51 protein-coding genes (1 of these 51 only partly in view) are annotated in these 56,687 nt (G+C 63.5%); 31 read left to right on the top strand and 20 right to left on the bottom strand.

Going from position 1 to position 56,687, the window contains the following annotated elements:
- Nucleotides 1-1,955 carry the 5' portion of a methylmalonyl-CoA mutase gene (gene scpA, locus FJ972_RS22120; RefSeq protein ID WP_140517950.1) on the bottom strand. It extends 166 nt beyond the left edge of the window, so 1,955 of the gene's 2,121 nt are visible here — the first part of the coding sequence; its start codon is at nt 1,953-1,955; its stop codon lies beyond the left edge, outside the window.
- Nucleotides 1,952-3,394: a methylmalonyl-CoA mutase subunit beta gene (locus FJ972_RS22115; RefSeq protein ID WP_140520739.1), complete on the bottom strand. Its 1,443-nt coding sequence runs from the start codon at nt 3,392-3,394 to the stop codon at nt 1,952-1,954. The genes scpA and FJ972_RS22115 overlap by 4 nt, the downstream gene beginning before the upstream one ends.
- A gap of 282 nt (nt 3,395-3,676) precedes the next feature.
- On the opposite strand from FJ972_RS22115, the gene FJ972_RS22110 reads away from it, so the two are divergent.
- The gene (locus tag FJ972_RS22110; RefSeq protein WP_140520738.1) at nt 3,677-5,215 is read left to right on the top strand and encodes a helicase HerA-like C-terminal domain-containing protein; all 1,539 of its coding nucleotides are present in this window, start codon (nt 3,677-3,679) and stop codon (nt 5,213-5,215) included.
- A gap of 85 nt (nt 5,216-5,300) precedes the next feature.
- Here the strand turns inward: FJ972_RS22110 and FJ972_RS22105 are convergent, their stop codons facing one another.
- Both FJ972_RS22105 and FJ972_RS22100 read right to left on the bottom strand, forming a co-directional pair.
- On the bottom strand, nt 5,301-6,125 hold the full coding sequence (locus tag FJ972_RS22105) for a L,D-transpeptidase (RefSeq protein WP_140494760.1): 825 nt from the start codon (nt 6,123-6,125) through the stop codon (nt 5,301-5,303).
- A gap of 202 nt (nt 6,126-6,327) precedes the next feature.
- Nucleotides 6,328-6,990: a haloacid dehalogenase type II gene (locus tag FJ972_RS22100; protein ID WP_140494758.1), complete on the bottom strand. Its 663-nt coding sequence runs from the start codon at nt 6,988-6,990 to the stop codon at nt 6,328-6,330.
- A 154-nt stretch (nt 6,991-7,144) separates the two neighbouring features.
- On the opposite strand from FJ972_RS22100, the gene FJ972_RS22095 reads away from it, so the two are divergent.
- From FJ972_RS22095 to FJ972_RS22080, 4 genes are all read left to right on the top strand, one after another.
- The gene (locus FJ972_RS22095; RefSeq protein WP_140494756.1) at nt 7,145-8,023 is read left to right on the top strand and encodes a branched-chain amino acid aminotransferase; all 879 of its coding nucleotides are present in this window, start codon (nt 7,145-7,147) and stop codon (nt 8,021-8,023) included.
- 173 nt (nt 8,024-8,196) lie between these two features.
- Nucleotides 8,197-8,799 carry a superoxide dismutase gene (locus FJ972_RS22090; protein WP_140494754.1) on the top strand — a complete coding sequence of 201 codons (603 nt, stop codon included), beginning with the start codon at nt 8,197-8,199 and terminating at the stop codon, nt 8,797-8,799.
- 157 nt (nt 8,800-8,956) lie between these two features.
- Nucleotides 8,957-9,394, top strand: coding sequence for a c-type cytochrome (locus tag FJ972_RS22085; RefSeq protein ID WP_140494752.1), 438 nt, complete (start codon nt 8,957-8,959; stop codon nt 9,392-9,394).
- Nucleotides 9,395-9,403: 9 nt separating this feature from the next.
- Entirely contained in the window at nt 9,404-10,354 is a 951-nt protein-coding gene (locus tag FJ972_RS22080; protein ID WP_140520737.1) for a cytochrome c, read from the top strand.
- On the opposite strand, the gene FJ972_RS22075 is transcribed toward FJ972_RS22080, so the two are convergent.
- From FJ972_RS22075 to FJ972_RS22065, 3 genes are all read right to left on the bottom strand, one after another.
- Nucleotides 10,355-10,744 carry an SET domain-containing protein gene (locus tag FJ972_RS22075; protein WP_140494748.1) on the bottom strand — a complete coding sequence of 130 codons (390 nt, stop codon included), beginning with the start codon at nt 10,742-10,744 and terminating at the stop codon, nt 10,355-10,357.
- A 160-nt stretch (nt 10,745-10,904) separates the two neighbouring features.
- The gene (locus tag FJ972_RS22070; protein WP_140520736.1) at nt 10,905-11,531 is read right to left on the bottom strand and encodes a LysE family translocator; all 627 of its coding nucleotides are present in this window, start codon (nt 11,529-11,531) and stop codon (nt 10,905-10,907) included.
- A 67-nt stretch (nt 11,532-11,598) separates the two neighbouring features.
- Entirely contained in the window at nt 11,599-13,713 is a 2,115-nt protein-coding gene (locus FJ972_RS22065) for a S9 family peptidase (RefSeq protein WP_140520735.1), read from the bottom strand.
- Nucleotides 13,714-13,829: 116 nt separating this feature from the next.
- On the opposite strand from FJ972_RS22065, the gene FJ972_RS22060 reads away from it, so the two are divergent.
- The gene (locus FJ972_RS22060) at nt 13,830-14,198 is read left to right on the top strand and encodes an SH3 domain-containing protein (protein ID WP_140520957.1); all 369 of its coding nucleotides are present in this window, start codon (nt 13,830-13,832) and stop codon (nt 14,196-14,198) included.
- Nucleotides 14,199-14,627: 429 nt separating this feature from the next.
- Nucleotides 14,628-15,053 (top strand): MucR family transcriptional regulator, encoded by a 426-nt coding sequence (locus FJ972_RS22055; RefSeq protein ID WP_095089970.1) that lies wholly within the window; start codon nt 14,628-14,630, stop codon nt 15,051-15,053.
- 184 nt (nt 15,054-15,237) lie between these two features.
- Here FJ972_RS22055 and FJ972_RS22050 read toward each other — a convergent pair whose 3' ends face one another.
- From FJ972_RS22050 to FJ972_RS22040, 3 genes are all read right to left on the bottom strand, one after another.
- Nucleotides 15,238-15,666, bottom strand: a complete 429-nt coding sequence (locus tag FJ972_RS22050) for a SufE family protein (protein WP_140495047.1) — start codon at nt 15,664-15,666, stop codon at nt 15,238-15,240.
- A 98-nt stretch (nt 15,667-15,764) separates the two neighbouring features.
- The gene (locus FJ972_RS22045) at nt 15,765-16,115 is read right to left on the bottom strand and encodes a DUF5330 domain-containing protein (protein WP_140517959.1); all 351 of its coding nucleotides are present in this window, start codon (nt 16,113-16,115) and stop codon (nt 15,765-15,767) included.
- A gap of 95 nt (nt 16,116-16,210) precedes the next feature.
- Nucleotides 16,211-16,450: a hypothetical protein gene (locus tag FJ972_RS22040; protein ID WP_140520734.1), complete on the bottom strand. Its 240-nt coding sequence runs from the start codon at nt 16,448-16,450 to the stop codon at nt 16,211-16,213.
- Nucleotides 16,451-16,648: 198 nt separating this feature from the next.
- On the opposite strand from FJ972_RS22040, the gene FJ972_RS22035 reads away from it, so the two are divergent.
- From FJ972_RS22035 to FJ972_RS22025, 3 genes are all read left to right on the top strand, one after another.
- Nucleotides 16,649-18,394, top strand: a complete 1,746-nt coding sequence (locus FJ972_RS22035) for a sensor histidine kinase (protein WP_140520733.1) — start codon at nt 16,649-16,651, stop codon at nt 18,392-18,394.
- The gene (locus FJ972_RS22030; protein ID WP_140520732.1) at nt 18,369-19,133 is read left to right on the top strand and encodes a peptidoglycan-binding protein; all 765 of its coding nucleotides are present in this window, start codon (nt 18,369-18,371) and stop codon (nt 19,131-19,133) included. The genes FJ972_RS22035 and FJ972_RS22030 overlap by 26 nt, the downstream gene beginning before the upstream one ends.
- A gap of 71 nt (nt 19,134-19,204) precedes the next feature.
- Nucleotides 19,205-19,552, top strand: coding sequence for a DUF1491 family protein (locus FJ972_RS22025; RefSeq protein WP_140494737.1), 348 nt, complete (start codon nt 19,205-19,207; stop codon nt 19,550-19,552).
- Here FJ972_RS22025 and FJ972_RS22020 read toward each other — a convergent pair.
- The 6 genes from FJ972_RS22020 to FJ972_RS21995 all read right to left on the bottom strand — a co-directional run bounded on the left by FJ972_RS22020 (nt 19,530) and on the right by FJ972_RS21995 (nt 27,206).
- On the bottom strand, nt 19,530-20,561 hold the full coding sequence (locus FJ972_RS22020) for a hypothetical protein (RefSeq protein ID WP_140629390.1): 1,032 nt from the start codon (nt 20,559-20,561) through the stop codon (nt 19,530-19,532). The genes FJ972_RS22025 and FJ972_RS22020 overlap by 23 nt on opposite strands.
- Nucleotides 20,562-21,015: 454 nt before the next feature.
- Complete coding sequence (locus FJ972_RS22015) at nt 21,016-21,585, bottom strand: DUF1254 domain-containing protein (RefSeq protein WP_140520729.1); 570 nt, start codon at nt 21,583-21,585, stop codon at nt 21,016-21,018.
- A complete protein-coding gene (locus tag FJ972_RS22010) occupies nt 21,578-22,162 on the bottom strand; it encodes a DUF1214 domain-containing protein (protein ID WP_140520728.1) in 585 nt (194 codons plus the stop codon). The genes FJ972_RS22015 and FJ972_RS22010 overlap by 8 nt, the downstream gene beginning before the upstream one ends.
- Before the next feature lie 133 nt (nt 22,163-22,295).
- The gene (locus FJ972_RS22005; protein WP_140520727.1) at nt 22,296-24,449 is read right to left on the bottom strand and encodes a transglycosylase domain-containing protein; all 2,154 of its coding nucleotides are present in this window, start codon (nt 24,447-24,449) and stop codon (nt 22,296-22,298) included.
- A 206-nt stretch (nt 24,450-24,655) separates the two neighbouring features.
- Nucleotides 24,656-25,588, bottom strand: a complete 933-nt coding sequence (locus FJ972_RS22000) for a dimethylarginine dimethylaminohydrolase family protein (protein WP_140520726.1) — start codon at nt 25,586-25,588, stop codon at nt 24,656-24,658.
- Between the two features lie 28 nt (nt 25,589-25,616).
- Nucleotides 25,617-27,206 carry an amidohydrolase gene (locus FJ972_RS21995; RefSeq protein WP_181173465.1) on the bottom strand — a complete coding sequence of 530 codons (1,590 nt, stop codon included), beginning with the start codon at nt 27,204-27,206 and terminating at the stop codon, nt 25,617-25,619.
- A gap of 75 nt (nt 27,207-27,281) precedes the next feature.
- Between FJ972_RS21995 and FJ972_RS21990 the strand changes: the two genes are divergently transcribed.
- The 5 genes from FJ972_RS21990 (at nt 27,282) to FJ972_RS21970 (ending at nt 32,273) form a co-directional block, all read left to right on the top strand.
- Entirely contained in the window at nt 27,282-28,178 is an 897-nt protein-coding gene (locus tag FJ972_RS21990) for a LysR substrate-binding domain-containing protein (RefSeq protein ID WP_140494716.1), read from the top strand.
- Nucleotides 28,179-28,336: 158 nt separating this feature from the next.
- Nucleotides 28,337-29,431 (top strand): ABC transporter ATP-binding protein, encoded by a 1,095-nt coding sequence (locus tag FJ972_RS21985; protein ID WP_140494713.1) that lies wholly within the window; start codon nt 28,337-28,339, stop codon nt 29,429-29,431.
- A 69-nt stretch (nt 29,432-29,500) separates the two neighbouring features.
- The gene (locus FJ972_RS21980) at nt 29,501-30,613 is read left to right on the top strand and encodes an ABC transporter substrate-binding protein (protein ID WP_140494711.1); all 1,113 of its coding nucleotides are present in this window, start codon (nt 29,501-29,503) and stop codon (nt 30,611-30,613) included.
- Nucleotides 30,614-30,629: 16 nt separating this feature from the next.
- Nucleotides 30,630-31,463, top strand: a complete 834-nt coding sequence (locus FJ972_RS21975) for an ABC transporter permease (RefSeq protein WP_140520724.1) — start codon at nt 30,630-30,632, stop codon at nt 31,461-31,463.
- Between the two features lie 3 nt (nt 31,464-31,466).
- Complete coding sequence (locus tag FJ972_RS21970; protein WP_140520723.1) at nt 31,467-32,273, top strand: ABC transporter permease; 807 nt, start codon at nt 31,467-31,469, stop codon at nt 32,271-32,273.
- 45 nt (nt 32,274-32,318) lie between these two features.
- On the opposite strand, the gene FJ972_RS21965 is transcribed toward FJ972_RS21970, so the two are convergent.
- Nucleotides 32,319-33,107: a 2-keto-4-pentenoate hydratase gene (locus FJ972_RS21965; protein ID WP_140520722.1), complete on the bottom strand. Its 789-nt coding sequence runs from the start codon at nt 33,105-33,107 to the stop codon at nt 32,319-32,321.
- 256 nt (nt 33,108-33,363) lie between these two features.
- Here FJ972_RS21965 and FJ972_RS21960 point away from each other — a divergent pair, with 256 nt between their 5' ends.
- From FJ972_RS21960 to FJ972_RS21895, 14 genes are all read left to right on the top strand, one after another.
- On the top strand, nt 33,364-33,771 hold the full coding sequence (locus FJ972_RS21960) for a DUF3168 domain-containing protein (protein ID WP_140520721.1): 408 nt from the start codon (nt 33,364-33,366) through the stop codon (nt 33,769-33,771).
- 173 nt (nt 33,772-33,944) lie between these two features.
- Nucleotides 33,945-34,235: a hypothetical protein gene (locus tag FJ972_RS21955; RefSeq protein ID WP_140494702.1), complete on the top strand. Its 291-nt coding sequence runs from the start codon at nt 33,945-33,947 to the stop codon at nt 34,233-34,235.
- A 72-nt stretch (nt 34,236-34,307) separates the two neighbouring features.
- Nucleotides 34,308-34,973: a response regulator transcription factor gene (locus tag FJ972_RS21950; RefSeq protein ID WP_140494700.1), complete on the top strand. Its 666-nt coding sequence runs from the start codon at nt 34,308-34,310 to the stop codon at nt 34,971-34,973.
- Between the two features lie 28 nt (nt 34,974-35,001).
- Nucleotides 35,002-36,390 carry an ATP-binding protein gene (locus tag FJ972_RS21945; RefSeq protein ID WP_281405698.1) on the top strand — a complete coding sequence of 463 codons (1,389 nt, stop codon included), beginning with the start codon at nt 35,002-35,004 and terminating at the stop codon, nt 36,388-36,390.
- Nucleotides 36,391-36,577: 187 nt separating this feature from the next.
- On the top strand, nt 36,578-37,015 hold the full coding sequence (locus tag FJ972_RS21940) for a hypothetical protein (RefSeq protein ID WP_140520719.1): 438 nt from the start codon (nt 36,578-36,580) through the stop codon (nt 37,013-37,015).
- 127 nt (nt 37,016-37,142) lie between these two features.
- Nucleotides 37,143-38,297, top strand: coding sequence for a c-type cytochrome biogenesis protein CcmI (ccmI, locus tag FJ972_RS21935; protein WP_140520718.1), 1,155 nt, complete (start codon nt 37,143-37,145; stop codon nt 38,295-38,297).
- A gap of 14 nt (nt 38,298-38,311) precedes the next feature.
- Entirely contained in the window at nt 38,312-38,755 is a 444-nt protein-coding gene (ccmE, locus tag FJ972_RS21930) for a cytochrome c maturation protein CcmE (protein ID WP_140520717.1), read from the top strand.
- A gap of 29 nt (nt 38,756-38,784) precedes the next feature.
- Nucleotides 38,785-40,776, top strand: a complete 1,992-nt coding sequence (locus FJ972_RS21925; protein ID WP_140520716.1) for a heme lyase CcmF/NrfE family subunit — start codon at nt 38,785-38,787, stop codon at nt 40,774-40,776.
- Nucleotides 40,773-41,240 (top strand): cytochrome c-type biogenesis protein, encoded by a 468-nt coding sequence (locus FJ972_RS21920; RefSeq protein ID WP_140517973.1) that lies wholly within the window; start codon nt 40,773-40,775, stop codon nt 41,238-41,240. The genes FJ972_RS21925 and FJ972_RS21920 overlap by 4 nt, the downstream gene beginning before the upstream one ends.
- A gap of 136 nt (nt 41,241-41,376) precedes the next feature.
- Nucleotides 41,377-42,921, top strand: coding sequence for a Do family serine endopeptidase (locus FJ972_RS21915; protein ID WP_140517974.1), 1,545 nt, complete (start codon nt 41,377-41,379; stop codon nt 42,919-42,921).
- 342 nt (nt 42,922-43,263) lie between these two features.
- Nucleotides 43,264-43,938 (top strand): response regulator transcription factor, encoded by a 675-nt coding sequence (locus FJ972_RS21910; RefSeq protein ID WP_181165141.1) that lies wholly within the window; start codon nt 43,264-43,266, stop codon nt 43,936-43,938.
- Between the two features lie 8 nt (nt 43,939-43,946).
- On the top strand, nt 43,947-45,422 hold the full coding sequence (locus FJ972_RS21905; protein ID WP_140520715.1) for an ATP-binding protein: 1,476 nt from the start codon (nt 43,947-43,949) through the stop codon (nt 45,420-45,422).
- Nucleotides 45,422-48,382, top strand: coding sequence for a bifunctional [glutamine synthetase] adenylyltransferase/[glutamine synthetase]-adenylyl-L-tyrosine phosphorylase (locus FJ972_RS21900; protein WP_140520714.1), 2,961 nt, complete (start codon nt 45,422-45,424; stop codon nt 48,380-48,382). Before FJ972_RS21905 ends, FJ972_RS21900 begins: the two co-directional genes overlap by 1 nt.
- 51 nt (nt 48,383-48,433) lie before the next feature.
- Nucleotides 48,434-48,913, top strand: coding sequence for a DUF4179 domain-containing protein (locus FJ972_RS21895; protein WP_140520713.1), 480 nt, complete (start codon nt 48,434-48,436; stop codon nt 48,911-48,913).
- Nucleotides 48,914-48,957: 44 nt separating this feature from the next.
- On the opposite strand, the gene FJ972_RS21890 is transcribed toward FJ972_RS21895, so the two are convergent.
- Entirely contained in the window at nt 48,958-51,282 is a 2,325-nt protein-coding gene (locus FJ972_RS21890) for a PAS domain-containing sensor histidine kinase (RefSeq protein WP_140494675.1), read from the bottom strand.
- 243 nt (nt 51,283-51,525) lie between these two features.
- Between FJ972_RS21890 and FJ972_RS21885 the strand changes: the two genes are divergently transcribed.
- On the top strand, nt 51,526-51,939 hold the full coding sequence (locus tag FJ972_RS21885; protein WP_140520712.1) for a hypothetical protein: 414 nt from the start codon (nt 51,526-51,528) through the stop codon (nt 51,937-51,939).
- 101 nt (nt 51,940-52,040) lie between these two features.
- Here the strand turns inward: FJ972_RS21885 and pepN are convergent, their stop codons facing one another.
- Entirely contained in the window at nt 52,041-54,686 is a 2,646-nt protein-coding gene (gene pepN, locus FJ972_RS21880; RefSeq protein WP_140520711.1) for an aminopeptidase N, read from the bottom strand.
- A gap of 282 nt (nt 54,687-54,968) precedes the next feature.
- Between pepN and FJ972_RS21875 the strand changes: the two genes are divergently transcribed.
- Nucleotides 54,969-55,871 (top strand): DMT family transporter, encoded by a 903-nt coding sequence (locus FJ972_RS21875; protein ID WP_224617863.1) that lies wholly within the window; start codon nt 54,969-54,971, stop codon nt 55,869-55,871.
- A gap of 9 nt (nt 55,872-55,880) precedes the next feature.
- Here the strand turns inward: FJ972_RS21875 and FJ972_RS21870 are convergent, their stop codons facing one another.
- The gene (locus FJ972_RS21870) at nt 55,881-56,684 is read right to left on the bottom strand and encodes a helix-turn-helix domain-containing protein (RefSeq protein ID WP_140520709.1); all 804 of its coding nucleotides are present in this window, start codon (nt 56,682-56,684) and stop codon (nt 55,881-55,883) included.
- Nucleotides 56,685-56,687: the final 3 nt, after the last annotated feature.

Raw genomic sequence — 56,687 nt, 5'->3', positions numbered from 1 at the left:
GCATCCCTGAGTTCCGGGATCAGCGTCAGATGTCCCGCCGCCAGCGACGACGCGCCGACAATGTGCACATCCTGCTCGTGGGCGAGCTTCGCGATCTCCTCCGGCGTCTGGAACATGGCGCCGACGGTGACGTCGAAGCCGAGGTCGGCAAAGGCTGTGGCGATCACCTTCTGGCCGCGGTCATGTCCGTCCTGTCCCATTTTGGCGACCAGGATGCGCGGCTTGCCGCCGGTCTTCTTTTCGAACGCGCCGATCTTCTCCTGCAGCCGGTCGACGGCCGGATTGTCGCCGAGCGCCTGGCGGTAGACGCCGGAAATCGTCTGCACCGACGCGATGTGGCGGCCAAAGACCTTTTCCAGCGCCAGCGAAATCTCCCCGACCGTCGCATTGGCGCGCGCGGCGTGGATGGCGAATTCGAGCAGGTTCTCGCCGCTCTCGGCCGCGCGGGAGAGCGCTGCGAGCGCATTCTCGAGCACCGCGACGTCGCGCGTGCCCTTCAGCCGCTGCAGCTTCGATAGCTGCCGGGCTCTTACCTCGGCATTGTCGATCTTCAAGACGTCGACTTCGATATCCGCACCGGGCCGGTGCGCGTTGACGCCGACCAGCACCTGCTCGCCTGAATCGATGCGCGCCTGGGTGCGGGCGGCCGCCTCTTCGATGCGCAGCTTGGGAATGCCCTTCTCGGTGGCCGCGGCCATGCCGCCGAGCGCCTCGACCTCCTCGATATGGGCAAGCGCACGCGCTGCCAGATCATGCGTCAGCCTCTCGAGATAAGCCGAACCGCCCCACGGATCGATGATGCGCGTGGTGCCGGATTCCTTTTGCAGGATCAGCTGCGTGTTGCGGGCGATACGGGCCGAATGATCCGTCGGCAGCGCCATGGCCTCGTCGAAGGAATTGGTGTGCAGCGATTGTGTATGGCCCTGTGTGGCGGCCATCGCCTCGATCATCGTGCGGATGATGTTGTTGTAGGGATCCTGCGCCGTCAGCGACCAGCCAGAAGTCTGGCAGTGGGTGCGCAAGGACAGCGAACGCTCGTCCTTCGGCGAAAAATTCTTCATCATCAGGCTTGACCACAGCAGCCGCGCCGCCCTGAGCTTGGCGACTTCCATGAAAAAGTTCATGCCAACAGCCCAGAAGAAGGACAGGCGCGGGGCGAAGCGGTCGATGTCGAGCCCGGCCGCGACGCCGGCGCGGGCATATTCGATTCCGTCGGCAATCGTATAGGCGAGCTCCAGGTCCGCCGTCGCGCCGGCCTCCTGCATATGGTAGCCGGAGATCGAGATCGAGTTGAATTTCGGCATGTGCCTGGATGTGTAGGAGAAGATGTCCGACACGATCCGCATCGAGGGCTTCGGCGGATAGATATAGGTGTTGCGGACCATGAACTCCTTCAGAATGTCGTTCTGAATGGTCCCTGCGAGATCCTTCTGCGCAACCCCTTGTTCCTCGGCCGCCACGATGTAGAGCGCCATGATCGGCAGCACCGCGCCGTTCATGGTCATCGACACCGTCATCTCGCCGAGCGGAATGCCGTCGAAGAGCTGGCGCATGTCGAGGATGGAATCGATGGCCACGCCCGCCATTCCGACATCGCCGGCCACCCGCGGATGATCGCTGTCATAGCCGCGGTGCGTGGCGAGATCGAAGGCGACCGACAGACCTTTCTGGCCGGCGGCAAGATTGCGCCTGTAGAAGGCGTTTGACTCTTCCGCCGTCGAGAAACCGGCATATTGCCGGATCGTCCACGGCTGCTGGACATACATGGTCGGATAGGGTCCGCGCACGAAGGGCGGCATGCCCGGATAGGTGTCGAGATGCGGCAGCCCCTTGAGATCGCCCTGATTGTACAGATGTTTGACGGCAAGGCCTTCCGGCGTCATCCGCTGGCCCTTGATCTCGACCGGCGCCCGCCGAGGCGGCGCCCAGCCGACCTGGCTGAAATCCGGAATCAAGAAGCGGCTCCGATCGCTTGATCGATGCGGACCGGAAACAGCGGCTCGCACATGACGATGCCTTCCGTGAAGGCAGATCGCCGCTCCGCGGCCAGCGTCTCGACCGCGCGCTCGGTTTTCTGCGGATAGAGCGTGGCGCCGACGATGGCGCGCTCGCGGGATCGGAAGGCGGCAGCACGCTGGGCGGCGGCGGTGCGAACACGTTCCTGTATGCGTCCGTCCTGAAGGCTGGACAGCACGCCGCCCTCGGCCTCGATCGCCTGCAACTCGGACCAGGCCGCTTCGCAGAGGCCAGCGGTGAGCGCTTCGACGCCACCGGAGCCGCAGGCGGGATCGGCGACCTGATCGATGTGGCTTTCATTGCCCATGATCAACTGCGCGTTACGGGCCACGCGGCGTGCGAAAGGCGCCGGCAGGCCATGCGCGACGGTGTGCGGCAGGATAGCGATCGAATCGGCTCCGCCCGCCGCCGCGGCGAAGCAGGCGATCGTCGTGCGCAGGATGTTGGTCTCCGGGTCCAATGCCGTCATCATCCGAAACGACGTCTCGGCGTGAATATTGGCCGTCGAAGTCGGGATCGAGCAGGCTTCTTGGACGCGAGCCCACAGCCTGCGCAAGGCCCTGACCTTGGCCATCGACAGGAACTGATCCTGGTCGGCGCTCAGCGCAAACCCGATATGGGGCGCTGCGTAGACGAGCGGTTGCCGCGCTTTCTCGAACATCCTGAGATAGGAGACGGCCGAAGCGAGCATGATGCCAAGCTCCTGCGCCTCCGTGGCGCCGGCATTGTGGAACACCCGCCCATCCGCCTCGAGCAGCACGCCGGGCACGCCCATTGAAAAGAAATGTGCCAGCGATTGCGGCATGGATTCCTGCAGCGCCTCGATCGACATGCGCAACCGGCCGGTTCCGGCCAGGATCGCCGCCGGATCGATGCCGAAGGAGAGGTTGAGCTTTGCCGGATCGGAGCGGCGCTTGCCAAGGAACGCCACCAGCCAGTCGGCCATGGGGCGGCTCCATGGGTGGGCGTCGATCCGGATCTGGATGCGGTTTAACGGGATGCCGTCCAGAACCGTCTCCAGCGCCTGCGCCGTTCTCGGCAGGCCGTAGCCGAAGGCGTTCGGGGCACCTTCGAAGACGAGCGACAATCCCGTCGCGCCCTGCGCGACGTCCTCCAGCGCCTGGGCTTTGGCGCGACCAATGTCGGGATCGTCGATGCGCTGGCTGACGATCCACGGCGATCCGGGGTTGGCGCGCACGATCGGCTCGGCCGCCGCCGCGCGCTCATAAAGCGGTTCCACGCGGATGCCGTCATCGGTGTGCGAGATCAGTTTTTCCTCGAAAGATGCGCCGGCGAGCGCCTTTTCAGCCAGGGCCAGCCATCGCTGCCGGTCGGCATTCGGAACTTCGTTATCCCTGGTCAAGGCTCCGGCGCTCATCCACTGTCCTCGTCACTATGCGGCCGCATCAGCCTGGAGCACTTCAGTCTACGGGTCCCGGTGCGATACCGCAATGCAATGCGCTTCCAAGACTCGAATTCGATCCCTCGAGCGTACACCAGCCTTCGAGCACGAAGCATGAACGATTGCCAAACATGGGCAAAATCCGCAAGCTCCAAAAAAGGCCATTTTCGCCGATCGCCATTGTCGCTGTGCAAGGCCCCCACTATACCTTCGGGCGAAGGGCTGGTTTTATACACAGCAGTTGCGGAGACCGGACACATGGCTGACGACACCATTTTCATCGGCGCCAGCCGCAAGCCCGACGACAGCTATCAGCGTCCCGAAAACCTGCTTTTGCAATATGGCAACCGTCACGGCTTGGTGACCGGTGCCACCGGCACCGGCAAGACGGTCACCTTGCAAATATTGGCCGAGGGATTCTCCAATGCCGGCGTGCCGGTGTTCTGCGCCGACATCAAGGGCGATCTCTCCGGTATCGCCATGATCGGCACGGCGCAGGATTTCCTGGTCAAGCGCGCCGAGCAGGTCAAGCTCGACCCCTATGACTTCCAGGAATTCCCCGTCATCTTCTGGGATCTGTTCGGCGAACAGGGCCACCCCATCCGCGCCACCATCTCCGAGATGGGCCCGCTGCTCTTGTCGCGGTTGATGAATTTGTCCGAAGCCCAGGAAGGCATCATGAACATCGCCTTCCGCATCGCCGATGAGGAAGGCCTGCTGCTGCTCGACCTCAAGGACCTGCAGGCGCTGCTCGCCAATATCGCCGGGCGCGCCGAAGAGATCAGCGCCCGCTACGGCAATGTGACGAAACCCTCGGTCGGCGCCATCCAGCGCACGCTGCTGGTGCTGGAACAGCAGGGGGCGGCGAATTTCTTCGGCGAGCCGGCATTGCGCATCGCCGACATCATGCGCACCACCCGCGACGGCCGCGGCGCCATCAGCGTGCTGGCCGCCGACAAGCTGATGATGAATCCGCGACTCTACGCGACGTTCCTGCTTTGGCTGATGTCGGAACTGTTCGAGGAGCTGCCCGAAGTGGGCGATCCCGACAAGCCGAAGCTGGTCTTCTTCTTCGACGAGGCACATCTGCTTTTCGACGACGCGCCGAAGGTGCTGATCGACCGCGTCGAGCAGGTGGTGCGTCTGATCCGCTCGAAGGGCGTCGGCGTCTATTTCGTCACGCAGAACCCTCTGGATATTCCTGAGAAGGTTCTGGCCCAGCTCGGCAACCGGGTCCAGCATGCGTTGCGCGCCTACACGCCGCGCGAGCAGCAGGCGGTAAGGACCGCGGCCGAGACGTTCCGGCCAAATCCGGATTTCGATTGCGCGACCGTGATCACGCAACTGGGCACCGGCGAAGCGCTGGTTTCAGTGCTGGAAGCCAAGGGCATCCCGTCCATGGTCCAGCGCACGCTGATCCGTCCGCCATCGTCACGACTTGGGCCCATAACCCCAGCCGAGCGGCGGAAGCTGATCCAGGAAAGCCCGGTGATCGGTCAGTACGATGAGGGTGTCGATCGCGAATCGGCTTTCGAGATGCTGCAGAAAAAGGCCAAGGACGCGGCGGATGCCGAGGCACAGCAGGCCGACGCCGGCCGTTCACGCTGGACCATTCCGGGCTTCGGCAATGATGCTCCGCCGCCGCAACCCGGCGGCAGACGCCCGCCTCAACCGCGCTCGTCCAACCGCCAGACGGTGGCGGAAGCCGCGATCAAGTCGGTGGTGCGCTCTGTCGGCTCGTCGGTCGGCCGCGCCATCGTGCGCGGGATACTCGGGAGTCTGTCGAGGGGCAGATAGGGAAGCGCGATCGCGCAACGGCCATGCAGGGATAGGCTGATGTGGAGGTGAAGGCGGCGAGTCGCCGCATTCACCCTCGCTCCCATCAGAAAATCGCGTCGCTCACCGCTTTCACCGGGCCAAGCAGCACCGATCCGTCCGGCACGCCGGCATCGATCGGGATGGCTTTGTGATTCGCGGTCGCCACCATGGGCTGGCTGGCGTCGCTGGTCACGATGACCGGGGTCTTCGAAGGCACGCGATCATATAGGTCTATAATGTCCTGGTTCATCAGGCGCACGCAGCCCGACGACACCGACTTGCCGATCGAACGCCATTCCGGCGAGCCGTGCAGCCGGTAGAGCGTGTCGACGTTGCCCTGGAAGAGATAGAGCGCACGTGCACCGAGCGGGTTTTTCAGCCCGCCCGGCATACCGCCATTGTCAGCGCTGTATTGCCTCAGTTCCGGCTGCCGGGCGATCATCTCGTCCGGCGGCGTCCATTTCGGCCACTTCTGTTTCCACTGGACGACGGCATCGCCCGACCATTCGAAGCCGGCGCGGCCGAGGCCGACGCCGTAGCGGATCGCCTGGCCGCCCGGACGAACCAGATAGAGGAAGTGGCCGGTCGTATCGACGACGATGGTTCCCGGCTTCTGGCCGGTCGGGTCGGGCACGATCTGGCGCAGGAATTGCGGATCGATCCTGTCGACGGGAATGGCCGGCACTTCGAAACCGCCATCGCTGACGGCGGCGTACATCGTCACGTAGTCGGCGAGCGGCGGCTCGACATAGGCCGGTGGCGGTGGCTCGACTGGCCCGGACCCGGTGGTGGCGCATGCGGAAACCGCGATCGAGGCGGCGCCCAGGGCTGCGGCATTGAGAAAGCCGCGACGGCTCAGGCGATAGGATTCGATTTCGGCTGGGAACATGGTTGCCTTCTTTAAGTCTGAAATCGCAACAAAGCATGAATATGCCGACCGTTGCGAGGGTGCCTGATCAACACTTGGGCGCGATAGGCGGTTCCGAATCTGGCCTCAAGGTGGACAAACAAAGGCGAAGCTGTGACCGCGTCGCCACTGTGGCGCTACGGTCACAGGAGCGAAAACCAGGATTACTTTTGGGCCGCATGCGTTAGCCACCTGTGACAAGGGCATCGAGCGACGGCAGGATCAGGGCCGGTGGAAAATCCCGATACTCCTCCGGCTGGTTGGAGCGGTTGATCCACACGGTGCGGAAGCCGAACTTGGTCGCGCCGGCAATGTCCCAGCGGTTGGACGACTGGAAGGAGACCGCACCCGGATAGAGGCGCCAGCCTGTCGTGACCATGTCGTAGACCGACGGATCGGTCTTGAAGCGCCGTACCGCATCGACGGAATAGATATCGTCCAGCACCTGATCGAGCGCCGCGGATTTAACGGCTGCCTCCAGCATTTCCGGTGAACCGTTGGACAGGATTGCCAGCTTGGCGCCGGACGCCTTCAGCGCCTTCAGCACGGCGGGCACTTCCGCATAGCAGTCCAGCCGCCAATAGGCATCCAGCAATGCCGCCTTGAGGCCGGGATCGGCAGAGGGCACCTTGTGCAACGCGAAATCAAGTGCCTGCTCGGTGAGTTGCCAAAAATCGGCATAGGCGCCCATCAACGTACGCACCCAGGAATATTCGAGTTGCTTGGCGCGCCAGATCTCGGACAGCAACTGGCCGTCCGGTCCGATGGCGTCGGCGTGGCGGCGCACGGCGGCATGAACATCGAACAGTGTGCCGTAGGCGTCGAAAACATAAGCGGCGTATTGCATGGCAACAGTTTTGAGGCGAGGCGGGGCAAGGTGCAAGTCTTGATTGCAGCGCGCCGTCTGTGGCCTCAACAAAACTCCCCGATGCTGGTTGACGACGCCGGCCAAAGCGTCATCCAATGCTGCAACACGAGATTGATCGGAACGGGACAAAGCAATGACACTGGCGGCTGCCGCACTTTCCGCGACATGGACTTTCGTCGACGGCGACTGGTACGAGGGCAATGTCGCCGTTTTGGGCCCGCGCAGCCACGCAATGTGGCTCGGCACCAGCGTGTTCGACGGCGCCCGCTGGTTCGAGGGTGTCGCTCCCGATCTTGACCTTCATGCCGCGCGCGTGAATGCCTCGGCGATCGCGCTCGGTCTCAAGCCTTCGATGACGGCCGAGAAGATCGTCGGACTGACCTGGGACGGATTGAAGAAATTCGATGGCAAGACGGCTGTCTATATCAGGCCGATGTATTGGGCCGAGCACGGCGGCTATATGGGCGTGCCGGCCGATCCCGCCTCGACCCGTTTCTGCCTGTGCCTCTACGAATCGCCGATGATCTCGCCGACCGGCTTTTCCGTGACGGTTTCGCCGTTCCGGCGCCCGACTATCGAAACCATGCCGACCAACGCCAAGGCCGGCTGCCTCTATCCCAACAATGGCCGTGCCATCCTCGAAGCCAAGATGCGCGGCTTCGACAACGCCCTGGTGCTCGACATGCTGGGCAACGTCGCCGAGACCGGAACCTCGAACATCTTCCTGGTCAAGGACGGCCACGTCCTGACGCCGGCGCCGAACGGCACCTTCCTGTCCGGCATCACCCGCTCGCGCACGATGACGTTGCTTGGCGAGTACGGGTTCAAGACCACCGAAAAGGCGCTGTCGGTGCGTGAATTCCTCGAGGCGGATGAGATTTTTTCGACCGGCAACCATTCCAAGGTCATTCCGATCACGCGCATCGAGGACCGCAGCCTGCAGCCCGGGCCGGTGGCCAAGAAGGCGCGGGAGCTCTATTGGGATTGGGCGCATTCGACGTCGGCGGGCTGATCCGTCCAGACTTTTCGTCGCAATGCGCCCGGTTTCCGGAAACTGTGTGACAGTTCTCCGGAACCCGCTTAGAAAGAGCACCCGGCGCTTCACTTTTCGGAGTTGTCCGAACCCAATCCAGACCTATCTTAGTCCGGTATCGACACCGGATTTTCCTTGAGGGAGTACCTTCCATGGCTTTTGAATTGCCCGCTCTGCCTTACGACTATGAGGCCTTGCAGCCCTACATGTCGAAAGAGACGCTGGAATATCACCACGACAAGCACCACAAGGCCTATGTCGACAACGGCAACAAGCTTGCCGCCGAAGCCGGCCTTGGCGATCTGTCGGTAGAAGAGGTGGTCAAGCAGTCGTTCGGCAAGAATGCCGGCCTCTTCAACAATGCCGCCCAGCACTACAATCACATCCATTTCTGGAAGTGGATGAAAAAGGGCGGCGGCGGCAACAAGCTGCCGGGCGCGTTGCAGACGGCTTTCGACAGCGATCTGGGCGGCTACGACAAATTCAAGGCCGACTTCATCGCCGCCGGCACGACCCAGTTCGGTTCCGGCTGGGCCTGGGTTTCGGTCAAGGATGGCAAGCTGGCGATCTCGAAGACGCCGAACGGCGAGAATCCCCTCGTCCATGGCGCGGCGCCGATTCTCGGCGTCGATGTCTGGGAGCACTCCTATTACATCGACTATCGCAACGCCCGGCCGAAATATCTCGAGGCCTTCGTCGACAGCCTGATCAACTGGGATCATGTTCTCGAACTCTACGAAAAAGCGAAAGCCTGATCGAGATTCAGAAAGCCCCGGCACCCCCGGGGCTTTTCTTTTTCTGTGCCGAGATCCCACAGCAAAGGTCTGCAAAATCGTCGGGGGAAGGGAATATTCCTCCCGCCACGTCCGTTAACGTCCTGTCCCGAAATGCCTTCATCATGGAGCCAATTGAATGAGAAAGCTTGTCGTCGCCATCTCTATGCTCGCGTTCGCCGGTTCGGCGGCCTTTGCCGACCCGATCCTCGACCGCCAGGCCCTGATGAAGGAGCGCGGGAAGATCGTCGGCGGCCTGTCGAAAGTGGTCAAGGGTGAGGAGCCCTTTGATGCCGCCGCCGTACTGACTGCGCTGCAGGCGCTCCAGGCGAACGCGGAAAAATTCGACGCCGACGTCCTGTTCCCGGCGGGCAGCGACACGGGCGACACCACGGCGGCGCCGAAGATCTGGCAAGACATGGCCGGCTTCAAGGCGACGGAAGACAAGTATCTTGCCGACGTCAAGGCCGCGGTCGCTGCGGCCCCAGCCGACGTGGAGTCCCTGAAGACGCAAATCGGCGTCATCGGCTCCGACTGCGGCACCTGCCACAAGGGCTACAGGGTCAAGAAAGGCTGATCGCCGGCCATGGCATGGCTGAGGAAGTTTGTCGGCGCCGCACTCGTGCTCGGCGGCGTCGGCGCGGTTGCCGCGTGGACGCTTTCGGCGCCGGTGAAGCTCGACGCGGAAACTATGGCCAAGCTCGCGCCTGGTGACGCGGCCAGAGGCAAGCGCATTTTTGATGCCGGCGGCTGCACCTCCTGCCATGCAAAACCCGGTTCGAAAGGCGATGAGCGGCTCGAACTTGTCGGCGGCCTTGAACTCAAGACCCCGTTTGGCACGTTTGTGCCGCCCAACATTTCGCAAGACCCGAAGGACGGCATCGGCGCGTGGTCGGCCGAGGATCTCGCCAATGCCATGCTGAAGGGTGTCTCGCCGTCGGGCGAGCATTTCTATCCGGCATTTCCCTATACGTCCTACGCGCGCATGAAGCCCGCCGACATTGCCGATCTCTATGCCTTCCTGAAGACGCTGCCGGCGGTTGCCGGCCGAGCGCCGGCCAATTCATTGAGTTTCCCGTTCAACATCCGTCGCGGCATCGGCTTGTGGAAACGGCTCTATCTCAGCGAGCAGCCTGTTGTGTCCCTGCCCGAAGGCGCGCCTGGTCCTGTGATTGCCGGTCGCTACCTGGTCGAGGGACCGGGTCATTGCGGCGAATGTCACACACCGCGTGACCTTGCGGGGGGGACAAAGAAGAGCGAGTGGCTGGCTGGAGCCACAGCCGCCGAAGGCAGCGGCATCGTCCCCAATATCACCTCCGGGGAGGGCGGCATCGGCGACTGGTCGCAGGCCGATATCGCCAACTATCTCGAAACCGGCTTCACGCCCGATTTCGATTCCGTTGGCGGGGCCATGGTCGACGTGCAGAGGAACATGGCCGAACTGGCGCCCGAGGACCGCGCGGCGATCGCGGCCTATCTCAAGGCGGTTCCGCCGCATCCGAACGGCTATCCGGCGCGCAAAAAACCGGCGAGCTGACTACGGGTGGCGATCGCCCAGGAAGTCGAAGCCCGCCGCGAAGAAATGATTGTAGTTGCAGGTCAGTTCCTCGCCGGCCGCGATGTCGCGCAACGCAAAGCTTTCCTCCGGCGAGGATACGTCGCAATTCGGCTCGTCGGCGTGGTTCATGTAGCGTGCATCGTCGGCCTCGAAGACGATGTAGTTCGGATCTCGCCTGTCCGGATAGGCATAGCGATCGAGATAGCTCTTCACCGGTCCTGTCTGGCTCTCATAGGTCTCGACCTCGATGAGCCGGTCGAATCTCGGATCCAGCTTCCAGATCATCGTGCCGCGGGAAATGGGATTCTTGGCAAAGACACCAATGCCCTGGATGGGGGATTTGTCGAGATAGACGTCGACGAGCAGCATGGCAGGCCCTTGTGCGATTGTGGGCTGTCATGGCCCGGGACAAAACGCGCCTTGGGTAGCGCGCGGGCATCGCAATTGCGAGCGAAAACCAGCAACACGGAATTCAAAAACCAATGATTGCCCGGCTCGCCGAGAAGGCCGCGCCGGTCACCGTTTCGCGTCAGCGCTGCTGAAGCGCCAGCCGCACGCCCAGGCCGCAATAGATGCCGCCGACAATCTTGCCCTGCCATTTTAACACCGTGGGATTTCGACGCAGGAAAGTGCCAAGCCCGCCTGCGCTCACCGCGAAAACCACTGTGCTGAAGAGGCCCAGCAGAACAAAGATGATCCCCAATACCGCCAGCTGGAGCATGACCGATCCGTTTTCGGGCCGGACGAACTGTGGCAGGAACGCGAGGAAGAAAAGCGCCGTCTTGGGGTTGAGCATCTCAGTCAGTATGGCTTGCCGAAACGCCTTGCCCGCTGAGATTGGGAACCTGCCGGCGGCGAGATCGGCCGGCGTCTTTTCCATGATCGCGCGAATGCCGAGATAAACGAGATATGCCGCACCGAGATACTTCACGGCGCTGAACAACACCGCCGATGCGGCGATGATCGCCGAGATGCCGACCATGGCCGTGAAGGTGTGAAACACGTCGCCGGCCGCGATCCCTGCGCCGGTTGCGATGCCGGCTTTGGTTCCCGAACTCGTTGCCCGCGCGACCGTCAGCAGCGTGGCGGGGCCGGGAATAAACACAAAACCGAGCACCACGGCGACATAGGTGGTCAATGTGGCCAGGTCGATCATTGCTCGCATCCTCCTCGGCGTTCGTCGCCGATCAAGTCACGCCAGGGGCCGAAGGGCAATGACCGCTTCAGCCCTGCGGCCCTGTTGCCTTGCCTGTCACTTTCAAGGCGAATGAATATGTGTAGGCGATCTCCTCCAGCCGGGAAAACCGGCCGGACGCGCCGGCATGGCCCGATTCCATGTTGATCTTGAACAGGACCGGATTGTCGCCCGTCTTGCGCTCGCGCAGCCGCGCCACCCATTTGGCCGGTTCCCAATAGGTGACGCGCGGGTCAGTGAGACCGGCTAGCGCCAGGATCGGTGGATAGCCGAGCGCGGCGACATTGTCATAGGGCGAGTAGGCGGCGATCGTCCGGTAATCGTCCGCCGACGCGATCGGATTGCCCCATTCAGGCCACTCCGGCGGGGTCAGCGGCAGGCTGGCGTCGAGCATGGTGGTGAGCACGTCGACGAAAGGCACCTCGGCAACGATGCCGCCGAAACAGTCCGGCGCCATGTTGGCGACCGCGCCCATCAGCATGCCGCCGGCGGATCCACCTTGCGCGACGATGCGGTCATGCACAGTGTAGCGTTCGGCGACCAGATGGCGTGCACAGGCGATGAAATCGGTGAAAGTGTTCATCTTGTGCGCCCGCTTGCCGTCATCGTACCAGCCATAGCCCTTGTCCTTGCCGCCGCGGACGTGGGCGATTGCAAAGACAAAGCCGCGGTCGACCAGCGAGAACCAGTTGGTGTTGAAGGCCGCCGGCACCGTGATGCCATAGGAACCGTAGCCGTAAAGCAGGCAAGGCGCGGAGCCGTCCAGCGGGGTATCGCGGCGGTACAAGAGCGAGACCGGCACCAATTCGCCATCAGCCGCGGGCGCCATCAGCCGACGCGTGACATAGCGCTCCGGGTCGTGGCCGGACGGCACCTCCTGGGTCTTGAGCAACACGCGCTCGCGGGTGCGCATGTTGTAGTCGAAGACCTGCGCCGGCGTCGTCATCGATGAATAGGTGAAGCGCATGATCTCGGTGTCGTATTCCAGGGATCCCGACAGGCCGAGCGAAAACGCCTCCTCGTCGAAGGAGATCAGGTGTTCCTCGCCGGTTGCACGGTCGCGCACGACGATGCGCGGCAGGCCCTCCTTGCGCTCCAGCCTGACCATATGGTTCTTGAAGCCGATCACCGACAGGATCAGCCGGCCGGCCTCGTGCGGAACCAGTTCCTGCCAGTTGGCGCGGATCGGATCGCTCGCCGGCGCCGTCATGATCTTGAAGTCCTTGGCCCCATCGGCGTTGGTCAGGATGAAGAAAATGTCGCCGCCTTCCTCCATCTCGTATTGAAGACCGGTCTCGCGCGCCGCCACCAGCTTCGGCTCGCCAAACGGCTCGCCCGCGCTCAGCAGCCGGTATTCCGATGTCTCGTGGTCGTTGATGGCAACCATGATCCATTCATTGGAGCGCGTGCCGCCGACATTCATGAAGAAGCCGGGATCATTTTCCTCATAGATCAGCCGGTCGCTTGCCGGATCCTGCCCAAGCGCATGGAACAGCACCTTGGAGGGACGGTGGTTGGGGTCGAGCCGGGTGTAGAAAAACCCGTCATTGGCGGCGTTCCACACCCCCGAACCGCCGGTGTCTGGAACCGTGTCCGCGAGTTCCTTGCCGTCGGAGAGGTCGCGCACCCGAAGCGTATAGAATTCGGAGCCCTTGTCGTCGAACGCCCATAAAAGCTTGCCATGGTCGGCCGAATGATCGACGCCGCCAAGCCGGAAATAGGCCTTGCCTTCGGCCTCGGCATCGCCGTCGAGCAGGATATGCTGCGCGCCGCCGTCCCGCGGCATGCGGAAATAGCGCGGCTGCTCGCCGCCGAGTTTGAAGGAGGAGCCATACGCGTAGGGTCCGTCCTTCATCGGCACGGAAGAATCGTCCTCTTTGATGCGACCCTTCATCTCCTTGAACAGCCGCTTCCGCAAATCGGCCGTGTCGGCCATCAGTTTCGACTGGTAGGCGTTCTCGGCTTCGAGATGGGCGCGGATGCCCGCATCGAGCAATGCGGGGTCCCTGAACATCTCCTGCCAATTGTCGGCCCGCAGCCAGGAATAGTCGTCCGTTCGCGTGATACCGTGATGCGTGTCGAAAACCGGCCGCTTCTCGGGCGTTGGCGGGGTGACATCCGGGAATGCAGAAGTTTTGGTCATTGCGTCTCGCTTTGGAAATGTCCTGAATGGCCAATGAACACGCCGATCAGCGCGGGTTCAAGAGCCGGGTCTTATTGCTGCGCCGGGCTCCAGAAAGCGGGCCGGGAGGAGAAATAATGTATATCTATGCTCGCACCGTCGCGGCTCTCGCCGTCGTTTCCGCAACTATGGCCATCGCCGGCCAATCTCATGCGACCGTATTCGCCGCTTGGCAAGTGGCCAACGTGCCGTTCGGCGACACGCTCAACGTGCGCAAATATCCCTCGGGCACGTCCCAGAAACAGGCCGCATATCCGAACGGCACCGTTTTGCAGATGACCGGACGATGCACTGGCGGGACGAACCTGCTCGACATCGCCAATCAGCCGGCATGGAAGCAGCAGCAGGCGGTTCGCTATCGCTGGTGCGAAGTCTGGCATGATCCGGCGAAGAACGGCGGTTTTGTCACCGGGTGGGCCTATGGCAAATACATCGCCCCGTATTGAGTGATCCGAGCTGGTCGGCTGCACGACGCGTGAGGGCCGGCAATGGCCGAGGTGGGGCAACCTATGGTTTTGTGAAAGGGGGTGAGCAACCAAGATTGCCGGCGCGATCGCCAAGCAAAGCGAAGCACTCGGAGATGCTTTGTGAGTTAGCGCGAATGTAACGGTTAGCTAACGCTGCGTCACCGGTCGCTGGTTTCGCCTGCGAAATATCGAAAAATTACATCGTGCACGAAAGATTGAAGCTGATCCGAAAATATTTGATCAACATCGTTCAATATAGTGCAAGGATCGAATTGACTTACTTGCTAGGTAGGTTCATTGATGCCCCCGCGACACGAATCGCAGAAGCTCTGTCTGCACAAAATTCGTGCAATGCCTTGCCTGTAAAAAAGGGCGCACTAAACTAACTCTCGTTGGGGCCTGAAGACCATGGATATTGTCGAAACACCTTCCAGAAACAGCGACGCGCTGATCGAGCTGACCGCCGACGTGGTGGCCGCCTATGTCAGCAACAATCCCGTGCCGGTCGGCGAACTGCCGAACCTCATCTCCGATGTCCATGCTGCTCTCGGGCGTGTGGGCGGAACCGCCGAACAGCCGCCCGCCGACAAGCAGAAGCCGGCAGTGAACCCGAAGCGCTCGGTTCATGACGACTACATCGTTTGCCTTGAAGACGGCAAAAAGTTCAAGTCGCTCAAGCGTCACCTGATGACTCATTATGATCTGACGCCGGATCAGTATCGCGAAAAGTGGAACCTCGACCCGAGCTACCCGATGGTTGCCCCGAACTACGCGGCCGCCCGCTCCCAGCTCGCCAAGAAGATGGGGCTCGGCCGCAAGCGCAAGGCCCGCTAAGCATTTGCTGCCAGGTGAGTACACTTGGTATCGCAGAATGCGGCTCAAACGATAGATAGAGCCGGACGGAAGGTTCAACGATCGACATCGGCGCCTTCGGGCGCCGTTTTACTTTGCCGGCCGGGCCGGACAGCGCTGGTACCAGTGCGCGGTATGATGCGATCGGCTGATCGCGGAGGCGATATCAGGCCGTCTGCTCGAGTGCGGCCTCTGCGTCGCGCCTGATGCGCTTGACCATCGAACGAAGGCCGTTGGCGCGCTGCGGCGACAGGTGCTCGTCCAGGCCGAGCGCCTTCAGCGTCGCTTCCGCATCGATTTTCTGGATCTCGCTGGCGGTCTTGCCGGAGAACAGCGCCAGCATGATCGCCACCAGCCCGCGTACGATATGGGCGTCCGAATCGCCCCTGAAGGTGATGACCGGATCGCCGCCCGGTCCCCGTTCGGTGGTCAGCCAGACCTGGCTGACGCAGCCCGGCACCTTGTTGGCGGCGGTGCGTTCCTCATCCGGGAATGGCGGCAGCGCCTCGCCGAGTTCGATGACATAACGATAGCGGTCCTCCCATTCGTCAAGGAATGAGAAGTCGTCGCGGATCGTCTGGATCGTGGTCGTCATGACAGGGATATAGTCATCCACCGTCGCCGCGTCACGGAAAAACAAAAACACCGCGGGCGTCGAGAGGCAGACTGCCCGCGGTGCGCCGTCGAAACGGCTTAATTCTTTACCGGCAGGTTGACTGTCTCGGGCAAGACGACTTCTTCGGGAACGCTGCCGGTCATTGTGGAGATGTCGGGGCCTGCGGACTTGTCGTCCAGCATGGCGGCCGCGATCTTGGCTGTCTCCTTGGCCCTTGCGGTGATGGTGTGCATTGCCGACTTGCCGGTCTCACAGACATCGGGCTTGCGTTCGCAAATACCGGCGATGTCGCCGACCGCGTCGCGGGCTGCGAACAGGGCCTGGATCGGTCCTACGCTTTCCTGGCCCGGCTCGCCGGGACCGACGCCCAGCGGCAGTGCCAGCAGCACCAGCGAAAACCAGAAAGCCATTCTCATCAGGAAGAACATGCTCGCCTCTTGTCGTGACCGGATCATGCAGCCATGAGCATGACCTCTTTTGTGGGCGGGATATTGGCACACAGGCGCAAAGGACGGCTTGCGGGTTAGCCGAGAATTTTCTTCAAATTTGAGGCAAATTCGAAACGAAGCGTTTTGCTGTCGATTTGTCTCAGATTGGAACCATTTTTCTTATCATCCATCAGCCATATATTCCTTTGTTTCTGTTGCGTTTTCCACAAAATCAGGCGGTCGGTGCGCTGCGGCTGGCCACGCTGCGGGCGGCCCCTGCGGATAACCCTCCGTTTACTATGGTGGCATTTGCCCGCCTTTTCGGGCGCTCCCATCCCGATATTCGCCGTGGGCCGGGCCTTGGGTCGGCCCTGCCTTATCCATTCTTTAAAGGCTGGGTGCGAGTTTCAGAGTCAATCAAAACGATCTGCAAAAGCAGAGCTGTTCACGACGAGTGCGGGTGCGTTGAGTTGATGCCGATCAAGGCCAGATACGTTGAATTGCCTGGGGCAATGGCCGCCGGTTGTGAACGTATGGTCCATCCCTCCATTCTTGGGCTGGACGACCGCGAGCGTCAGCGTCGCTTTATCGGCGCCATGCTGGCCGCTCCGTTCTTTGCCGCCGGTGCCGCGGTCACGCTCGTCACGTCAGGCATGGGCGCAGCCGTCACCGTGGCCGCCATCTTCGCGGCCTTTGGTCTTTGCTGGTTCATCGCCTTGCTGGTGGCCGCGACCGGCAGGATGGATCTGGCCGGCCGGGCCGCGCTGGCGATCGCGGGACTTGCGCTCGCCGGTCTTGTTGCCGCTGCCGGCGGGCTGAGCTCTCCGGTCGCGATGCTTTTCGTGGCGCTGCCGTTCGAAGCCTGGTGGATCGGCGCCTCGCGCCGCGCAGCGCTGTGGGGAGCCGTCTGCGCCGTCGTCGCCATTCTGTTGCAGCCTGTGACGGCAACCGTCCTCCCGCACGCCGCGGTGCCGATCGCCGCGTGGCACTGGCTGCTGCCATTGGCCTGGGCGCTGACGCTGGTGCCGCGTATATCGGCGGTTCGCAACACGGCGGCTGCGGCCGACGTAGGGGACACCGGCGATCGTCTGGAAGACATGATCGACGCGGTGGTCCTGCGCGTCGCCCGCCATGGCGAGGTTATCGATGCCTCGGCAAAGGCGCGTACGCTGTTGAAGCTGCCCCCGCAACTGCTTTGCGGAACCGGGCTTTTCGATCGCGTGCATCTCTCGGATCGCGTCTCCTATCTCAGTGCCTTGGCCGACATGCGAGACGGGGCGCTGTCGCGCAGGCTGGAGTTGCGCGTCAGGCTGCCGCAGGACGGCAATGGACAGAATGGCAATGGCGCGGCAGACAACTATCGGCCGTTTTCGCTCGAACTGATGCGCGCTCAGGAGCAGGGCGACGTTTTCACGCTTGTGCTGCGCGAGAACGACGAGGTCGCCCGGTTGCGCGAAGACCTCGGCGCCGCCAATGACGCGGCCGCCGCCGCCGAAGTGGCGAAAGGGCGCTTCCTGGCGGTGGTGAGCCACGAACTGCGCACGCCGCTCAATGCCATCATCGGATTCTCCGACATGCTGCTGCACGAGATGTTCGGCGCCTTCAAGGATCCACGGCAGAAGGAATATGTCGGTCTGGTGCGCGATTCCGGCCAGCATCTGCTTGCCGTCGTAACCTCCATTCTCGACGTGTCGCGGATCGAATCGGGCGTCTATGCGACCGAACCGGAGCCATTCCGCTTCATGGAAGCCGTCGACATGTGTCAGCAGATGATGCGGCTCCAGGCGCAGGCCAAGAACATCGATCTCAAGGCGCAGATCGCGCCGGACGCCGGCGAAATCAACGCCGACCGGCGCGCCGTGCAGCAGATCCTCATCAATCTCGTCTCGAATGCGATCAAGTTCACGCCCGATGGCGGCGATGTCGTCGTCGGTGCCAAGCGGATCGGTTCGCGCCTGCATTTCTGGGTGCGGGACACCGGCATCGGTATCGCCGAGGAAGATTTCGCCAATCTCGGCAAGCCGTTCATGCAGATCCAGAACGACTATACCCGTCGTTTCGAGGGGACCGGCCTTGGCCTGTCGCTGGTCAAGGGACTGGTGGCGCTGCACGAAGGCACCATGTCGATCGAAAGCATGCCGGGCGAGGGCACCACGGTCACCATCAGCCTGCCGGTGAACGGGCCGAAAGGGCGGCCGGCGGACAAGGCCGGGGTGCTGACGATGCCGCTGGCCAGGGCGAAAGGGGACGGAAATGGCGCGCTCCGCAAAACAGCCTAAGGCGGCCAAGCGCCGCAGCAACGCCTTCCAGGACGGAGCCGTCGCCATCGGCGGCATGATTTCGCGCAATCCCGTCCTGGCGGGAGGGTCGACGGCATTCCTGGTGACGCTGTTCTACGTTTCGGCGAATGCGCTGTGGTACCAGCCTTTCCCGCATGCCGGCGCCTTCTTCGCGACCCGCAGCATGCAGGGCGTTCCGCACGCGGCCGCTGATGAGCCGGAGACCACCTTCAACATCGTGCGGCCAGGTACCGCGCCGGCGCCGGTCAAGGGCGATCCGGTGGTGGAGCAGGTGCAGGGCATATTGAAGGATCTCGATTTCTACGCCGGCACGGTCGACGGCATTTCCGGACCCAACACGCGCAAGGCGATCCAGGCCTATCAGCAGAAGGTTGGGCTCAACACGTCCGGCGAGATCGACGCGCTGCTGCTCGATCAGCTGGGCGCGACCCCGAAAACCGCCGCCGTGCCGAAACCGCAACCGCGTCCCGAAGTGTCGCAGGCGGTTCCAGTGTCGCTGCAGACCGATACGGCTTCCCAAGCGCCGGATCCTCGCATTGTCAAGATACAGGCCGGGCTCAAGGCCTTCGGCAATGACGACATGCAGCTCGACGGCGTCGTCGGCGCCCGTACCAAGGCGGCCATCAAGGAATTCCAGTCGCTGTTCGGCCTGCCGCAGACCGGCGAGCCCGACGAACTGGTCTATGTCAAGATGCGCGAGATCGGCCTGACCAACTGACGGCGCAAACAACGGCTCGCCCAGCGGTGTAAATACCGATAGATAGCCCGCATGCTGTCCGGACTTTTCTCATGCGCGTGACCACGGATCTCTGGGTATCGGCCCTGTTGCGTCGGGTTTTCGGCGCGGGCGGGTTTGCCGCCGTGGTCAAGCGCGGCGCGACCGAAGCCGGCGCCGTGTTCGTTCTAACGCGGAGCCGGCTTGGTGAAATCGCTCTCTATGGGCCGGCGCCACAGACGAGCTACGATTCGGCCAAGCCCGACGACCGTTTCTTTAGCCTTCTCGCCACCGCCGCCGATGCTTCGGTGCTGGACGCCAGACTGGAACGCGAGAAGAAATTCGATCCCGACATCTGGGTGGTTGAGATCGAGGCCGGCGCTGTTCCTGTCGAGGAGCTTATTTCCGTGAAGATGTCCTGAGGCCAGGGAAGGCCGCTGCATCGTCACTGTTCGACGCCTCGCGGCTGGCGCTGTTGGTGGGGGCGGCGTCGCGAACCACATCGGACAGGGTCACGGCCTTCCATTCCCGCACCTTGTCCAGCGCCGCGTCGCGGTGCAGGAGCCGGTAGCGATCGAGAAAGGTGCGGATCGCCTGCGGATGCGGAAACTCGCGGGAGTAGACGGCAACCGTGATAAGGAATGCCCGGTCCTCGCTGAGGTCGAGCGAGCGCAGCGCCGCCAGCAGCGGCATGTAATTCTGGTTCGCCGTCAGCAACCTGGCCGTCGAGAAATCGATATCGAGCGCATCGGCGAGCGCGGTCTGGAAGAAGGCGGCGTTTCCGGTCAGCGCCGTCTCGCGCAATTTGGCATAGGTGTCGGCTCCGGTGAACGGATCGACCTGCGCCGCCTGCGCCTCCTCGCCGGTCCGCATCATGGAGCGCAGTCTGCGCCGCGCATTTTCGGCACCAACGCCCGGCGTCTGCTGCTTCGCCGCGCTGTCGGCGGCCGGCGCCTTCGAGGGAGCGGTTTGTGCCGGAGAGGCTTCCGCTTCCGGATCGCGCACCCGCACCAGCGTCGGCCTTTCCAGTGCCCTGATCAGATCGGCGATAGTCGGATTAAGGTTCTTGCGGCGCGCGATCGCGCGCGCATGCGGCAGCCCGTGCCGGCCGATCAGCGCAATGAGGTCGATGTCACTGACTGCGCGCGAGCGGATGAGCAAGGGGGCGGCGATGCCCACCGGCTCCTCGCACAGGCGCCGCACCAGCCCGGCCGGAGCATATTCGCATTCAGAGAGGGCCGCCGCCACGTAGCGGCGCGATTCGGCGGACACGTTGTCGAACAGCGGCAGCGTCAGATCTTCGAGCTGGCCAATTTCACGGCGGGATGGCCGGGTGAGCGAGCAGAACGCAGACACCGCTGCGCGGAACAGCCTTTCGGCCTTTCCTGATTCCGTCCCTGCCGCGATTTGCCTGAAGTCCGAAGATGACACGAGGGATACGCCCGATACTCTATACACGCTTGACCATGCTCGACCGGAACCGTGTCGGTTTCGCGATTGCCAAAAACAAAGATCAAGTTAGCTGGGATCCGTTAGCGCTCCGTTAACCCTCTGCCGGCCTTAATGATATTTGGAGGCGTTGCGTTGTGCTCCGGGGCAACCGAGAGGAATACGCGAACCATGGGCATGGTACTGTCTTTCGTGCCGAGAACGGCACCAACCAATCGAGCAAAGCAAACCACCGAAATACCGGCGGCGGTAATCATCTTTCCCGGCATCCGCTATGAGCGGTCCGCCGCGGGGGAAGCGCGGCCCGCCGGCCCTGACAAGCCGGGATCGCCACGCGCGCCAGTGCCGCACCACTGAACGTTCTTGAGGCCGAGGCGCGAATCATCCCTGCGGCACCGCCCTTGATTGTTGTGATGCGGATTGTCCGGGCCGCGGTCTAAAAGTCCTGCAGCTCGCACGAACTCTGCTCCAGAAAGCGCGACACGATCGACTTCCAGCTGTCGTCCGGCACGAAGCTGCGGATGACGAATATGCCCTCGTCGATCGGCGCTTCGACGAAGATCGCTCCCTGAAGCTCCTCGGGAAGGTCCCTGCGTATGTCGATCATCTGCGCCGGCGTCAGCACCACGGCATCCAGCTTGCCCCCGGTCGCCGTGTGGTCGTTGAATGAATAGATGTTGTGGCCGTTGCGGTCATAGACAGACACCGACCAGAAGGGCACATTGCCCGGCGCCCTGATCCTCACCATTCCCTCATCGAGGTCGAACCGGCAAGCCGTCGCATAAAACAGCGGGTCGACCGATTTCACCACCGGCGCGCCGCCCGCCTCCGCATCGAGCCGGGTCATCCGGTAGAGATCCGACGTCATCGACAGCCGCGACCAGGCATCGCGTTCCGAGAATTCAGGCACCAGAAGCAGCACGACGATATGCACGATGCCGGCGCCGACGAGGCCGAGCAGGACGGCATGTAGAAGTCTGCGCGTCGCGGCATAGACACTACGCATCGCAGCCGACCTTGGTGATCTTGGGCAGCGAAACGTCCGACAGGCCGGTGCTGCTGGCGATCGGCGTGTCGTAGAATGTCAAAACGAAATACATCCTGCCGGAACCGTCGGTCAGCAGCCAATTGCCGGGCATCGGGTGATGGCCGACGGAAATGAGCACCGAATTGTCGGATTGGCGCAGCACGCCATAGGATTGAAGCGCGGCAAGCCGCGATTTGCCGGTCTCGACCACGCCGAGCGATTGGTCGGCGGCGTAGAGGGTCCAGAATCGGGCGGTCGGAAATCCGCCTTCGATCGTGTAGGTACATTCGCGCCTGAGTTCTCCGCCAGCTGCGTCCTCCTCGGCGACAAAGGACAGCCCTTCGGCGCGGCCGAGCGCGAGCACGCCCTCGCGCGCCACGCGGGCCTTGGAATAGGGGTCGGCTGCGGGTGTGCCGATATCGGGAAAGGCGGTCCACTGGCCGATCCTGATCGCCCCGACGCCGTCCTGCATTTTCAGCGCATACCAGACGCTGGCGCCGCCGCCGCCGATGGCTATGGCAAGCGAAAGCAGCGTCAGGAAGGCGTTCTTGAGCATGAAAGGCCGGGCGCATGAAGAATTGCCGCTCGGGGATATCGCGGCGCGGGGTCGTGTGGCAAGCCGCAGGACGCGGATTCGCAAGGTGTGGCTTTTCCATCTTCCCGAAGGCAGAAGGGAAGAGGCGCCGCGATCACAGCGCCGACAGCGTTTCGGGCGGAGCCGATGCACCGAGCCTGCGCGCCGTTTCGAACAGGTGGGTCATGTCCCTGAGCGTCTGTGTCGTCCGGCTGGACAGCACCGGCGGCCGTTCGGCGGCGGCATCGGCCGCTGCCTGTTCCTCGCTCTTCTTCTGCGCTTCCGCGGCCTTGGCCGCGATCTCCTCGTCGACGAAGGGCTTGTCGATGCCGGGGATAGGCTTGAGGTCGATGTTCTGATGCGCATAGACCATGAGCCGCTGCCACACCATCGCCGGCAGCGAGCCGCCTGTCATGTTCTTGGTCGGCGTGAAATCGTCGTTGCCCAGCCAGACGGCCGCCGTGTAGTTGCCGGTGAAGCCGACGAACCAGGCATCGCGGTAGGATTGCGTCGTGCCGGTCTTGCCGGCGACGACGATGTTGGGGATCTGCGCGCGCCTGGCGGTACCCATCGCCGGTACCGCGACAAGCATGGTGTTCATCGATTTCAGCGCCTGCTCGGACAGCACGCGATGCGGCGGCGGCGCATCCTTGGCGAAATCGTAGACCACCTCGCCGGTGCGGGTGACGAGCTGCGTGATGCCATGCCTGGAGCCGACGAAGCCGTTCTGCGCGAACACGCTGTAGCCCGTCGCCTGGTCCATCACGGTCATGCCCGAGGTGCCGAGCACCATGGTCTTGTGCGCTTCGAGCGGCGATTCCACGCCGAATGATTCCGCCATCGCCTTGATCGGCCCGATGCCGAGATAGTCCTTGGCAAGCCGCACGGGCACCGTGTTGATCGACTTGGCCATGGCCACGATCAGCGGGACCTTGCCCGCCGACTCGCCACCGTAATTGTGCGGCGACCAGCTGCCCCAGCTGATCGGCCCGCCTGATACGATCGAATTCGGCGTAAAGCCGTGCTCCATCGCCGTTGCATAGACGTAGGGCTTAAAGGAGGAGCCGGTCTGGCGCAGCGCCTTGGTGGCGCGGTTGAACTGGCTGGCGCCATAGTCGCGGCCGCCGACGATCGCGCGCACCGCACCGTTGGTCTCGATGACCACCACGGCCCCTTCGGTGACGTTGTACTCCTTGCCGAACTGGCGCAGGTGGAACTCCACCGACTCTTCCGCAGCCTTCTGGATGTTGGCGTCGAAGGTGGTGTGCGCCACCAGCGAGTGCTGCCCGGGCTTGGCGATCTTCTTCACCTCGTCGAAGGCCCAGTCGAGGAAATAATCGGGGCTCTTCTGTTCGCCGCGGTCGACGACATCGGCCGGATGCAGTCTTGCCTGCAGCACCTGGCCCTCGGTCATGAAGCCGGAATCGACGAGATTGGACAGCACCACATTGGCGCGCGCGCGCGCCGCCGGCAGGTTGATGTGCGGCGCGTATTTGGTCGGCGCCTTGAACAGGCCTGCAAGCATCGCCGCCTCGGCGAGATTGAGGTCCTTGACGCTCTTGCCGAAATAGAAGTCCGCCGCCGCCTCGATGCCGAATGTGCCGCCGCCCATATAGGCGCGGTCGAGATAGAGCTGCAAGATTTCCTTCTTCGACAGATTGGCTTCGAGCCACAGCGACAGGAAGGCTTCCTTGATCTTGCGCTCGAAGGTGCGCTCATTGGTCAGGAACAGGTTCTTGGCGAGCTGCTGCGTGATGCTGGAGCCGCCCTGGACGACGGAGTTTGCCCGCACATTTTCGAAGATTGCGCGCGACAGGCCAAGAACGTCGATGCCGTAATGGTCGAAGAAACGCCGGTCCTCGGTGGCAAGCACCGCCTTGATGACATGATCGGGCATTTCGTCGACCGGCACGGAATCGCGCTGGATGATGCCGCGTTGGCCGATCTCGTTGCCATAACGGTCGAGGAAGGTAACGGCGAAGTCGCCCTGGGCGCGCCAGTCGCCGGCCGTGTCCTGGAAGGCGGGAATAGCCAGCGCCAGCATGACGACGATGCCGCCGGCGCCAAGCGTGAAACCTTCGCTCAACAGCTCGACGATGCCACGGCGCCAGCCGTTGACGCGAAAGCGCCGCGAGAAAATCGTCGCGCCCTCCCAGAACTGGCGCGCCTTGAACCCGATCTCGTAGAGAGAGGAATCGATCCATGCGTCGAGCGCCAGCAGCCGAGCGGCGATCGCACCTCTTCTCTTGCGTGGTTCAGGACTGACCATTCAAAAACCCGGACGGCTATGGCACGGCCTGAAAACCAAGCGGGCAGTTTCAGGGCGACGCCGCCCTGACTATTCATCCATTTGCGGACGCCCACAAGGGTGGCGAGGACACACCTGCGGGGTTTGTTGATGGGGGCGGTTACAAACCGCCATTCACCCGCCTGACGCTGATCAGGCCGGCGAAGATGGGGGTTGCCGTTCCGGGCTCAGGCCGCCTCGCGTTTCAGCGCCTGCGCCATGCAGTGGATGCCGCCGCCGGTCTTGGAGATCTCGCTCATGTCGACGGCCGCCACTTCGAAGCCGCGCGCCTTGAGTTGACCGATCAGCGACTGGCTGGATGTCGGCGCGATCACCCTGTCCTTGCCCAGCGACATGAAGTTGCAACCGAGCGCCATCGTGTCCTGGAACGGCACGTCGATGATCTCGTGCCCTTTGCCCCTCAGCCAGTCGACGATCCCCGGCTCGGTGCAGGCGAGGCAGACGGCGGTGAGTTTTTCGGCGATCGGCACCACCATCAGGTCGATATGGACATAGTACTCGTCGATGAAGGCGATACGTGTTTCCCAGCCCTCCTTCTCGAACCAGGCCTGTACCTGGCGGGCGCCTTCTTCCTGCGTGCGGGCGCCGCCGCAGCCGATCAGCACCACGCCGTCCTCGATGACGTTGAAATCGCCGCCCTCGAAGGTGCCTGCGGTGACCATGTCGTAGATCGGGATACCGAGTTTTTCATAGGTGCGGATGGCGGCGTAATTCTCGCCGCGCCGCCACCAATTGGCCATGGCGGTGATGATGGCGCCGTAGGGCGTCATTACGCTGGAATCGCGGGAGTAGACCTGCATCGGCAGCTCCGGCGTCGGCTCGTGCCAGTGGATGTTGACGCCGAAATGCTCGTAGGCCGCGACCAGATCCTTGTGTTGCGCCTGCGCGATCTGCACGTTGCAGGGTGCCTCGCGCAGGTGTTTCCGCGACAGCGAACTGGTCGAGAGATGGCGCAGGAAATTGGGCGAGCCGAGCAGCACGTCGGTCAAGACGTCGGTCTCGTTGGCGAAACCCCACGATGTCAGCGGCTTGGTGCCGCCGGCCGGGTTGCGGCGCTGCAGCGAAAACGGCTCGGCGATGATGCGGTCATGAACGGTCATGCGGTTCTCCTCGTATGGGCGTTTGCGGTCATAGCTTGCTTGGTATCCACCAGTCGCGGCCGCGCGGCGTGGTGACATATTCCGGCCAGCGGAAGTTGATGGGCGGATCGTAGTCGCAGAGCGGGGCGATCCAGGTCGAACCGCCAATGCCGCCGCCGGTTCGGGTGACGAACTCGTCCATCGCCATGTCGCGCGCGGCCTTGTCTTCCAGCAGGCGAAGGGCGGATAGCGCGACGGTCTTCGCCGCGCAGATGACCATCGGGTCGATGGTCGCCGGGATGCCACCCAGCGCGTTCATCGCCCAAGCTGGAAAAACATGATCGTTTGCCGAACGCAGGGCAGGGCGGGCGACATAGAAACGCGCTGTCGGCGTGTGCCAGCTCATGTCGGTGTAGTCGTCCGAGGTCGAGCTCACCTGCGACGGCGGCAGGTCGCGGCGCAGGATCGCCTCTGCCTCCTGTGGTTCAATCAGCCGCTCCAGCTCGTCGATGAAGGGGTTTTCGCTCGCCACCCCACCGGCATTGACCTGGATCTCGCGGGCGATCTTCTTCGCCGCCTCGTCCCAGCGGGGCGGGCCGACGCTCGCCAACGCCTCATAGGCGATCCCGGCCATGGCATGATTGGCCAGCCCCGGCCGCGACTTCGAAACCCAGTGCCGTTCGTAGTGGCAGCCGCTGATCGCGGCGGCGGCCGAGGCGTTTCGGTCGAGCACGGCGGTGACCTGCTCGGCCATGGCGATGGTCGGAACACGGATCATGTACTGGATCTCGGCAAGGCCTGCCGGCAGATTGTCGGCGGTGGCCTGGCCCGCCGTCAGGATCGTCTCGCTGATCGACCAGCCGCCCTGGTGCGGCAGCATGGAATCGCGCAGCGCCTTGGAGGCTATGTACATCGTCATCAGCGCGTCGTTGGCGCCGGGCGCGCGAACCGCCGAATGTGCCTGCGGGATCGGGGCGCCGTCGCCGGCGGCGCGTGCCCAATTCTCGGGCTCATCGCAGATGAAGCGATAGATCATCGCGTAGGCAGCGCCGCAATGGGTGTCCCAGCGCGCAGTGTTGCAGAGCGGCAGCATGTAGAAGGGATGGAAGGAGATCATGCCGGCAAGGCCGTCATAATAGCCTTTGGCTGCATGGATCGGTTTCGAGCCGCGCACCTTCTCCGCCGGCTCGCCGGTGAAGCGCAGCGTGCCTGCAATGCCGTGGCGCTGCATGGCGGCCTTTGTGGCGAGCAGACCGCCCAGGCTGGCCATGCCCAGGCCCGAGTGCGGATCGGTATGGCCGCCGGCTTCGGAGCCGAGCCCTGGGCGGGGCCGCTTCACCGTGGCAGCGTCCTGGCAGTTGCCGGGCACGGCGTCATATTCGGCATACATGCCGATGGTCGGACCGTCCCCATTGGTCCAGTGGGCGCAGAAGGCCGTCGGCATGCCCGCGGAGCCTTCCTCGACCGCAAACCCCTCGCGCTTCAGCCGATCGACATACCAATCTGCTGATTGGTACTCGCGCCAGGCGGTTTCGCCGAAGTCGAAGATGGTGCGCGTCCAGGCCGACAGCAGCGGCTGGATGCCGTCGAGGCAGGCAAGAGCGGTTTCTTGCGCCGATGTCGTCACCGGTTTTTCCATGCCCCAAAGAAAGCAGTGAAGCGGCTTCCCAAAAAGTGATATGTTTTCCCGGTTCGTGCAAATTCGGTTCACCTCTTGAGAATTCCATCGACGCAGGCGCTCCGCGCCCTCGACAGTTTCGCCCGTCATGGCAGCGTCTGGCGCGCCGCCGACGAATTGCACCTCACCCGCAGCGCGGTCAGCCATCAACTGCGCTTGCTCGAACGCGACCTCGGCTTCGATCTGCTGGAGCGCATCGGCAAGGGCGTGGCGCTGACACCGCGCGGCCAGCGCTATGCCGCGGACGTGCGCAAGGCGCTGACCGTGCTCGGCGACGCGGTGGCGCAAAACGCCGGCACCGGGGTCGGCGGCTCCTTCGCAGTCTCATGCACACCAGGCTTCGCCTCGCTGTTCTTGTGCACCCATATCGGCGAGTTCCGGCAGATGTATCCTGATGTGGCGCTGAGCATACTGACGCCCCGACGGCTCGACGACGTCAGCAATCCGGACGCCGACGCCTTCATTGCCTTTGGCGTCGGCAACTGGCCGAACCGCGTGGTGGAACTGCTGTGCGATATCTCGTTCACGCCGCTCTGCAGCCCGACGCTACTCAACAAAGTGGGCGGCTTTTCCAAGCCCGCCGACGTCCTGCGCGCCAACCTGCTGCATCTTGGCGATACGGAGGACTGGGCGCGCTGGCTGGCGCTGGCTAAGGTCGAGAACCCCGACACCGAGGGCGGCATCTTCTTTTCCGACATGAACCTCGTTTTCTCGGCGGCGATTGCCGGCCAGGGCATCGCCATGGGGGACGAGCTGACCAGCCGCCGGGCGCTGAGTGAGGGCCGGCTGGTCAAGCCGTTCGAGACCTCGATCCCGTCGCCGCGTTCCTATTTCCTGGTTTCCGAGCACGCCAAGGCGGGTCACCCTGTGCTGGAGGCGTTTGGGGGATGGTTGAGGTCGAAGCTATCGGAGAACAGGTTGCGGACATATTGAGATCAACTGATCTCCCCCAGGAGAGGTGAATTTCGCGGCTCCAGCGTCGCCGGCATTCGCCATAGATGAATCAAATTTGCCGATCAGGCGAAAACTATTCGGTTGCGGTGAGCCTTCGCGCTGCCTACGATTTCCCCAGCCACCAAGGAAGAGGCAGGATGCAGCAACCCGGCCGGGCCGCAGAGATCAAGGCGAACGGGATCGGCAAGAGCTTCGGCTCGTTCCGTGCGCTGGACAATCTGACGCTCAATATCGGCCGCGGCGAGTTTTTGACGCTGCTCGGCCCCTCCGGCTCCGGCAAGACCACCTTCCTGATGATCCTGGCCGGCTTCCTGCAGCCCAGCGAGGGCCGCCTGTTCAGCGACGGCGTCGATATTACCGACCGGCCGGCCGAGCAGCGCGCCGCCGGCATGGTGTTCCAGGGCTATGCGCTCTTCCCGCATATGAGCGTCGAGCAAAACATCGCCTTTCCCCTCAAGGTTCGCAAGAAATCTGCCGCCGAGATCAAGCGTAGCGTCGGCGAGATGATAGAGCGCGTCGGTCTGCTCGGCCACGAGAAGAAGCTGCCGGCGCAGCTTTCCGGCGGCCAGCAACAACGCGTGGCGCTGGCCCGCGCGCTGGTGTTCGAGCCGGGCGTGCTTTTGCTCGACGAGCCGTTCTCGGCGCTGGACAAGAGCCTGCGCGGCCAGATGCAGGCCGAGATGAAACGTCTGCACCAGGAGACCGGCACCACCTTCGTCTTCGTCACCCACGACCAGAGCGAGGCGCTGGCGCTGTCCTCGCGTGTCGCCATCTTCAACCATGGCAAATTGTTGCAGGTCGGAGCGCCTGACGAGGTCTATGACCGGCCCGCCAACCGCTTCGTCGCCGAGTTCCTGGGCGAGATCAATATGCTGCCGCTGAAGGGCGTGCGCGTCGCCGACCATGGCGCGACCGCGCTCTGCGAAGACCGGGCAATCAAGCTGCGCGGCAACGCCGAAGCAGTGGATGGCAATGCCATCCTGGCGATCCGGCCAGAACATATGTCGATAGCGCGCGAGGCGGCGGCAGGCGAGAACGGCATAGCTGCCACCGCGATCGGATCGACCTATCTGGGCGCGGCGACCAAACTCGACCTTACGACACGCCAAGGTGCGAAGGTGACCGTCTCTGTGCCGAACGAGGTCGCGGCCGCGGCGCTCAGCAAAGGCAATTCCGTCTGGCTGACCTGGCCGGCGGAAAAGGGTTTCCTCCTTCCGGACGGAGGGCAATGAGCACCGGCGCGGCCTGAATTCGCCGCACCGGATTCCGGATTCGATCAACGAAAACAAAGGGGAACTAACATGAACGATACCAAGAAACAGGCCATCGAAACGCTCTCCGAAAGGACAAGGCGCGGTGAGATCTCGCGCCGGCAATTCACGCAACTTGCAGGCCTCGTGCTTGCCGGCACGCCGCTGCTGCTGCGCTCGACCAAGTCCTTCGCCGCCGCGAAGGAACTGGTGCTGGTCAACTGGGGCGGCGACGCCATCACGGCTTACGACGCCGCCTATGGCCAGGCTTTCACCAAGGACACCGGCATCACCGTCAAGATGGATGGCTCCGGCCCGACCGAAGGGGCCATCGCGGCACAATTTAAAAGCGGTGCGCCGACCTGGGATCTTGTCGACGTCGACCCGTTCTCGGCCATCACACTTGGCGCGCAAGGCATGCTCGAGCCGATCGACTACACAATAGTCGACAAGAAGAAGATGCGGCCGGGTTTCGGCTGGGATTACGCCGCCTCGACCTATTTCTTCTCCTATGTGATCGCCTATGATTCGCAGAAATACGGCAGCAATGCCCCGACCGGCATGGCCGATTTCTTCGACGTGAAGAAATTCCCCGGCAAGCGCTCGCTCTACAAATGGGGCGTGTCGAGCTGGGAGGCGGCTCTTCTCGCCGACGGCATCGCGCCGGCCTCGCTCTATCCGCTCGACCTCAAGCGCGCGCATGACAAGATCGCCGCGTTCAAGGAGAACGTCGTCGCCTATTGGGGCGGCGGCGCGGAAAGCCAGAGCGTGTTGCTCAACGGCGAAGCCTCGATGGCGATCGTCTGGTCGACGCGAGCCTCGCTGATCGAGCAGGATTCGGGCGGTCAGATCAAGTTCATCTGGGACCAGGGCCTGATTTCGCCCGGCGCACTGGCCGTGTTGAAGAACAACCCCGGCGGCAAGGACGCGGCGATGAAGTTCATCGCCAGCGCGCAGGACCCTGCAAAGCAGCTTGTCATGTTCGACAAGCTCGGTCAGGGCCCGGCCAACCCGGCTGCCGACGCTCTGGTTCCCGCCGACAAGAAGCGCATCAACCCGGTCGATCCCGAGAACATGAAGAAGCAGATCCCGCTCGACATGGACTGGTACGCCAAGAATTACGGGGCGGCCCTGGACGAATATACCAAGATCATCTCCGCCTGACCGGCGCTGGGCTGACATGAGAGGCGTTCTCTCGGATAGGATGGGCGCGGCGCTGCTGATGGCGCCGCTGCTCCTGTTCCTTGGCCTCGCCTATGCCTGGCCGTTCCTCGGCGTGGTGAAGTGGAGCTTCACGCTGCCGACGCCGGGACTTGGCCAGTACGGCGCGCTGATAACCGACCCGCTGGTACAGTCGGTGTTCGTCCGCACGCTGCGCATCGCGGCGATCGTCACCATTGTATCGGTTGCCGCTGCCTACGCCATCACCGTGGTCTGGGTGCGCGGCAGCCCGGCGCAGCGGGTGCTGGCCGAATTCTGCATCCTGGTGCCGTTCTGGATATCGGTGCTGACGCGCGCCTTCGGCTGGGTGGCGCTTCTCTCCAACCGCGGCCTGATCAACACCTGGCTGCAGTCGATCGGCTTCATTGGCGAACCGCTGACGCTGGTGCGCAACGAATTCGGCGTCATCGTCGGCATGACGCATTTCCTCATTCCTTTCGCCGTCTTTCCGCTGGCGTCTTCCATGCGCAGCCTCGACGAGCGCGTGCTGCTCGCCGCGCGCGGGCTGGGTTCCAGCCGCATGCGCACCTTCTGGACGGTGTTCGTGCCGATGACGCGCTCCGGCATCATCGGCTCCGCGCTGATCGTCTTCGTCTTCTCGCTCGGCTTCTTCGTCACGCCGGCGATCCTTGGCGGCGGCCGCAGCGTCATGATCGCCGAATTGATCTATCTCCGCATCTTCCAGAGCCCGGACTGGGGGCTGGGTGCCGCGATCAGCGTGGTGCTGGTGCTGTTCGTCGGCATCCTGATGGCGCTGCTTTTCCGCTACGTCAGACCGAAGCAATTGGTGTAGCCTATGCCGACCTATCGCCCCGGTCCCGTCTCGCTTGCCCTCGCCGTCCTGGTGGCGCTGTTCCTGCTCCTGCCGCTGCTGGCCGTGATCCCGGTGTCGCTGACGCCGAGCCGCATGCTGGCGATGCCGACCGGCGAATTGTCGCTGCGCCACTACCGCTCGCTGGTCGAGGATCCGCGCTGGCTCCAGTCCATCCTGCTCTCGATCAGGATCGGCATCGTCAGCAGTGTCATCTCGACGGTGCTGGCACTGTGCTTCAGCCTTGGCGTGTGGATGTTCCAGCCGCGCTTCACCGCGGCTCTGGTCGGCTTCGTGCTGTTGCCGATGGTGGTGCCGCCGGTGGTCTCGGCGGTGACGCTCTATTTCCTGCTCACCTCGATCTCCGGCGTCAGTTCCTTTTTCGGCTACGACACCTGGCTGGGTGTGGCCATGGCGCATTCGGTGATGACGGTGCCCTTCGCCACGGTGCTGATCCTGGTCTCCCTCAGCCAGCTTGACCGCCGTATCGACCTCGCAGCGCGTGGCCTTGGCGCCAGCGTCTGGGAGCGCGCCACGCGCATCATCATGCCCAACATCAAATTCGGCATCGTCACCGCGGCACTGCTGTCCTTCGTGCTCTCCTGGGAGGAAATCGGCGTCACGCTGTTCATCACCTCGGTCAACGCCATCACGCTGCCCAGGTTGATGTGGATGGGTCTGCGCGACAATATCGACCCGGCGATCGCGGCACTTTCAGTGATCCTGATCGTCATCACCGTGCTGGTGCTTGCAGTGCGCAGCGTTGTGGTGCGGCTGCGTGGAGGACAATGACCGGGGGCCTGTCTGCCTCAGGGGATTGTCACAGGGGTAAAACTGCTAGCAGAAGCGCACCGAGACCCGGCCGAACCTGCCCAAATCGCCGATGACTTCGTCGCCGGCCTCGACATTTATCGGCGTCACGCAGGTGCCGGTTATCACCACTTGCCCCGGCTGGAGCGTTATGCCCAGCCCCGACAGTTCGTTGACGATCCAGGTCAGCGCAACACGCGGATCGCCCAACACGGCTGCTCCTGATCCGATATGCTGCGATCTTCCAGAGACAGAAGCGGCCACCGGGTGCTTCGCGAAATCTACGTCACGCCAATCGTCTTCCGCCGCCTCGCCGATGACGAACAGATTGGCGCAGGCATTGTCGGCGATGAGCTGCGGCGCGCCGACAGCGCAGAAATCGTCATAGCGGGAGTCCGGTATTTCGATCGCCGGATGCAAACTCGCCACGGCGTCCACTACATCACCGATTTCATAAGGCGCCGGGCGAGGCGGCAACTGACGGCCGAACCGGAAGGCGAATTCGATCTCGGCGACACGCATCTTGCTTGTCGCCAGGGAAACGGAGCCACCGACCTCGACCGCCTTCTCGGCGAGGAGGCGCCCGGCCATCGGGCCGTCGACGTTGATATGCCGCTGGCCGGCCAGGCTGGTTGCCGCGATCTTCCAGCCGAAGAGCGGAGCCACTGAGCGATCCATGACGTGCGACTGGATGGCGTAGCCTTCGGCCCGCGTCTTCGGCCGCAATTCCTCGGGTATGGCGTCGAGGCGGGTGCCCTTGTCCCAATGGCCTACCAGGAGGCGCGACGCGGCCCTGGCCTTTTCTGGATCGAGCATGATCAGCTCCTGAAATTAGGAAATGCGGCGCTGCCGGGCGTTGCTGATGCTTGCGGTTCGCAAAGGGTACCCGCTATTCATCGTCGCTGACGAGATTGGCGGGAAGTCGTATTTTCGAGATCATCGACATTCATCATCGTGACAACGAATCGGCAATCGTGTTCGTTCGGTAAATGGCTATATATGGCAAAGCGTCTGGAGTGCGGAAGAGCTTCTGGCGAGCAGGGTCGATAGCGCACCGGGTGAGGGAGAAACGATGACGGCGCCCGGCGATTTGCAACAGGCACTGTTTCTGAGGCTGAAAAGCGATCCGTCCCTGTCGGCTCTGCTGGGCGGCGCCGGACTGCGCGAACAACCAACCGACAACGTCGCCTTTCCCTACGTGACATGCGGCCAGACCTGCGCCTTTGACTGGGACACCGGCGCCGAGAACCGCGACGATCAACTTATTACGCTGCATGTCTGGTCGAAGGCCCATGGCGAAGCCGAAACGCGGGCCATCATGGATGCCATCGAGGCGCGCCTTGCCGACGCGGTGCTGGAGGTCGGTGCTCGCGGCCAGACACGCCTGTCGCTCGAATTCAGCGAGGCGCGGTATGAGGAGGAACTGCTTGTCCATCACGGCCTGCTGCGTTTTCGGGCGCTGACCCAGGAAAACGCCTGACGCGCGCTTTCAATATGAACGAAACGGAGTCTAGACTGGAACTTCATGGGTTTCATCGGGTTGGGCGGTGAAATCTCAATTTGTTTGTCTCGCATTGCAGGGGTGGCGAGCATGGTTTCAGCGGCGATCACCGTTCATTTCACGTTCAGCGCCGATGCGTTACAACGCTGGCCATGAGAACGCTTCGCTCCCATTTCCGAACCGCGACCCTGGCGCTCTGCGCCGGGCTGCTTGCGGTGCCGGCAAGCGTTGCGCCGGCAGCCGCGCAGGATGAATCGATTGTCGTGGCGGCGGCCGACTGCTACGCGATCGGCCAGCAGGTGGCCGAGCAGAATGGCGGGACGCTTGCCAAGGCCTCGCAGTCGACGCGAGGCGGGCAGCCGGTCTGCGTCATCGTCGTGCTCGTTCCGGGCAAGAACGGGCAGCGTCCGCGCCGCTCCGAGATCGTCGTCCCGCAGAACTGACCCCCGTCGTTTCCCAGGCCGGCGGAATCGGCCTATAGCTGAAGCAATCGGTCAACAGGCAGTGGTCTTCGCATGCGCGTACTGGTCGTCGAGGATGACAAGGATCTCAACCGGCAGATATCGGATGCGCTGGTCGACGCCGGCTATGTCGTCGACCGGGCATATGACGGCGAGGAGGGCCATTTTCTCGGTGACACCGAGCCCTACGACGCGGTCGTGCTCGACATCGGCCTGCCGCAGATGGACGGCATCAGCGTGGTCGAGCGCTGGCGGCGCGGCGGCCGCAAGATGCCGGTGCTGATCCTGACCGCCCGCGACCGCTGGAGCGACAAGGTCTCCGGCATCGACGCCGGCGCGGACGACTATGTCACCAAGCCGTTCCACATCGAGGAGGTCCTGGCGCGGGTCAGGGCGCTGATCCGCCGCGCCGCCGGCCACGCCTCATCCGAACTGACCTGCGGGCCGCTACGCCTCGACACCAAGGCCTCGAAGGCCGATGTCGCCGGCGTGCCGTTGAAGCTGACATCGCATGAGTTCCGCCTGCTTGCCTACCTGATGCATCACATGGGCGAGGTCGTCTCGCGGACCGAACTGGTAGAGCATCTCTACGACCAGGATTTCGACCGCGATTCCAACACGATCGAGGTGTTTGTCGGACGGCTCCGCAAGAAAATGGGCATCGACATGATCGAAACCGTGCGCGGCATGGGTTATCGCATGCGTGAGCCGGAGGCGTAAGGCGGAACCGCTCCCTACCAACCCAACCGTGAGCAAGCGGCTCTCGCTGCGCTTGTGGCCGCGCTCGCTGACGTTCCGCGTCATCGCCTTTTCCACGGTCTGGGCGATCCTGACCCTCATCGTCATTTTCACCCTCATTACCACGCTGTACCGCCAGGCCAGCGAGCGCGGTTTCGACAGCCTGCTTTCTGCGCATCTGTTCAACCTGATCGGCTCCATCGGCATTTCCGATACCGGCGCGCTCACCGGCGCTCCGGATCTCGGCGACCTCCGCTTCTCGGAACCGAATTCGGGCTGGTACTGGTCCGTCGAACCCGCTTCGGAAGGCGTGCACGGCAATCTCCACTCATCGTCGATGACCAGGACGATCCCGTCGCCCGATGTGGCGGACGTTCCCTTCAACGCCAATTTCCAGCGCAGCTACGCGGCGCAAGGCATCGATGGCGAGGAGTTGGTCGTGTTCGAGAGCGAATTCGTTCTCGATGCCAAGAACCGCGCCGCCCGCTTTCGCGTCATGGGCAACAAGACCGAACTGGAACAGGAGATCGCCACCTTCCAGCGCCGCCTCCTGACCTACCTTTCCCTGTTCGGCGTCGGCATGATCGCCATCAACGCCATCGCCATCCTGCTCGGCCTGCAACCGCTGCGAAGGGTCAGGGACGCGCTCGCCATGGTGCGCGAAGGCACCGCGCAAAGACTTGACGGCCAGTTTCCAGCCGAGATTGAACCGCTTGCCAACGAAACCAATGCCTTGATCGAGAACAACCGGCGTATCGTCGAGCGCTCGCGGACTCAGGTCGGCAATCTCGCCCATTCCCTGAAGACGCCGCTGGCGGTGCTGCTCAACGAGGGGCGGGCGCTTGGTGGCGCCAAGGGGCAACTGATCGCCGAACAGGCCGCTTCCATGCAGAAGCAGGTCGATCACTATCTCCAGCGCGCCCGCGTCGCGGCGCAGCGCGACAGCGTCGTCTACCGCACGCCGATAGCGCCGTTGGTGCAGCGCATGGTCAGGGTCTTGCAGAAGCTCAATCCGCAGACCAACCTGTCGTTGTCGCTGCCGCCGATCGAGATCGTCTTTGCCGGCGAGCGCGAGGACCTCGAGGAGTTGCTCGGCAATCTGCTCGAAAACGCGATGAAATGGGCGAAGAGCGCGGTTTCGGTTTCCGTCGTTCCCGTGGGCGACAAGGACGACAACATGTTCGAGATCGCCATCGAAGACGACGGACCGGGCATACCCGAGGAAAAAGCGCGCGAAGCGTTGAAACGCGGACGACGCCTGGACGAGACCAAGCCGGGCACGGGTCTCGGCTTGGCCATTGTCGCCGACCTCGTCAACGAGTATGGAGGCATACTGCTGCTCGAACGGTCCGGCATGGGCGGATTGAAGGCGGTAGTGCGATTGCGGAGCCTTCAGTGATGCCTTTCCCCGGCCGATCGACATTGACGGACTGGGCATGTTATGGCGGCGCACCGATTGGCTCCGTAGCCGGCCCAACGGCCAAATTTCCGACAAATATCAACATTATAGGCTCGCCGACTTCTCCGATGACGCGGCCCCCGGCTCATCCATGACAGGCTCCAACTCAAGAAAACCGGTTGTTGGCATGAAGATTCGCGTCGCGCTTGTTTCCGCATTGATGGCCGTTTCCGGCTGCACCACCTTGGGCGGCAAGGCTCCCACCATCGCTGCGACGCCGGCCTCCACGCCACCCAGCAGCGGCAAAGTCGCCACGACGATCATTTCGGCGATGGGCGGCGGCCTCATCGGCGGGTCGGTCGGCAGCGGCCTTAGCGAAGCCGAGAAGCGCAGCGCGCTGGAGGCTGAATACAAGGCGCTCGAATACACCACGAGCGGCCAGAAGGTGACGTGGAAGGGCACCCAGGCGTCCCGCTATGGCGAAGTGGTTCCGGCTCAGCCCTACCGCGTCGGCTCACAGGACTGCCGCCAGTACACGCAGACCGTCTTTACCGGCGGGGCAGGCGTCACGGCGCGTGGAACGGCTTGCCGCAACGCCGATGGCAGTTGGACGCCGCTCACCTGACAGGCTAGCCGGTCCATTTCGGACCCGGCCGGTTGATGTCGATGAAGGATATGCGGCGCGCCCGCCGTCAAAGCGTCGCAGTATGCTTGTGTTGGCAGGGCAAGGCTCTGCCGTTATTGGAAGAACCATGCTGTTCTGGGTCATAGCCGCAATCCTAACGCTGGGCGCCAGCCTGGCGGTGCTGCTGCCGCTGGCCGGTGGCGCCAGGAGCGCGTCTTCGAGCGGCGAGCACGATCTGGAAGTTTATCGCGACCAACTGTCCGAACTCAACCGCGACGCCGCCCGTGGCCTGATCAAGCCTGCCGAAGCCGATGAGGCGCGCGCCGAGATCGCCCGGCGCATCCTTCGCCTCGACAATGCGGACCAGACCGGCAGCGCATCCGTCGGACGTACATCCGTCGCGACGCGGCTTGTCGCCACCGCGGCCGTGCTGGCGGTGCCGCTGGTCAGTTGGGGCCTCTACATCAACATAGGCTCGCCCGATCTGCCCTCGCAGCCGCTCAGCGAGCGGCTGGCCAAGAATCCGGCCGACAGCTCGGTCGACGAACTTGTGGCTCGCGCCGAAGCCCATCTTGCCGCCAATCCGTCCGACGGCAGGGGATGGGACGTGCTGGCGCCGGTCTATCTGCGCATGCAGCGCTTTTCCGACGCGGTCGCCGCCTATCGCAACGCCATTCGCCTCGACGGCGACAGCGCTGTTCGCCGGGCCGGTCTCGGCGAGGCGATCGCCAGCGCGGCCGGCGGCATCGTTTCGGCGGATGCCCAGGAGGCCTTCGAGGCGGCCCTGAAACTTGACCCGGCCAATGCCAAGGCCGGCTTCTACCTGGCTATGGCCTTGGCGCAGGAGGGCCGCAGCAAGGAGGCGGCCGCGGCCTGGCAGGCGATGCTGGGCACGCTGCCGAAGGATTCGCCATGGCGCGGCGCGATCGAGCAGGCGCTGGCCAAGTCCGATAGTTCCGGCGCCGGCAATGCAGGCGTCGCTTCGAGCGAGCCGGCAAACGGACCGACCGCGGGCGATATCGATGCCGCTTCATCGATGTCGCCGCAGGACAGGGAAGCCATGATCAACACCATGGTCGCCGGGCTCGACGAGAAGCTGCGGCAGAATCCGCGCGACCCGGAAGGATGGATGCGGCTCGTTCGTTCCTACATCGTGCTGGGCAAGGCCGACCAGGCGCGCGAGGCGCTGAGCCGAGCTATTGCCGTCTTTGGAGCCGACAGTGACGAAGCCAGGAAATTCACCGCTTTTGCCGCTTCGCTCGGCCTGACGGCGACGCAATAGGGCTGGACCGGACAATGACACGCAAACAGAAACGATTGTCGGTGATCGCGGGCGGCCTGGCCTTCCTCGGCGCCGCCACCGGCCTGACATTCTATGCGCTCGGCCAGAAGGCGTCCTATTTCTACATGCCCGCCGATCTGGCCACGGCGACGGTGCAGCCGGGCCAGCGCATCAGGCTGGGCGGCCTGGTGGAAAAAGGCACGATCCAGCGCGGGCAGGGGGCGACAGTGGCGTTTTCTGTGACCGACACCCATAAATCGGTCAAGGTCACCTATACAGGCATCCTGCCTGACCTATTTCGCGAGGAGCAGGGGGTCATCACCGAGGGCACGTTCGGCCCGGATGGCGTCTTTGTGGCCGACAGCGTTCTGGCCAAGCACGACGAGCGCTACATGCCCAAGGAAGTGGCCGATGGGCTGAAGGCCAGGGGCGTTTGGCAGGAGAGCAAGAGTGAATAGGCAGGCTCGATATAGCCGGGTTGGCGATCATGGTTGAGACCGGACATTTCGCGCTGGTCCTGGCCTTCGCGCTGGCGCTGGTGCAGACGGTGGTGCCGCTGTTTGGCGCCCGCACCAACAATCAGCGCCTGATGGCGGTCGGCGCTCCTGTCGCGATCACCGGCTTTGCCCTGACGGCGCTGTCCTTCGCCGCACTGCTCAGCGCCTATGCGAGTTCCGATTTCTCGGTCGCCAGCGTCTGGGAAAATTCCCATTCGCTGCAGCCGATGATCTATAAGATCACTGGAACCTGGGGCAATCACGAAGGCTCGATGCTGCTCTGGGTGCTGATCCTGACCTTTTTCGGTGCGCTGGTCGCCGCCTTCGGCTCCAACCTGCCGGCGACGCTACGCGCCAACGTGCTTGCCGTGCAGGGTGCGATCGGCGCGACATTCTTCCTGTTTATACTGGCAACGTCCAATCCCTTCGCCAGGCTTTCGCCGGCGCCCATCGAAGGGCGCGATCTCAATCCCATCCTGCAGGATCTCGGCCTCGCAGTGCACCCGCCACTGCTCTATCTCGGCTATGTCGGCTTCTCGATCTGTTTCTCCTTCTCGGTAGCCGCGCTCATCGACGGACGCATCGATGCGTCCTGGGCGCGATGGGTGCGGCCGTGGACCCTGGTCGCCTGGATGTTCCTGACCGGCGGCATCGCCATGGGCTCGTACTGGGCTTATTACGAGCTCGGCTGGGGCGGCTTCTGGTTCTGGGATCCGGTCGAGAACGCCTCCTTCATGCCCTGGCTCGCGGGCACCGCGCTGCTCCATTCGGCCATCGTCATGGAAAAGCGTTCGGCGCTGAAGATCTGGACGCTGCTGCTCGCCATCCTGACCTTTTCACTGTCGTTGCTCGGCACCTTCCTGGTGCGTTCGGGCGTCCTGACCTCGGTGCATGCCTTCGCCACCGATCCGACGCGCGGCATCTTCATCCTGTGCATACTGACGCTGTTCATCGGTGGATCATTGACGCTGTTTGCACTGCGGGCCTCGAGGCTGACGGCCGGCGGCCTCTTTCATCCGGTTTCGCGCGAAGGCGCGCTGGTGCTGAACAATTTGTTCCTGACCACGGCCACCGCCACCGTACTCGTCGGTACGCTCTATCCGTTGGCCGTCGAGGCCCTTTCGGCCGACAAGATTTCGGTCGGCGCGCCGTTCTTCGACCTCACCTTCGGACCGCTCATGGTGCCGTTGCTGGCCATGGTTCCGTTCGGGCCGCTGCTGGCCTGGAAGCGCGGCGACGTCTTCGCCGTCGCGCAGCGCCTGATGGCAGCTTTCGCGGCGGCGCTTCTGGCAACGCTGGTCACCGCCCTGTTCATCAACGGCGCTTCGGTATTCGCAGCCCTTGGCGTGGGTCTTGCCGTCTGGCTGATCCTCGGCGCTCTCACCGACCTCGCTGTCAAGGCGGGGTTCGGCAATGTGGCTGCGAGGGTCATGGTCAGGCGCCTGCTCGGCCTGCCGCGCTCGGTCTTCGGCACAGCGCTTGCCCACCTCGGTCTTGGCCTGACCACGCTTGGCATCGTCGGCACGCTTTGCTTCGGCACCGAGAAGATCCTGTCGATGCATGCCGGGCAAACCGTCGAATTGTCCGGCCACACTCTGCGTTTCGTCGGGCTCCATCCGGCGCAGGGACCGAATTACAGCGAGGATCGCGGTCGCTTCCAACTGATCGGCGTCGGCGGCAGTCCGGTTGGCGAAATCAGCTCGGCCAAGCGCTTCTATCCGGTACGCCAGACGACGACGACGGAATCAGGCATCAGGACGATGGGCCTTTCGCAGCTTTACATTTCGCTCGGCGACGAGGGCAATGACGGATCGGTCGTGGTGCGCCTGTGGTGGAAACCGCTGGTGACGCTGATCTGGGGCGGCGGCCTGGTCATGATGGTTGGTGCGGCCATGTCGCTGATGGACAGGCGCCTGCGCGTCGGCGCACCCTCGCGCCGCCGCAAGCAGGCCGGCGCCATGAGCCCCGCGGGCCTGCCATGAAGGCGAAGTTGTCCATCGCGTCGCTCGTGATGGTGCTGGCGCTGTCCTTTGCCGGCACGGCGCTGGCGGTGAAGCCCGACGAGATGCTTGCCGATCCGACGCTGGAAGCGAGGGCGCGAGCGCTGTCGGAAGGGCTGCGCTGCATGGTCTGCCAGAACCAGTCGATCGACGAATCCGATGCCGACCTTGCCCGTGACCTGCGCGTTCTGGTGCGCCAGCGCCTGGTCGCTGGCGATACCGACAAGCAGGTGATGGACTATGTGGTTTCGCGCTACGGCGAGTTCGTGCTGCTGAAGCCGCGCTTCGACCTGCGCAACGCTCTGCTTTGGGGCACGCCGGTGATCCTGCTTTTGGCCGGCGGCCTGTTCGTCGTGATCAGCGCGAGATCGCGCCGGACACTGGCGACAAAATCCCTCTCCGCCGACGAGCGGGCGGCACTGGAGGCGATCCTGCGCCGCGATTGAGCGCAGGCGGCGATCGTTCGCCAACATTACCAAAGTTTCATGCGTCGGAAATGGCGTCGTAATGTACGCCGCTCTAATTCTCTTCCTCAGGATGCCGACAAGGCGCGTCCCTTCGAAAAAGAGGATACGAGACCCCATGAATATTGCCCCCAATTCATATTCCCGCACCCGCAAGCGTCTCCTGGCTGCCGTCGCTTCCGTCGCCGTTGCCGGCGCGATCGGCGTTGGCGCATTGACCAGCGGGACCAGCCCCGTTCTGGCCGATGCCGTGCGCGTCGAGGCGCCGCAGGTCCCCAGCTTCGCCGATGTCGTCGAGCGCGTTTCGCCCGCCGTGGTCAGCGTCAAGGTCAAGGCCAAGGTCCAGCCCACCGCCGATGACGGCTCCGACGGCCAGGACGGTTTCGACAATTTGCCCAACAATCCGCAGCTGCGCCGCTTCTTCAAGGAATTCCGCGGCTTTGGCGATCAGGGCGGCCAGAACGACGATGGCCACCGCCGGTTCGGGCATCGTGACCGCGGTAATGGCGAGCCGCGCCCGGTGGCTCAAGGGTCGGGCTTCTTCATCTCCGAGGACGGCTATCTCGTCACCAACAACCATGTCGTCGAAGAGGGCACCGCCTTCACCGTGGTGACCAATGACGGCAAGGAACTCGACGCCAAGCTGGTCGGTACCGACCCGCGCACCGACCTCGCGGTGCTCAAGGTCGAGGGTGGCGGCAAATTTACCTATGTCGACTTCGCCGACGACTCCAAGGTTCGGGTCGGCGATTGGGTCGTGGCCGTCGGCAACCCCTTCGGTCTCGGCGGCACCGTCACCGCCGGCATTGTCTCGGCGCGGGGCCGTGACATCGGCGCCGGTCCCTATGATGATTTCATCCAGATCGACGCCTCGGTCAACCGCGGCAATTCTGGCGGCCCGACCTTCAACCTCAGCGGTCAGGTGGTCGGCATCAACACCGCTATCTTCTCGCCTTCCGGCGGCAGCGTCGGCATCGCCTTCGACATTCCTGCCTCGACCGCCAAGCAGGTCGTCGAGGATCTGATGAAGAGCGGTGCCGTGCAGCGCGGCTGGCTCGGCGTCGAGATCCAGCCGGTCACATCAGATATCGCCGAATCGCTCGGCCTGAAGTCCAACAACGGCGCACTGGTATCCAGCGCACAGGACGACGGCCCCGGCAAGAAGAGCGGCATCACCGCCGGTGACGTGATCACCCAGGTCGACGGCAAGGATGTTGCTTCGCCGAAGGAGCTCGCCCGCCTGATTGGCGCCTATTCGCCGGGCAAGTCGGTTGACGTCACGGTCTGGCGCGACGGCAAGAGCCAGAGCGTCAAGGTGGAACTCGGCAAGCTGCCTTCAAGCGACAAGCAGGCCTCGGCCGACGACAAGCCTGCGGCTCCGGCTAAGGCCGATACGCTCGCCGATCTCGGTCTGACCGTCACCAAATCCGAGAACGGCAAGGGTTTGGTGGTGACCGATGTCGATCCCGACAGCGATGCCGCCGACCGTGGCATCCAGCCGGGCGACATCATCACCGCGGTCAATTCGATGGAAGTCAACGGCACCGACGACGTCACCAAGGCCATGGACGAAGCGGTGAAATCCGGGCGCAAGGCCGTCCTGATGCAGATTACCCGCGACGACAACAACCGCTTCGTGGCGCTGCCCGTCGCCAAGGGCTGACAACGACTTTTCCAGTGCGGCGGTTTCAAACACCCCCGAGCCGCCGCACGGGAAGTATGGAGCCGAGCACGTTAGTCAGTCCTCGTGCTCCCCTCCGGCGGCAGCGGGCTTCCCATCGCCCGCTGCCGCACTCACCCCGCGGGCCATGCGCTCAGGCTGAGCGAACAAGCGGAGCGCTTTGGTGGCAACGGCATGCCGGCAGCATGCTGGGACAGTAACACCAGAGAACCAAGACTTTATCGCGCGCGGCCTGGATCATCTTGATCGCGACGCGCTTTGGCGAAGGCTAAAATGCAGATGCCGGCTACTCAATCTTCCAGCGAAATCGCGTATAACGGTCCTATGAAGATTCTCGTCATAGAAGACGATCGCGAGGCTGCGGATTATCTGCAGAAAGCCTTTACCGAGGCCGGGCACACCGCGCATGTCGCGGGTGACGGCGAGACCGGCTTCGCGCTCGCCGATGCCGGCGACTACGACGTGATGGTCATCGACCGGATGATGCCGCGCCGCGACGGCCTTTCGGTCATCGCCGGCCTGCGCTCCAGGGGGAACGCCACGCCGGTACTGATCCTGTCGGCGCTGGGCGAGGTCGACGATCGGGTCACCGGCCTACGCGCCGGCGGCGACGATTATCTGACCAAGCCCTATGCCTTTTCCGAGCTGCTCGCCCGCGTCGAGGTGCTGAACCGCCGGGCCAGCGCCAAGGAAGCCGAAACCGTCTACCGCGTCGGCGATCTCGAACTTGACCGGCTTTCGCATTCGGTCAGGCGCGCCGGACGCGAGATCACGCTGCAGCCACGCGAGTTCCGCCTGCTTGAATATCTGATGCGCCATGCCGGTCAGGTGGTGACGCGCACCATGCTGCTCGAAAATGTCTGGGATTATCATTTCGATCCGCAGACCAACGTCATCGACGTCCATGTCTCGCGACTGCGCGGCAAGATCGAAAAAGGCTTCGACAAGCCCATCCTGCATACGATTCGCGGCGCCGGTTACATGCTTAGGGCCGGTTAGGCGGCGGCATGGCCCTTTCCGTGCCTGCCATCATGAAGACGACGGCTGCGCGGCTCTCGGCGCTCTATCTCTTGCTCTTCGCGCTCTGCGCCGTACTGCTTGTCCTCTACATGACCTCGCTTTCGGCGCGCATGCTGACCGCGCAGACGCAGGAGACCATCAACGACGAGGTGCTCGGCCTTGCCCGCGCCTACCAGCGCGGCGGCCTGCCGGTCCTGGTGCGCGTGGTGGAGCAGCGCTCGCGCCAGCCCGGCGCCAATCTCTATTTGATCGCCGACGCCAACGGCCAGATCCTGACCGGCAATGTCCAGAGCCTGGAGCCGGGGGTCATCGAAACCGAAGGCTGGACGACCGAGCCGTTCTCCTACCGTCGTTTCGGCGAAGGCGAACTCGACCGGCAGCGCAGCACACCTTCCGATCAGGCCACGCCGCAGGCCGGCGATACGGCGGTCCGATCCGAAGGCGAGAAGGGCCACAATGCGATCGCCCTGGTGCTGCGCCTGCCGAACCAGATGATCATGCTGGTCGGCCGCGATCTGGGCGAACCTGAGCGGTTCCGCGCCGTCATCCGCCGCTCCCTGATGCTGGCGCTCGGCATGATGGGGCTGGGCGGGCTGTTGATCTGGTTTTTCGTCGGCCGCGCCGCGCTGAAGCGCATCGATGGCGTTTCGGAAGCCAGCCGCCGCATCATGGGCGGCGATCTTTCGGGCCGGCTGCCGGTGACCGGCGCCGGTGACGAATTCGACCGGCTTTCCGAGAACCTCAATGCCATGCTGGCTAGGATCGCCATGCTCAACGAGGGGCTGAAGCAGGTTTCCGACAACATCGCGCATGATCTGAAGACGCCGCTGACCCGGCTGCGCAACCGCGCCGAGGCGACGCTTTCGGGCAAGCACAAGACGTCGGACTACCGCCAGGCGCTGGAAGGCACCATCGCCGAGTCCGACCAACTCATTAAGACCTTCAACGCCATCCTGATGATCTCCCGGCTGGAGGCGGGTTATTCCTCCGAAAGCACCAGTCGCGTCGATCTGGCCGCAGCCGTGCGCGATGTGGTCGAACTCTATGAGCCGGTGGCGGAAGAGGCTGGCGTTTCGCTCGAAGCCGCGGTCAATGGCGCATTCCTTGTCGACGGCAACCGCGAGCTGATCGGCCAGGCGCTGTCTAACATCGTCGACAATGCGATCAAGTACTCGACCGATTCCACCTCCAAGCCGACTGTCCGCGTGACGCTCGAACGCGCGCATGGCGAAATCAGGCTTGTCGTCGCCGACAACGGCCAGGGCATTCCGGACGATGCCGATCGCGCCCGGGCGACGGAACGGTTCGTGCGGCTCGAGAAGAGCCGTTCCCAGCCAGGTTCCGGGCTTGGCCTCAGCCTCGCAAAGGCGGTCATGACATTCCACTATGGCCGGCTTGATCTGTTGCCTGGTAATCCCGGATTATCCGTGGTCATGAGTTTTCCCGCGCGGGAGGATCATTGATGACGGCGGCTGCAAAGCGGACGGCGAAGGACTGGCTGTTGAAGCCCGCGGCAAGGCTTGCTCCTCTGGACGACAGCCGGGCCCGGCAGGAGCTGGCCGAGATCGCCACCTTGGCACGCGAAGAAGGATTGACACGGCTGGCGAAATTCCTGGCTGGAACCGGTGAGGCGCAGGACTTCCTGGCCGCTGTCTTCGACCTGTCGCCGTTCCTGCGTGACATGGCGCGTCGCCGGCCGCAGATATTGGATGGGCTTTTCGACCAGCCGATCGAGGCCCGGCTGAAGGCGATCATCGTGGCGATCGACCGGGCATCGTTCTCCGAGACGATCTCCGAATCCAGATTGATGATGGAACTGCGGCAATGGAAGGCCGATGCGCATTTCCTGATCGCGCTGGCCGATCTGGCCGCCGAGGCCGAGACCTCGCTTACGGTGCGGCGGTTGAGCGACCTTGCCGATGCGTGCACGCGCGCCGCCGTCGATTTTCTGCTGCGCGACGCGCATGGCCAGGGCAAGCTGAAGTTGCCGGATCCCGCCAATCCCTCGAACCGGTCGGGCTGGATCCTGCTCGGCATGGGCAAGCTTGGCGCGCATGAGCTCAATTTTTCCTCCGATATCGACCTCGTGGTCTTCTTCGACCCGGAAGCGTCGGCCGTCGTCGATCCGCTCGATGCGACGGAGCTGTTTTCGCGGCTGACGCGCCGTCTGGTGCGCATCCTGCAGGACCGCACCGAACATGGTTATGTCTTCCGCACCGACCTCAGGCTGCGTCCCGATCCCGGTTCGACCCCGCTGGCGATCCCGGTCGAGGCGGCGCTGCGCTACTACGAGGCGCGCGGCCAGAACTGGGAGCGCGCTGCCATGATCAAGGCGCGTCCTGTGGCCGGCGATCTGGACGCCGGCACCGCTTTCCTCAAGGAGCTCCAACCTTACATCTGGCGCAAATACATGGACTATGCCGCGATCGCCGACGTCCACTCGATCAAACGCCAGATCCACGCCCACAAGGGGCATGGCGAAATCGCGGTCAAGGGCCACAACGTCAAGCTCGGGCGCGGCGGCATCCGCGAGATCGAGTTCTTCGTCCAGACGCAGCAGCTCATCGCCGGCGGCCGCTTCCCGGAACTGCGAGGCCGCGAGACCGTGCCGATGCTCGGCCAGCTGGCCGCGCGCGGCTGGATCACCGCCGAGGCACGCGACGCACTGGCCCGGCAATATTGGTTCCTGCGCCGGGTCGAGCATGCCATCCAGATGGTGGCCGACGAGCAGACGCACACCCTGCCGGAGGATGATGAAGGGCTGGAGCGAATCGCGCGCATGCTGGGCTTTGCCGATGCGGCTGCTTTTTCCCTGGGCTTCCGCGCCTCGCTGCAGCAGGTCGAACGTCACTACGCGGCGCTGTTCGAAACCGCACCGGAGCTTTCGGCAGGCATCGGCAATCTGGTCTTCACCGGCGACGTCGACGACCCCGATACACTGCAGACGTTGCACGGTCTCGGCTTCCAGCGAACGAGCGACATCTGCCGCGTGATCCGTGGCTGGCATTTCGGTCGCTACCGCGTCACCCAGTCGGCTGAGGCGCGCGAGCGACTGACGGAACTGACGCCGGCGCTGCTCAAGGCTTTCGGCCAGACGCGTCGGGCCGATGAGGCGTTGATCCGTTTCGACGAGTTCCTCGCCGGCCTGCCTGCAGGCATCCAGCTCTTCTCGCTGCTCCAGTCCAATCCGGCGTTGCTGAAGCTTATGGCGACGATCATGGGCGCCGCGCCACGACTGGCCGCGATCATCACGCGCCGGCCACATGTGTTCGATGGCCTGCTCGATCCCGCTCTTCTCACCGAATTGCCGGATCGTGGCTATCTATCGGCACGGCTTACCGCTTTCCTCGAAGGCGACCGCGCCTATGAGGACGTTCTCGATCGTTTGCGCATCTTTGCCTCCGAGCAGAAATTCCTGATCGGTGTGCGGCTGCTCGCCGGCTCGATCGATCCGGCCCGCGCAGGCCGCGCCTTTTCTGACCTGGCCGACCTCACCATTGAGGCCGCGTTGCGCGCGGTTATGGCCGAATTCGAGGCGCGCCATGGCACAATCGCCGGCGGCGTGGTTTCGCTGCTCGGCATGGGTAAGCTCGGCAGCCGTGAATTGACGGCGGGGTCGGATGTCGACCTCATCCTGCTCTACGATCACGATGCGGACGCCGAGGAATCCGACGGTGAAAAACCGCTGGCGCCCTCGCATTACTACACCAGGATGACGCAGCGCCTCATCTCGGCCGTTTCCGCGCCGACCGCGGAAGGCGTGCTCTATGAACTCGACCTGCGGCTGCGGCCGTCCGGCAACAAGGGGCCAGTGGCCACCCACGTCGACGCCTTCAAGAAATACCAGCGCCAGGAGGCCTGGACCTGGGAGCACATGGCGCTGTCGCGGGCGCGCGCCATTGCCGGAGATGCCAGGCTCTGTGCCGAGGTCGAAGCCGACGTTGCGGCGGTGCTCGGGCAATTGCGCGACGCAGCAAAGGTGAAAGCGGAAGCGTCCGACATGCGCGCCATGATCGAAAAGGAAAAGCCGCCGCGCGACCTCTGGGACATCAAACTCATTGCCGGCGGCCTGATCGATCTCGAATTCATCGCCCAGGTGGCCGTCGTCACGGGCAATGTCGAGTCCGGCCGCAGGGTCACGGCAACCGCGGAGGTATTGTCGCGCCTTGCGCCACAATTCGCAGCCGCCGATGTCAGGGAGGAGCTTGGCGAGGCCTACCGCCTCTATCTGGCGCTGACCCAGATGATCAGGCTTTGCCTCACCGGCCAGTTCGAGCGGGACGATGTGCCGCCGGGGCTTTCGGATCTGCTTCTGGCGGTCACCGACTTGCCGGATTTCGGTGTGCTGGAAGCACATCTCAAGGAGACGTCGCGGAAGGTCAGGAAGGATTTCAACCTTCTGCTTCGTGCCGGGCGGCCGTGATCGACGGCCGTGCGGATCGCATCGGGGGTGACGATGCAACAGGAGAAGACCATGAGAAAGACAACCAAGCTCGCGTTCGCCTTCATCGCGTTGGCAGGAGCCGTCGGCACTGCGGCCTATGCCGAGAACATCGACAGCGCAAACATGCGTGAGCGCACGATGATGCGCCTCAACAAGGCGATGAAGGACAATGACGGCACCATCAGCTTCGACCAGTTCTCAAGCGTCATGGATTCGCGGTTGAAGAAGCTGGTCGCCGACAATGGTGGCAAGCTCACGGTGGAGCAGCTCGCCGCAGCGCTGGAAAAGGCCCGCTTCGAGCACATGGCCAGGCGCATCATCGCGCGTTACGACAACAAGGGCGACGGTACGCTGACGACGGACGACATCGCCAGTCGCGACAAGAAGCTCTTTGCCCTGCTCGACAAGAACAACGACGGAAAGATCAAGAAGGGCGAACTGCCAAAGGGCGGCCGCTTTGGCTTACACCGTCAGTGGGATGACGAAGGCGACGACGGCAGCATGCAATAACGCCTTCCGGCACGGGCTTCGGCGACATCGCCGGAGCCCGTTGCTTAAGCCGCGACCTTGACCACGGGCGTCGCCTTCTTCACCGGAATGCGCACCGACACGATCGTGCCGACACCTTCGGTTGAGCGGATTTTCAGGGCACCGCCTTGCAGTTCGGCCAAAGAGCGCGAGATGGCGAGGCCGAGGCCGGACCCGGCATGGCTCTTGGAGAACTGGTTCTGCACCTGTTCGAAGGGCCGTCCGAGCTTGCCGAGCGCCTCCTTCGGGATGCCGCAGCCATTATCCTCGATCGTCAGCACCAGCGCCCCTGAGGTATTGCGGGCCCTGACCGATATGTGGCCGCCTTGGCCGGTGAATTTCACTGCGTTGGACAAAAGGTTTATGACGATCTGCTTGATCGCTCGGCGGTCGGCAAACAGCGTCAGCGCGTCGGCGATGCGGGTCTCCACGGTGATCGCCTTCTGTGCGGCCTGCAGCGAGACGACCCTGACCGTCTCGCTGATCAGCGGGCCGAGATCGATCTCTTCGCGGTCGAGCGAGAATTGGCCGGCCTCGATTTTCGACATGTCGAGAATGTCGTTGATGACGCCCAGGAGATATTTGCCACTGCTGTTGATGTCGGTGGCGTATTCCTCGTAGCGCTCCGATCCCAGCGGGCCGAACAGCCCCTGTTCCATCAGCTCGGAGAAGCCGATGATGGCGTTCAAGGGCGTGCGCAGTTCATGCGACATGTTGGCCAGGAATTCGGACTTGGCCCGGTTCGCCGCTTCGGCGCGCTCGGTTTCCTTCATGTATTTGCGGTTGAGCTCGACCAGTTCGCGCGCGCGCTCCTCTTCGGCCCGGCGGGCGAGGCTGAGATCGTGTATGGTCGCCATCAGCCGGCGCTCGCTGTCGACCAGCTTTTCTTGATGCAGCTTGATCTGGGTGATGTCGGATCCGACCGAGACAATGCCGCCGTCGCGGGTTCTGAGTTCGTTGACCTGCAACCAGCGGCCGTCGGCCAGCTGCCGTTCGAACGTCGCGCCGCCCTGCGGTCCATTGCTGTTGGCAAGCCGCCGATCGGAAGCGAAAGCGAGCATGCGCTCTTCCAGCGTGGCGCGCACGGCGCCTGGCATCACGTCACGGTCCGAAAGGCCATTGTCCTTCTGGTATTTGGAATTGCACATGATCAGCCGCTCGGCGGCATCCCACAGCACGAAGGACTCGTTGATGTTCTCGATCGCCGTCCTCAGGCGCAAATCGGCTGCCTCGGAACGAAGCGCCAGGTGACGCTGCTCGGTGACGTCGACGGCGATGCCGATCAACTGGATTTCGGGTGCTTCCGGATCCATGACCTGCGCCCTTGCGCGCATCCATACCCACTGCCCGTCGGCATGCCGCATCCGGAACACCTGATCGATATGATCGATCTCGCGCGCGACGATCTTGTTGGCGAGCTGGAACAAGTCGCCATCATCGGGATGGATGATCTCGTCGACCTCGCCGAAGGACAGCATCGTGTCGCATGGCTCGTAGCCCAGCATGTCGTACATCGAGCGCGACCAATACATCTTGCCGCGCACCATGTCCCAGTCCCACAAGCCGCAGCGGCCGCGTACCAGCGCCATGTCGATGCGTTGATGCGCTTCGAGATAGATGCGGTCGGCCGCCTGCGCGCGCGCCGCCTGGCCGAAATAGGCATAGAGGATGATGATCAGCACGCCGGCCGTCAGTACGAACAGCGTCACATTCAGCGAGACTGTCTTGCGCCAGGCGTCGAAAACCGCGTCCTGCGGCACCAGCGCCGCTGCCGCGCCTTTGCGACCGTTCGTCAGGCTGACCGCTGCATACCAGTCCTGCCCGCCAATATCGACCTCCATCACTCCGGCGCGGTCGCCGAACATGAACAGAGGCTGGCCGCCCTGGGCGAGGCTATCCAGCGAACGGCCTTGCCAGGACATCGAGCGCGGCGTCACCGCGGTGATCTTGAAGGCGCTGTCGGTGATGACAAGAACGTGGCCGCGGCTCATCGCGCCCTGGCGGCTGGTCGTTTCCAACAGGTCCTGGATGGCGCCCGGCGCGGTGTCGGACGTGGTGGCCAGCGAACTCGCCAGTTGACCGGACGCCAGCATCAGGATCGCCTTGGCGTTGCGCTCGATATCGTCGCGTTCGTTCATCAGCGACAGGACGCGCAGCGCCGCGATCGCGATCAGGAAGATGACGATGAGAGCCGGTATCGATCGGCGCAGCAATGGCTCCGCCGCCAGAAGCCGCTTGTAGGCCGGTTCGGCGATGAGCCGCGTATTCCCGGCAAGGCCGTCGCCTCGCGGCGTCTCGCGACGCGCAAAAGCTATCCCTCCGGGCGCGCCCCACGCGTCCGCCTTCGCCATAAATGGCACTCCCCGATTTGCCTATGCTTGATGATCCGGCAAACGCCGCACTTCCGAATCGCCATTAAAGAATCAAAGGTGATTCGCCTTGTCCAGTGGTCCGGCGAAAAAAGATTAAAAATCGACTAAAATAGCGGCTTTTCCGCCAACCGAGCAGAGGCATGCGATGGCGATTACCGTGGAAAGGGAATAATATTAGAAATCACGCATATTCCGTGCGGGATTGCACATTGGGAGGAAAGCATGAATCGCAGAACTGCAATTGCTCTCGGCGTGTCAGCGGCAGCGGTAACGCCTTTGTTCGCCCTGGCGGCGTCGGTAAAAACGAGGACATACGGCCCGAAGGAGGGCAAGGAGATTGCGCCCGGCATCAGAGTGGTGGAGGTAGGCACGGGAAACTCAGACATTCCTGCCTACAAAAGCATCTCAATCGTCGATGTCGTGTTTCAGCCCGGCACACATGCGCCGGCGATGGTGATGGACAACGACATGGTATGCACCATCACTGCGGGCGAATTCACGATCAAGAAGGCCGACAAGGAGTTCAAGCTCAAGGAAGGCGACATATACACTTGCGCCAAGGGCAAGACCGACGAGGCGACGAATACGAGCGCCGAGGTCGGCGTGCATCGCATCGCCATGTTGATACCCGCGTAGGGAGGCGGGAATCCGTTCGAGCAGCAGAAGCACAGCCTGACGGGCCGGTGGCGTTGCCTTGGCATTGCCGCCGACCACCATGGTGGCCGCTTGGGTCTGGCTCACGCCAGCGTACGCTCGACGATATCGCTTAAATCCGCCGACAGGTTTTCGGCATTGGCAATCGAAAGCAGCGCTTCCCTGGCCTTGGCCTGCCGGCCAGGTTCGAGCGAACGCCACGACCGGAGCGCCGTTGCCAACCTTGCCGCCACCTGCGGATTGCGTTTTTCGACCTCGAGCACGGTCTGCGTGAAGAATCGGTAGCCTTCGCCGTCGGCGCGGTGGAATCCGGTCTGGTTGGCACTGGAGAATGTGCCGATCAACGAGCGCACCCGGTTCGGATTGGCCATCGAGAAGGCCGGATGCGTGGTCAGGGCGCGAACCGTCTCCACCGCCTGCGGACCGGGTACGCTGGCCTGAATCTGGAACCATTTGTCCATCACAAGCGGGTCGGACGCATATGTCGCTTCGAAAGCCGCCAGTGCCTTGTTTGCCTCCGGCGAACCATGGTGGCGGTGCGCGAGCACGGTCAGTGCCGCCGCGCGGTCAGTCATATTGGTGGCCGACCGGAAGTGCTCCGCCGCAAGCCCGGCGCCATCTGACAGCAGCGAGAGATAATCGAGCATGACGTTGCGCAGCGCCCGCCGTCCGGCGGAAGCTGCGTCCGGGCTGAACGGGCCGGCGTCGGCAAGCCGCTCGTAGAGGCCGGCGAACGCGTCGCGGTTAGCCCTGGCGATTGCCAGCGCCAGCGCCTCGCGCGCAGCGAAGATGGCGTTGGGTTCGATGTTTTTGCCGATGTCGCGCGCTATGTCGGTCTCGCCCGGAAGCGAAAGCGCCAGCGCCCGGTAGGCCGGCTCCAGCGTCTCGTCGCTCGCGATCCTGCCGGCAAGCTCGGTCAGCCGCGCGGTGAAGCCAGGCTCGGCGCCGTCGAGAATCTGGCGGAAGGCCAAGATCAATGCATCCGTAAGCAGCGTGTTGAAGGTCTGCCAGCGCGAGAAGCTGTCGCTGTCGTGGCCGGCAAGGAAGAATTGGTCATCGGTCTTCTGCTCGACGGCAAGCGTTATCGGCGCCGAGAAGCCGCGGTTCAGCGAAACCGCCGGACGCTCGGCGACGCCTGAGAAGCGCACCACATGCCGGCGCTTGCGGATGTGGATGATGCCGTCCTCGACGCTGGCGCCGTCGACCGTGTCATAGGCGACCGGCTCGCCACCGGCGCCAATCAGACCGAAGGCGAGCGGTATGTGCATCAGTCGTTTGCGGCTTTCCGACGGGGTCGGCGGCACCGATTGCTCGATTTCCAGAGTGAATTCCCGCTCCGCCCGGTTATAGGTCGAGCTCACCGCCAGGTTAGGGGTGCCGGCCTGATGGTACCAGAGCGCGAATTGCGACAAGTCGCGGCCGGACACCTCCTCGAACACTGTCAGGAAATCCTCGATCGTCGCCGCCGTGCCGTCGTGCCGCTCGAAATAGAGGTCCATGCCGGCGCGAAAGCTATCAGGCCCGAGGATGGTACGGATCATGCGCACCACCTCCGAGCCTTTTTCGTAGACGGTCGCCGTGTAGAAATTATTGATCTCGCGATAGCGGCGCGGCCTGACCGGATGCGCCAGCGGCCCCTGGTCCTCGGGGAATTGATGCGCGCGCAGCGTGCGCACCTCGGCGATGCGCTTGACCGCACGCGAACGTTGGTCGGCCGAGAATTCGTGGTCGCGATAAACGGTCAGCCCTTCCTTCAGGCAAAGCTGGAACCAGTCGCGGCAAGTGATTCTGTTGCCTGTCCAATTGTGGAAATACTCATGCGCGATGATCGCCTCGATATTGGCGAAATCGGCGTCCGTCGCGGTCTCTCGGTCGGCCAGCACGTATTTGTCGTTGAAGACGTTGAGGCCCTTGTTCTCCATCGCGCCCATGTTGAAGTCGGACACGGCGACGATGTTGAAGACATCGAGGTCGTATTCGCGGCCGAATGCCTCCTCGTCCCATTGCATCGATCGCTTCAAGGCATCCATGGCGTAGCCGGCGAGCTTCTCCTTGCCGGGCTCGACATAGATGCCGAGCTCGACCGTGCGGCCGGACATGGTAACGAAACTGTCGGCGACCCGGCCGAGATTGCCGGCGACCAGCGCGAACAGATACGATGGCTTGGGGAAGGGATCGTGCCAAATGGCATAGTGCCAGCCATCGCCGAGATTGCCCTTGTCGACCGGGTTTCCGTTGGACAGAAGCAGCGGCGCCTCGTCGCGGCGGGCTTCGATCCGCACGGTGTAGACGGAAAGGATGTCGGGGCGGTCGAGGAAATAGGTGATGCGGCGGAAGCCCTCTGCTTCGCATTGCGTGCAATAGACGTTGCTTGAGCGGTAGAGGCCCATCAGCGCTTCATTGCCCGACGGCGCCAGCTCGGTCTCGATCGACAGCCGAAAGCGACGCGCCGCCGGGGGCCTGAGGATGGTCAGTCGGTCGGGCGTCACGGCAAAATCCGTCGGCTTGGCTTTCCTGCCGTCGATCTCGACGCGCCTGAGCGTCAGCCCGTCGCCATCCAGCACAAGCGGCGTAGAGGCCGCGACGCCATCCCGGCGCTCGACGGTCAAAATTGCCGTGACGATCGTCGCGCCTGGCGAAAGACGGAATTCAAGGTTCGTTTCCGGAATGAGATAGTCGCTGGGGCGATAGTCTTCGAGTTTGAAGACCTGGCCAGTGTCGGTGCGCATTCCTTGGTTCCTGTCTTTCCGGGCCTGTCCTGCCCGTCCAAAATTTTGAAGTCCGCGCTCTTTACACGAACCGGCGGCTCGACAAAACTGCGACAAGGTCTATTCAGACCTTCCTTTCCAGCATCGCGAGGCAGTCATGGCCGCCGTCTACGACGTCAGGCATATCGAGAGACCGGCAACGCCGGCGCGCACCTGGGCAACCACGCGGGAAGCGGCGGGAGCGTGACAGCAGGCCGCGACAACAGTGACAATACCGTAGGGCACAACACGCTCACTGGCATTATGCTGAAGATCGTCTCGGTGGCGGTCTTCGTCGGCATGTCGACCTGCATCAAGGCGGCGGGCACTGTGCCGGCGGGACAGATCGTCTTCTTCCGCTCCTTCTTCGCTATCTTTCCGATCATTGCCTTTCTGGCTTTCAAGGGAAATCTCGGCACGGCTTTCAGTACAAGCCGTCCGTTCAACCACATCGCGCGCGGCGTCGTCGGCGTCTGCGCCATGGGGCTCGGCTTCTTCGCGCTGACGCGGTTGCCGCTGCCAGAAGCAATCACGCTGAATTACGCCCAGCCACTGTTGGTGGTGGTGTTCAGCTCGATTTTCCTCGGCGAAGCCATTCGTGTCTATCGCTGGAGCGCGGTCGCCGTCGGCCTCGTCGGTGTGCTGATCATCTCCTGGCCGGAGCTGACGCTCCTGAGTTCCGGCGAGGCGCTCGATGACCAGGAGGTGCTCGGCGTCATCGCCGCATTGATAGCGGCGGCGATTTCGGCCGTCGCCATGCTGCTCGTGCGCAATCTCGTGCAAAGCGAGCGCACCGCCACGATCGTGCTTTGGTTTTCGGTCACCGCGAGCGTCATGGCGCTGCTGTCGCTGCCGTTTGGGTGGCAGGCGCTGACGCCGGGGCAGGCGGTCCTTCTTGTCGCCGCCGGCTTCTGCGGCGGCCTTGGCCAGATCCTGATGACCTCGGCTTACCGCCATGCCGAGGCATCGGTGGTGGCGCCGTTCGAATACACCTCGATGATCCTCGGCGTCTTGGTCGGCTATCTCGTCTTCGGCGATGTCGCCACGCTGAACACGCTGACCGGCGGTCTGATCGTCGTTGCCGCCGGCATCTTCATCATCTGGCGCGAACGTCAACTCGGCCTGGAACGCACCCGCACGCGCAAGGCCGCCCCGCCGCAGGGGTGATCAGCACCGTTAGGCCCGCTCTTTCGCCAATCTTACCAGCGCCGTCCGCGTCTGCTCGTCGGCCGGAAAGAAGGACTCGATCGCCAGCTCCGACAGCGTCACGTCCAGCGGCGTGCCGAACACGGTGATGGTGCTGATGAACGACAGCACCTGATCCCCATGGGCAAGCCGCAGCGGATGCACGATGCCGCTCGGCTCGACCCGCGCCGGCCGCCCACTCTTCGGGCCGGAGGGATAACCGCGCAACTCACGCTCCAGTTCGATCAGCACCGGATCGCCTGACGCGTCGTTCTGGTGCTTCAGGCGTTCCAGCAGGTGCGCCCGCCACTCCGCGAGATTGACGATGCGCGGCGCGACACCTCCAGGGTGCAGGCTGAGCCGCAGCACGTTGACTGGCGGCTTGAGCAGCGAGGGCTCGGAAACGTCGGCCAGGAACGGCCCAATGGCAGTGTTTGCCGAAACGAGGTTCCAGTGCCGGTCCACCGCGAGCGCCGGGAACGGCTCGTGCCCTCGAAGCACCGTCTCGACCGCCGCCATGGCCGGTGCCAGCGAAATGTCGGTCAGCGGCCTTTCGCTGAAGCTCGGCGCAAAGCCCGCCGCCAGCAAGAGCTGGTTGCGCTGGCGAAGCGGGATCGAAAGCTGCTCGGCCAGGTGTAGCACCATGTCGCGCGACGGCGCGGCCCGCCCGCTCTCGACGAAGCTCAGATGCCGCTGCGAGATATCGGCTTCCGTGGCGAGGTCGAGCTGGCTCATCCGGCGTCGCGTGCGCCATTCACGGATGAGGCTGCCGGCGGAGGTTTGAGGAGATATCATGAG

It is taken from the genome of Mesorhizobium sp. B2-1-1, assembly GCF_006442975.2.
Taxonomy (GTDB): domain Bacteria; phylum Pseudomonadota; class Alphaproteobacteria; order Rhizobiales; family Rhizobiaceae; genus Mesorhizobium.
Note: the sequence above shows the minus strand (reverse complement) of the source record. Positions and strands in the feature narration are given on the sequence as shown.

Coding starts and splice junctions, on each gene's coding strand:
- FJ972_RS21890 (WP_140494675.1), bottom strand. CDS start 51,282: ATGGCGAAGGCGGACGCGTGGGGCGCGCCCGGAGGGATAGCTTTTGCG.
- FJ972_RS21925 (WP_140520716.1), top strand. CDS start 38,785: ATGGTTGAGACCGGACATTTCGCGCTGGTCCTGGCCTTCGCGCTGGCG.
- FJ972_RS22090 (WP_140494754.1), top strand. CDS start 8,197: ATGGCTTTTGAATTGCCCGCTCTGCCTTACGACTATGAGGCCTTGCAG.
- FJ972_RS21895 (WP_140520713.1), top strand. CDS start 48,434: ATGAGAAAGACAACCAAGCTCGCGTTCGCCTTCATCGCGTTGGCAGGA.
- FJ972_RS21915 (WP_140517974.1), top strand. CDS start 41,377: ATGAATATTGCCCCCAATTCATATTCCCGCACCCGCAAGCGTCTCCTG.
- FJ972_RS22085 (WP_140494752.1), top strand. CDS start 8,957: ATGAGAAAGCTTGTCGTCGCCATCTCTATGCTCGCGTTCGCCGGTTCG.
- FJ972_RS21905 (WP_140520715.1), top strand. CDS start 43,947: ATGGCCCTTTCCGTGCCTGCCATCATGAAGACGACGGCTGCGCGGCTC.
- FJ972_RS22045 (WP_140517959.1), bottom strand. CDS start 16,115: ATGTTCTTCCTGATGAGAATGGCTTTCTGGTTTTCGCTGGTGCTGCTG.
- FJ972_RS21940 (WP_140520719.1), top strand. CDS start 36,578: ATGAAGATTCGCGTCGCGCTTGTTTCCGCATTGATGGCCGTTTCCGGC.
- FJ972_RS21970 (WP_140520723.1), top strand. CDS start 31,467: ATGCCGACCTATCGCCCCGGTCCCGTCTCGCTTGCCCTCGCCGTCCTG.
- ccmI (WP_140520718.1), top strand. CDS start 37,143: ATGCTGTTCTGGGTCATAGCCGCAATCCTAACGCTGGGCGCCAGCCTG.
- FJ972_RS22100 (WP_140494758.1), bottom strand. CDS start 6,990: ATGCAATACGCCGCTTATGTTTTCGACGCCTACGGCACACTGTTCGAT.
- FJ972_RS22065 (WP_140520735.1), bottom strand. CDS start 13,713: ATGACCAAAACTTCTGCATTCCCGGATGTCACCCCGCCAACGCCCGAG.
- FJ972_RS22110 (WP_140520738.1), top strand. CDS start 3,677: ATGGCTGACGACACCATTTTCATCGGCGCCAGCCGCAAGCCCGACGAC.
- FJ972_RS21950 (WP_140494700.1), top strand. CDS start 34,308: ATGCGCGTACTGGTCGTCGAGGATGACAAGGATCTCAACCGGCAGATA.
- FJ972_RS21985 (WP_140494713.1), top strand. CDS start 28,337: ATGCAGCAACCCGGCCGGGCCGCAGAGATCAAGGCGAACGGGATCGGC.
- FJ972_RS22105 (WP_140494760.1), bottom strand. CDS start 6,125: ATGTTCCCAGCCGAAATCGAATCCTATCGCCTGAGCCGTCGCGGCTTT.
- FJ972_RS22055 (WP_095089970.1), top strand. CDS start 14,628: ATGGATATTGTCGAAACACCTTCCAGAAACAGCGACGCGCTGATCGAG.
- FJ972_RS22035 (WP_140520733.1), top strand. CDS start 16,649: ATGGTCCATCCCTCCATTCTTGGGCTGGACGACCGCGAGCGTCAGCGT.
- FJ972_RS22060 (WP_140520957.1), top strand. CDS start 13,830: ATGTATATCTATGCTCGCACCGTCGCGGCTCTCGCCGTCGTTTCCGCA.
- FJ972_RS22040 (WP_140520734.1), bottom strand. CDS start 16,450: ATGGGAGCGCCCGAAAAGGCGGGCAAATGCCACCATAGTAAACGGAGG.
- FJ972_RS21875 (WP_224617863.1), top strand. CDS start 54,969: ATGCTGAAGATCGTCTCGGTGGCGGTCTTCGTCGGCATGTCGACCTGC.
- FJ972_RS22080 (WP_140520737.1), top strand. CDS start 9,404: ATGGCATGGCTGAGGAAGTTTGTCGGCGCCGCACTCGTGCTCGGCGGC.
- FJ972_RS21965 (WP_140520722.1), bottom strand. CDS start 33,107: ATGCTCGATCCAGAAAAGGCCAGGGCCGCGTCGCGCCTCCTGGTAGGC.
- FJ972_RS22050 (WP_140495047.1), bottom strand. CDS start 15,666: ATGACGACCACGATCCAGACGATCCGCGACGACTTCTCATTCCTTGAC.
- FJ972_RS22030 (WP_140520732.1), top strand. CDS start 18,369: ATGGCGCGCTCCGCAAAACAGCCTAAGGCGGCCAAGCGCCGCAGCAAC.
- FJ972_RS21955 (WP_140494702.1), top strand. CDS start 33,945: ATGAGAACGCTTCGCTCCCATTTCCGAACCGCGACCCTGGCGCTCTGC.
- pepN (WP_140520711.1), bottom strand. CDS start 54,686: ATGCGCACCGACACTGGCCAGGTCTTCAAACTCGAAGACTATCGCCCC.
- FJ972_RS21980 (WP_140494711.1), top strand. CDS start 29,501: ATGAACGATACCAAGAAACAGGCCATCGAAACGCTCTCCGAAAGGACA.
- FJ972_RS22015 (WP_140520729.1), bottom strand. CDS start 21,585: ATGCGTAGTGTCTATGCCGCGACGCGCAGACTTCTACATGCCGTCCTG.
- FJ972_RS22095 (WP_140494756.1), top strand. CDS start 7,145: ATGACACTGGCGGCTGCCGCACTTTCCGCGACATGGACTTTCGTCGAC.
- FJ972_RS22005 (WP_140520727.1), bottom strand. CDS start 24,449: ATGGTCAGTCCTGAACCACGCAAGAGAAGAGGTGCGATCGCCGCTCGG.
- FJ972_RS21960 (WP_140520721.1), top strand. CDS start 33,364: ATGACGGCGCCCGGCGATTTGCAACAGGCACTGTTTCTGAGGCTGAAA.
- FJ972_RS21885 (WP_140520712.1), top strand. CDS start 51,526: ATGAATCGCAGAACTGCAATTGCTCTCGGCGTGTCAGCGGCAGCGGTA.
- FJ972_RS22075 (WP_140494748.1), bottom strand. CDS start 10,744: ATGCTGCTCGTCGACGTCTATCTCGACAAATCCCCCATCCAGGGCATT.
- FJ972_RS22115 (WP_140520739.1), bottom strand. CDS start 3,394: ATGAGCGCCGGAGCCTTGACCAGGGATAACGAAGTTCCGAATGCCGAC.
- FJ972_RS21920 (WP_140517973.1), top strand. CDS start 40,773: ATGAAGGCGAAGTTGTCCATCGCGTCGCTCGTGATGGTGCTGGCGCTG.
- FJ972_RS22010 (WP_140520728.1), bottom strand. CDS start 22,162: ATGCTCAAGAACGCCTTCCTGACGCTGCTTTCGCTTGCCATAGCCATC.
- FJ972_RS22000 (WP_140520726.1), bottom strand. CDS start 25,588: ATGACCGTTCATGACCGCATCATCGCCGAGCCGTTTTCGCTGCAGCGC.
- FJ972_RS21870 (WP_140520709.1), bottom strand. CDS start 56,684: ATGATATCTCCTCAAACCTCCGCCGGCAGCCTCATCCGTGAATGGCGC.
- FJ972_RS21995 (WP_181173465.1), bottom strand. CDS start 27,206: ATGGAAAAACCGGTGACGACATCGGCGCAAGAAACCGCTCTTGCCTGC.
- FJ972_RS22025 (WP_140494737.1), top strand. CDS start 19,205: ATGCGCGTGACCACGGATCTCTGGGTATCGGCCCTGTTGCGTCGGGTT.
- FJ972_RS21900 (WP_140520714.1), top strand. CDS start 45,422: ATGACGGCGGCTGCAAAGCGGACGGCGAAGGACTGGCTGTTGAAGCCC.
- FJ972_RS22070 (WP_140520736.1), bottom strand. CDS start 11,531: ATGATCGACCTGGCCACATTGACCACCTATGTCGCCGTGGTGCTCGGT.
- FJ972_RS21975 (WP_140520724.1), top strand. CDS start 30,630: ATGAGAGGCGTTCTCTCGGATAGGATGGGCGCGGCGCTGCTGATGGCG.
- ccmE (WP_140520717.1), top strand. CDS start 38,312: ATGACACGCAAACAGAAACGATTGTCGGTGATCGCGGGCGGCCTGGCC.
- FJ972_RS21910 (WP_181165141.1), top strand. CDS start 43,264: ATGAAGATTCTCGTCATAGAAGACGATCGCGAGGCTGCGGATTATCTG.